Source organism: Agrococcus sp. GCM10030265, assembly GCF_042666675.1.
Classification (GTDB): Bacteria; Actinomycetota; Actinomycetes; order Actinomycetales; family Microbacteriaceae; genus Agrococcus.
Genome location: NZ_JBHTCZ010000002.1, coordinates 229,770 through 286,464 on the forward strand (window position 1 = coordinate 229,770; position 56,695 = coordinate 286,464).

General features: G+C 72.8%; 49 protein-coding genes, 1 tRNA gene and 1 other RNA gene (2 of these 51 only partly in view). 26 read left to right on the top strand and 25 right to left on the bottom strand.

Annotated elements, in window-relative coordinates:
• From ACFQPP_RS05255 to ACFQPP_RS05270, 4 genes are all read left to right on the top strand, one after another.
• Window positions 1-681 carry the end of an MFS transporter gene (locus ACFQPP_RS05255; protein ID WP_376915505.1) on the top strand. 753 nt of this gene lie to the left of the window's left edge, so 681 of the gene's 1,434 nt are visible here — the last part of the coding sequence; the start codon falls outside the window, past its left edge; it ends in the stop codon at window positions 679-681.
• Window positions 682-847: 166 nt separating this feature from the next.
• Entirely contained in the window at window positions 848-2,017 is a 1,170-nt protein-coding gene (locus tag ACFQPP_RS05260) for an SLC13 family permease (protein ID WP_376916755.1), read from the top strand.
• Window positions 2,018-2,069: 52 nt separating this feature from the next.
• Window positions 2,070-2,864, top strand: a complete 795-nt coding sequence (locus tag ACFQPP_RS05265; RefSeq protein WP_376915506.1) for a DUF1684 domain-containing protein — start codon at window positions 2,070-2,072, stop codon at window positions 2,862-2,864.
• A gap of 150 nt (window positions 2,865-3,014) precedes the next feature.
• Window positions 3,015-3,488: a DUF3145 family protein gene (locus tag ACFQPP_RS05270; RefSeq protein WP_376915507.1), complete on the top strand. Its 474-nt coding sequence runs from the start codon at window positions 3,015-3,017 to the stop codon at window positions 3,486-3,488.
• 123 nt (window positions 3,489-3,611) lie between these two features.
• Here ACFQPP_RS05270 and ACFQPP_RS05275 read toward each other — a convergent pair whose 3' ends face one another.
• From ACFQPP_RS05275 to aceE, 6 genes are all read right to left on the bottom strand, one after another.
• Window positions 3,612-4,847, bottom strand: a complete 1,236-nt coding sequence (locus tag ACFQPP_RS05275) for a beta-ketoacyl-[acyl-carrier-protein] synthase family protein (protein ID WP_376915508.1) — start codon at window positions 4,845-4,847, stop codon at window positions 3,612-3,614.
• Window positions 4,848-4,927: 80 nt separating this feature from the next.
• Complete coding sequence (locus ACFQPP_RS05280) at window positions 4,928-5,176, bottom strand: acyl carrier protein (protein ID WP_376915509.1); 249 nt, start codon at window positions 5,174-5,176, stop codon at window positions 4,928-4,930.
• A gap of 35 nt (window positions 5,177-5,211) precedes the next feature.
• Window positions 5,212-6,207, bottom strand: coding sequence for a beta-ketoacyl-ACP synthase III (locus ACFQPP_RS05285; RefSeq protein ID WP_376915510.1), 996 nt, complete (start codon window positions 6,205-6,207; stop codon window positions 5,212-5,214).
• Window positions 6,204-7,124, bottom strand: a complete 921-nt coding sequence (locus ACFQPP_RS05290; protein WP_376915511.1) for an ACP S-malonyltransferase — start codon at window positions 7,122-7,124, stop codon at window positions 6,204-6,206. The genes ACFQPP_RS05285 and ACFQPP_RS05290 overlap by 4 nt, the downstream gene beginning before the upstream one ends.
• A 76-nt stretch (window positions 7,125-7,200) precedes the next feature.
• Window positions 7,201-8,361, bottom strand: a complete 1,161-nt coding sequence (locus ACFQPP_RS05295) for a PucR family transcriptional regulator (RefSeq protein ID WP_376915512.1) — start codon at window positions 8,359-8,361, stop codon at window positions 7,201-7,203.
• 8 nt (window positions 8,362-8,369) lie between these two features.
• A complete protein-coding gene (aceE, locus tag ACFQPP_RS05300) occupies window positions 8,370-11,090 on the bottom strand; it encodes a pyruvate dehydrogenase (acetyl-transferring), homodimeric type (RefSeq protein WP_376915513.1) in 2,721 nt (906 codons plus the stop codon).
• Between the two features lie 341 nt (window positions 11,091-11,431).
• On the opposite strand from aceE, the gene ACFQPP_RS05305 reads away from it, so the two are divergent.
• From ACFQPP_RS05305 to ACFQPP_RS05315, 3 genes are all read left to right on the top strand, one after another.
• Window positions 11,432-11,890 (top strand): peroxiredoxin, encoded by a 459-nt coding sequence (locus ACFQPP_RS05305; RefSeq protein ID WP_376915514.1) that lies wholly within the window; start codon window positions 11,432-11,434, stop codon window positions 11,888-11,890.
• Window positions 11,883-13,115, top strand: a complete 1,233-nt coding sequence (locus ACFQPP_RS05310; RefSeq protein ID WP_376915515.1) for an MFS transporter — start codon at window positions 11,883-11,885, stop codon at window positions 13,113-13,115. Before ACFQPP_RS05305 ends, ACFQPP_RS05310 begins: the two co-directional genes overlap by 8 nt.
• Window positions 13,106-13,179: transfer RNA gene (locus ACFQPP_RS05315), tRNA-Val, on the top strand. Before ACFQPP_RS05310 ends, ACFQPP_RS05315 begins: the two co-directional genes overlap by 10 nt.
• Before the next feature lie 174 nt (window positions 13,180-13,353).
• On the opposite strand, the gene ACFQPP_RS05320 is transcribed toward ACFQPP_RS05315, so the two are convergent.
• Both ACFQPP_RS05320 and ACFQPP_RS05325 read right to left on the bottom strand, forming a co-directional pair.
• Window positions 13,354-14,697: an MFS transporter gene (locus ACFQPP_RS05320; protein ID WP_376915516.1), complete on the bottom strand. Its 1,344-nt coding sequence runs from the start codon at window positions 14,695-14,697 to the stop codon at window positions 13,354-13,356.
• Window positions 14,698-14,803: 106 nt separating this feature from the next.
• On the bottom strand, window positions 14,804-15,679 hold the full coding sequence (locus ACFQPP_RS05325; protein ID WP_376915517.1) for an ion transporter: 876 nt from the start codon (window positions 15,677-15,679) through the stop codon (window positions 14,804-14,806).
• 129 nt (window positions 15,680-15,808) lie between these two features.
• Between ACFQPP_RS05325 and ACFQPP_RS05330 the strand changes: the two genes are divergently transcribed.
• The 5 genes from ACFQPP_RS05330 to ACFQPP_RS05350 all read left to right on the top strand — a co-directional run bounded on the left by ACFQPP_RS05330 (window position 15,809) and on the right by ACFQPP_RS05350 (window position 18,674).
• The gene (locus ACFQPP_RS05330; RefSeq protein ID WP_376915518.1) at window positions 15,809-16,627 is read left to right on the top strand and encodes a Nif3-like dinuclear metal center hexameric protein; all 819 of its coding nucleotides are present in this window, start codon (window positions 15,809-15,811) and stop codon (window positions 16,625-16,627) included.
• 76 nt (window positions 16,628-16,703) lie between these two features.
• Complete coding sequence (locus ACFQPP_RS05335; RefSeq protein ID WP_376915519.1) at window positions 16,704-17,444, top strand: zinc ribbon domain-containing protein; 741 nt, start codon at window positions 16,704-16,706, stop codon at window positions 17,442-17,444.
• Window positions 17,441-17,872 carry a reverse transcriptase-like protein gene (locus tag ACFQPP_RS05340; RefSeq protein WP_376915520.1) on the top strand — a complete coding sequence of 144 codons (432 nt, stop codon included), beginning with the start codon at window positions 17,441-17,443 and terminating at the stop codon, window positions 17,870-17,872. Before ACFQPP_RS05335 ends, ACFQPP_RS05340 begins: the two co-directional genes overlap by 4 nt.
• Window positions 17,873-17,900: 28 nt before the next feature.
• An RNA gene (gene rnpB / locus ACFQPP_RS05345) (RNase P RNA component class A) lies at window positions 17,901-18,243 on the top strand.
• Between the two features lie 44 nt (window positions 18,244-18,287).
• Complete coding sequence (locus ACFQPP_RS05350) at window positions 18,288-18,674, top strand: hypothetical protein (protein WP_376915521.1); 387 nt, start codon at window positions 18,288-18,290, stop codon at window positions 18,672-18,674.
• Window positions 18,675-18,683: 9 nt separating this feature from the next.
• On the opposite strand, the gene ACFQPP_RS05355 is transcribed toward ACFQPP_RS05350, so the two are convergent.
• The 3 genes from ACFQPP_RS05355 to ACFQPP_RS05365 are packed head-to-tail and all read right to left on the bottom strand — an operon-like array spanning window position 18,684 to window position 22,408.
• Window positions 18,684-20,651, bottom strand: coding sequence for a fructose-specific PTS transporter subunit EIIC (locus ACFQPP_RS05355; RefSeq protein WP_376915522.1), 1,968 nt, complete (start codon window positions 20,649-20,651; stop codon window positions 18,684-18,686).
• Window positions 20,652-20,690: 39 nt separating this feature from the next.
• The gene (locus ACFQPP_RS05360; RefSeq protein ID WP_376915523.1) at window positions 20,691-21,626 is read right to left on the bottom strand and encodes a 1-phosphofructokinase family hexose kinase; all 936 of its coding nucleotides are present in this window, start codon (window positions 21,624-21,626) and stop codon (window positions 20,691-20,693) included.
• Window positions 21,623-22,408: a DeoR/GlpR family DNA-binding transcription regulator gene (locus ACFQPP_RS05365; RefSeq protein WP_376915524.1), complete on the bottom strand. Its 786-nt coding sequence runs from the start codon at window positions 22,406-22,408 to the stop codon at window positions 21,623-21,625. Before ACFQPP_RS05365 ends, ACFQPP_RS05360 begins: the two co-directional genes overlap by 4 nt.
• A 157-nt stretch (window positions 22,409-22,565) precedes the next feature.
• Between ACFQPP_RS05365 and ACFQPP_RS05370 the strand changes: the two genes are divergently transcribed.
• Complete coding sequence (locus ACFQPP_RS05370; protein ID WP_376915526.1) at window positions 22,566-23,951, top strand: NAD(P)/FAD-dependent oxidoreductase; 1,386 nt, start codon at window positions 22,566-22,568, stop codon at window positions 23,949-23,951.
• Window positions 23,952-23,976: 25 nt separating this feature from the next.
• On the opposite strand, the gene ppgK is transcribed toward ACFQPP_RS05370, so the two are convergent.
• Window positions 23,977-24,771 (bottom strand): polyphosphate--glucose phosphotransferase, encoded by a 795-nt coding sequence (gene ppgK, locus ACFQPP_RS05375; protein WP_376915527.1) that lies wholly within the window; start codon window positions 24,769-24,771, stop codon window positions 23,977-23,979.
• Window positions 24,772-25,019: 248 nt separating this feature from the next.
• On the opposite strand from ppgK, the gene ACFQPP_RS05380 reads away from it, so the two are divergent.
• Window positions 25,020-25,193: an SPOR domain-containing protein gene (locus ACFQPP_RS05380; protein ID WP_376915528.1), complete on the top strand. Its 174-nt coding sequence runs from the start codon at window positions 25,020-25,022 to the stop codon at window positions 25,191-25,193.
• Between the two features lie 21 nt (window positions 25,194-25,214).
• On the opposite strand, the gene ACFQPP_RS05385 is transcribed toward ACFQPP_RS05380, so the two are convergent.
• Together ACFQPP_RS05385 and panB are read right to left on the bottom strand one after the other, a co-directional pair.
• Window positions 25,215-25,721, bottom strand: coding sequence for a DUF1697 domain-containing protein (locus ACFQPP_RS05385; protein WP_376915529.1), 507 nt, complete (start codon window positions 25,719-25,721; stop codon window positions 25,215-25,217).
• Between the two features lie 7 nt (window positions 25,722-25,728).
• Complete coding sequence (panB, locus tag ACFQPP_RS05390) at window positions 25,729-26,586, bottom strand: 3-methyl-2-oxobutanoate hydroxymethyltransferase (RefSeq protein WP_376915530.1); 858 nt, start codon at window positions 26,584-26,586, stop codon at window positions 25,729-25,731.
• A 65-nt stretch (window positions 26,587-26,651) separates the two neighbouring features.
• Between panB and ACFQPP_RS05395 the strand changes: the two genes are divergently transcribed.
• Genes ACFQPP_RS05395 through ACFQPP_RS05405 form a run of 3 tightly spaced genes read left to right on the top strand, consistent with a single transcriptional unit; the run spans window position 26,652 to window position 33,037 of the window.
• Window positions 26,652-28,742 (top strand): NAD(+) synthase, encoded by a 2,091-nt coding sequence (locus ACFQPP_RS05395; RefSeq protein ID WP_376915531.1) that lies wholly within the window; start codon window positions 26,652-26,654, stop codon window positions 28,740-28,742.
• A 29-nt stretch (window positions 28,743-28,771) separates the two neighbouring features.
• A complete protein-coding gene (glnA, locus tag ACFQPP_RS05400) occupies window positions 28,772-30,097 on the top strand; it encodes a type I glutamate--ammonia ligase (RefSeq protein WP_376915532.1) in 1,326 nt (441 codons plus the stop codon).
• A gap of 30 nt (window positions 30,098-30,127) precedes the next feature.
• On the top strand, window positions 30,128-33,037 hold the full coding sequence (locus ACFQPP_RS05405; protein ID WP_376915533.1) for a bifunctional [glutamine synthetase] adenylyltransferase/[glutamine synthetase]-adenylyl-L-tyrosine phosphorylase: 2,910 nt from the start codon (window positions 30,128-30,130) through the stop codon (window positions 33,035-33,037).
• A 1-nt stretch (window position 33,038) separates the two neighbouring features.
• On the opposite strand, the gene ACFQPP_RS05410 is transcribed toward ACFQPP_RS05405, so the two are convergent.
• The 5 genes from ACFQPP_RS05410 to ACFQPP_RS05430 form a co-directional block, all read right to left on the bottom strand.
• A complete protein-coding gene (locus tag ACFQPP_RS05410) occupies window positions 33,039-34,217 on the bottom strand; it encodes an RNA polymerase sigma factor (RefSeq protein ID WP_376915534.1) in 1,179 nt (392 codons plus the stop codon).
• Window positions 34,214-34,588: a YciI family protein gene (locus tag ACFQPP_RS05415; protein WP_376915535.1), complete on the bottom strand. Its 375-nt coding sequence runs from the start codon at window positions 34,586-34,588 to the stop codon at window positions 34,214-34,216. The genes ACFQPP_RS05410 and ACFQPP_RS05415 overlap by 4 nt, the downstream gene beginning before the upstream one ends.
• Entirely contained in the window at window positions 34,588-35,175 is a 588-nt protein-coding gene (locus tag ACFQPP_RS05420; RefSeq protein ID WP_376915536.1) for a dihydrofolate reductase family protein, read from the bottom strand. Before ACFQPP_RS05420 ends, ACFQPP_RS05415 begins: the two co-directional genes overlap by 1 nt.
• Window positions 35,176-35,360: 185 nt before the next feature.
• Window positions 35,361-36,785, bottom strand: a complete 1,425-nt coding sequence (gene glnA / locus ACFQPP_RS05425) for a type I glutamate--ammonia ligase (protein WP_376915537.1) — start codon at window positions 36,783-36,785, stop codon at window positions 35,361-35,363.
• Window positions 36,786-37,058: 273 nt separating this feature from the next.
• Window positions 37,059-37,754, bottom strand: coding sequence for a DUF4191 domain-containing protein (locus ACFQPP_RS05430; protein ID WP_376915538.1), 696 nt, complete (start codon window positions 37,752-37,754; stop codon window positions 37,059-37,061).
• A 116-nt stretch (window positions 37,755-37,870) separates the two neighbouring features.
• Between ACFQPP_RS05430 and ACFQPP_RS05435 the strand changes: the two genes are divergently transcribed.
• The gene (locus ACFQPP_RS05435; RefSeq protein ID WP_376915539.1) at window positions 37,871-39,061 is read left to right on the top strand and encodes a hypothetical protein; all 1,191 of its coding nucleotides are present in this window, start codon (window positions 37,871-37,873) and stop codon (window positions 39,059-39,061) included.
• A 13-nt stretch (window positions 39,062-39,074) separates the two neighbouring features.
• Here ACFQPP_RS05435 and sucB read toward each other — a convergent pair whose 3' ends face one another.
• From sucB to ACFQPP_RS05450, 3 genes are all read right to left on the bottom strand, one after another.
• Window positions 39,075-40,913: a 2-oxoglutarate dehydrogenase, E2 component, dihydrolipoamide succinyltransferase gene (gene sucB / locus ACFQPP_RS05440; RefSeq protein WP_376915540.1), complete on the bottom strand. Its 1,839-nt coding sequence runs from the start codon at window positions 40,911-40,913 to the stop codon at window positions 39,075-39,077.
• A gap of 10 nt (window positions 40,914-40,923) precedes the next feature.
• Entirely contained in the window at window positions 40,924-42,294 is a 1,371-nt protein-coding gene (gene lpdA / locus ACFQPP_RS05445; RefSeq protein ID WP_376915541.1) for a dihydrolipoyl dehydrogenase, read from the bottom strand.
• 64 nt (window positions 42,295-42,358) lie between these two features.
• The gene (locus ACFQPP_RS05450; protein ID WP_376915542.1) at window positions 42,359-43,831 is read right to left on the bottom strand and encodes a leucyl aminopeptidase; all 1,473 of its coding nucleotides are present in this window, start codon (window positions 43,829-43,831) and stop codon (window positions 42,359-42,361) included.
• A 57-nt stretch (window positions 43,832-43,888) separates the two neighbouring features.
• Here ACFQPP_RS05450 and ACFQPP_RS05455 point away from each other — a divergent pair, with 57 nt between their 5' ends.
• From ACFQPP_RS05455 to ACFQPP_RS05480, 6 genes are all read left to right on the top strand, one after another.
• On the top strand, window positions 43,889-44,800 hold the full coding sequence (locus tag ACFQPP_RS05455) for a PAC2 family protein (protein WP_376915543.1): 912 nt from the start codon (window positions 43,889-43,891) through the stop codon (window positions 44,798-44,800).
• 31 nt (window positions 44,801-44,831) lie between these two features.
• A complete protein-coding gene (locus ACFQPP_RS05460; RefSeq protein ID WP_376915544.1) occupies window positions 44,832-46,181 on the top strand; it encodes a nitrate/nitrite transporter in 1,350 nt (449 codons plus the stop codon).
• 104 nt (window positions 46,182-46,285) lie between these two features.
• Window positions 46,286-47,644 (top strand): RNA polymerase sigma factor, encoded by a 1,359-nt coding sequence (locus tag ACFQPP_RS05465; protein ID WP_376915545.1) that lies wholly within the window; start codon window positions 46,286-46,288, stop codon window positions 47,642-47,644.
• Window positions 47,645-47,746: 102 nt separating this feature from the next.
• On the top strand, window positions 47,747-48,577 hold the full coding sequence (locus ACFQPP_RS05470) for an amino acid ABC transporter substrate-binding protein (protein ID WP_376915546.1): 831 nt from the start codon (window positions 47,747-47,749) through the stop codon (window positions 48,575-48,577).
• Between the two features lie 18 nt (window positions 48,578-48,595).
• The gene (locus ACFQPP_RS05475; RefSeq protein WP_376915547.1) at window positions 48,596-49,252 is read left to right on the top strand and encodes an amino acid ABC transporter permease; all 657 of its coding nucleotides are present in this window, start codon (window positions 48,596-48,598) and stop codon (window positions 49,250-49,252) included.
• A 7-nt stretch (window positions 49,253-49,259) separates the two neighbouring features.
• A complete protein-coding gene (locus ACFQPP_RS05480; RefSeq protein ID WP_376915548.1) occupies window positions 49,260-50,018 on the top strand; it encodes an amino acid ABC transporter ATP-binding protein in 759 nt (252 codons plus the stop codon).
• A gap of 71 nt (window positions 50,019-50,089) precedes the next feature.
• Here ACFQPP_RS05480 and ACFQPP_RS05485 read toward each other — a convergent pair whose 3' ends face one another.
• On the bottom strand, window positions 50,090-50,305 hold the full coding sequence (locus tag ACFQPP_RS05485) for a hypothetical protein (protein ID WP_376915549.1): 216 nt from the start codon (window positions 50,303-50,305) through the stop codon (window positions 50,090-50,092).
• A gap of 159 nt (window positions 50,306-50,464) precedes the next feature.
• Here ACFQPP_RS05485 and ACFQPP_RS05490 point away from each other — a divergent pair, with 159 nt between their 5' ends.
• Window positions 50,465-52,573 carry a type IIA DNA topoisomerase subunit B gene (locus ACFQPP_RS05490; RefSeq protein ID WP_376915550.1) on the top strand — a complete coding sequence of 703 codons (2,109 nt, stop codon included), beginning with the start codon at window positions 50,465-50,467 and terminating at the stop codon, window positions 52,571-52,573.
• An 81-nt stretch (window positions 52,574-52,654) separates the two neighbouring features.
• Here ACFQPP_RS05490 and ACFQPP_RS05495 read toward each other — a convergent pair whose 3' ends face one another.
• A complete protein-coding gene (locus ACFQPP_RS05495) occupies window positions 52,655-55,069 on the bottom strand; it encodes a DNA topoisomerase (ATP-hydrolyzing) subunit A (RefSeq protein WP_376915551.1) in 2,415 nt (804 codons plus the stop codon).
• 310 nt (window positions 55,070-55,379) lie between these two features.
• Between ACFQPP_RS05495 and ACFQPP_RS05500 the strand changes: the two genes are divergently transcribed.
• Window positions 55,380-56,171, top strand: a complete 792-nt coding sequence (locus ACFQPP_RS05500) for an alkaline phosphatase family protein (protein ID WP_376915552.1) — start codon at window positions 55,380-55,382, stop codon at window positions 56,169-56,171.
• Here ACFQPP_RS05500 and ACFQPP_RS05505 read toward each other — a convergent pair.
• On the bottom strand, window positions 56,156-56,695 hold the 3' portion of the coding sequence (locus ACFQPP_RS05505) for an NAD(P)-dependent oxidoreductase (protein ID WP_376915553.1). 390 nt of this gene lie beyond the right edge of the window; the window shows 540 of its 930 coding nt (coding positions 391-930); its start codon lies off the right edge, out of view; it ends in the stop codon at window positions 56,156-56,158. The two genes, ACFQPP_RS05500 and ACFQPP_RS05505, sit on opposite strands and share 16 nt — an antisense overlap.

A 56,695-nucleotide genomic window follows, 5' to 3' on the forward strand; every position in this document is an offset into this window, starting at 1 on the left:
TTCTCCACGTTCAACAACCTCATCGGCGGCGTCTACATGGCGCTCATGGATCCCTACGGGCTCGAGCTCTTCCCCGTCGAGCTGTGGGGCGTCGTGCTCGGCGTCGCGTCGACGGGCTTCATCGTCGGCGGTGCCGTCATCGCCAAGACGGGCCTCGGTCGCAATCCCATCCGCACCATGCTGCTCATCGTCGTCGGCATGGGCATCCTCGGCGCCCTCTTCACGATCCGCGAGTGGTGGCTGCTCTACGCCGTCGGCATCTGGATGTGGATGGCCCTCGTGCCCGCCGTCGAGGCCGCCGAGCAGACGGTCATCCAGAAGGTCGTGCCGTTCCAGCGCCAGGGTCGCGTCTTCGGGTTCGCGCAGGCGTTCGAGTCGGCCGCCGCACCCGTGACGTCGTTCCTCATCGCACCCATCGCCGAGTTCGCGATCATCCCGTACATGGAGGGCGCGGCGGGGCGGGCGACGTTCGGCTGGCTGCTCGGCGACGGCTCGGCCCGCGGCATCGCGCTCGTGTTCCTCGTCGCGGGGCTCGCGACGGTGCTGCTCGGCGTCGGCGGGTTCCTCACGCGCTCCTACCGGGTGCTGTCCTCGCAGTACGCGGGGCAGCGGGCCTCGGTCGCGGTCGCCGATGCCGATGGGGTCGAGCCAGCGGCCGAGCAGGTCGACCCGCGCCGCTGACGCGCACCCACGCGCCGCTCGTGCGGGGCGTGCACGCCGCCCGCAGGCCACCTGCGCTCGTGCGACGCGGCCGTGCGCGCCGCGGGTGGCGGGCGGGCATACGATGCGAGACGTGCCCGACGACGTCCAGCACGTCGGCAGGGCACGGCAGCCCCTGCACGAGCGGCTGCGCGACCTGCCGTGGATCGGCATCGCCGGAGCCGTGCTCGTCGCGATCGGTGGCGTGCTGCTCGCCACGGGGGTCCTGCCGCTCGATGCGGCCCTCGGCATCGGCGAGCGCACGTGGCCCGTGCTGCTGTTCGTCGTCGCGGCGACGATCGTCGCCGAGCTCGCGGCCGCGGCGGGCGTCTTCCACGCCATCGCCGAGCGGCTCGGCGCCCTCGGCCTGGGGCGCGCGTGGGTCGTGTGGCTGCTCGTGCTCGCCCTCGCCGCCGTCGCGACGATCCTGCTGTCGCTCGACACGACCGCCGTCCTGCTGACGCCGGTCGTCGTGCTGCTCGCGCGGCACCTGCGCCTCGACCCGCTGCCGTTCGCGCTCACGACCGTGTGGATCGCGAACACGGGCTCGCTGCTGCTGCCCGTGTCGAACCTCACGAACCTCCTCGCGCAGCACTCCCTGGGCCTTCCGCCGGCGGCGTTCGCCGCGCTCATGGCTCCGGCCGCGATCGTCGGCATCGTCGTGCCCGCCGTCGTCGTCGCCATCGCGCATCGGCGCAGCCTCGCCGCCCGGTTCGAACGGCAGCCCGTCGAGCCCGAGCCCGACCGCATCCTCACGGTCGGCGCGGGCGTCGTCGTGGCGCTGCTCGTGCCCGCGCTCGTCAGCGGCGTCGAGGTGTGGATCCCCGCGTCGGTCGCCGCGGCGCTGCTCGTCGTGCTCGTCGCCGTGCGACGCCCGCGTGCGCTGCGACCGAGCCTCGTGCCGTGGCAGATCGTGCTGCTCGCCGTCGGCCTCTTCCTCGTCGTCGAGACCCTGCACGCGCGCGGCCTCGCCTCGCTGCTCGAGCCGATCGTCGGCACGGGCGACGGCCTGGGCGATCTGCTGCGCCTCGCGGGCGCGGGCGCGCTGCTCGCGAACGGCGTCGACAACCTGCCCGCCTACCTGGCGCTCGAGCCGCTCGCGACCGACGCGATCCGCATGGCGTCGCTGCTCGTCGGCGTCAACGCGGGCGCGCTCGTGACGCCATGGGCGTCGCTCGCGATCCTGCTGTGGCACGACCGGCTCGCCGCGATGGGCGTGCGCGTGTCGTGGGCTCGATACATGCTGCTGAGCCTCGTCGTGGCGCCCGCCGCGGTCGCACTCGGCGTCGTCGCGCTCTGGCTCGTGCACGCGCGCTGAGCGCCGGGGGAGCGTGCGCGGACGTCGTCGGCGACGGTCCTAGGGTGGATGCATGAGCTCCGAGCAGGACCACGCAGCCTTCCGGCGCCGTCGTGAGCAGAGCGTGCAGACGGCGCAGGGCGCCCTCGCGCTCGTGACGACGGCATGGATCACCGAGCCCACGACGATCGAGGGCGTGCCGGGCACGTGGGCGCCGACGCCCGCGGGCGACGGCGTCGCCCTCACCGCGTCCGCTGCCGACGACGTCACGGTCGACGGCCGCGTCGTCGACGGCACGGTCGTCGTGCATCCGCACGACGGCATGACGCCGAGCCGCGTGCGCTTCGACGACACCCGCACCGCCTTCGTGCTGACGCGGGCCGAGGGCGTCGGCGTGCGCGTGTGGGATGCGGAGTCCGACGCCATCGCTCGCTTCCAGGGCTTCGCCGCATACGACCACGACCCGGCATGGGTGCTCGAGGGCACCTTCGAGCCTGCCGCCTCCGCGCTCGAGGCGACCGTAGGGCGCAGCCAGGGTGGCGAGCGCGTCGAGCGCATGGCGGGCACCGTGCATCTGCGTCACGACGGACACGACCTCGCGCTGCTGGCGCTGCCGGACGGCGATGCGCTGCAGATCGTCTTCGCCGATGCGACGACGGGCGACGAGACGTACGGCGTCGGCCGCTTCCTCTTCGTGCGCCCGCGCCGCGACGGCTCGGTCGAGCTCGACCTCAACCGCGCCGTCGTGCCGCCGTGCTCCATGAGCGACCAGTTCAACTGCCCGCTGCCGCCTGCGCAGAACCGCCTGCCGTTCGCCGTGCGCGCGGGCGAGCAGCGCCCCGTCTTCGCGGAGTCCTCCGCCACCTGAGCCGCCTCCCGCGATGCGGCCTCGCCGCACCGGCTTGTCCTCCTCGCGCCTCGGGGCGCATACTGATGTCGTCGACTCGTTCGGTCGGAGGGGAAGCCGCATCGAACGGAGGACGACATGAGTGCGCTGCATGCAGACGCTGCGAGTGGCATGGTGTTCATCCATGCTGCCCCGAAGGCGCTGTGCCCCCACATCGAGTGGGCGATCGGGCGCGCCCTCGGCGACCCGTCGCCCATCCGCTGGGAGGACCAGCCGGTGCTGCCCGGCGCTCGTCGCGCCGAGGTGCCGTGGCAGGGCCGCGAGGGATCGGGCGCCGCGATCGCCAGCGCCCTGCGCGGCTGGCCCGACGTGCGCTTCGAGGTCACCGAGGAGGGCGGCGTCGAGGGCTCGCGCTGGATGCACACGCCGAGCCTCGGCATGACGCGCACCACGGTCGACGCGCTCGGCACGGTGCTCGTCTCCGAGCATCGGGTGCGCGCGGCGATCGAGCTCGCGGGGCGCGACGTCGACGCCCTGCAGCGCGAGCTGCGCGGCGCGCTCGGCACCGACTGGGACGACGAGCTCGAGGTGTTCCGGCACGCGAGCGACGCGAGCCCCGTCATCTGGCTGCACAAGGCGGGCTGACCGCCGCAGCCCCACATGCCCCGAGGGCCCCGCCGAGGACGGCGGGGCCCTCGTGTCGCTCGGCGCATCGCGCTGCGGCATGCAGAAGGGCCCCGCCTCGCGGCGGGGCCCTTCGTCGTCGGGTCAGACCGAGCGGAACGCGGCGACCGCGTTGTGGCCGCCGAACCCGAACGAGTTCGAGATCGCGAGCTGCGCGCCGGAGCCCAGCTCGACCGGCGTCGACGAGATCGACAGCGGCGCCTCCGGGTCCTGCTCCTCGACGTTGATCGTCGGGGGAGCGATGCGGTGGTGCAGCGCGAGCACCGTGAACGCAGCCTCGAGCGCGCCCGTGCCGCCCAGGAGGTGCCCGTGGGCGCCCTTCGTGGCGGAGACGGGGATCTCGACGGCCCGATCGCCGAAGACGCGCTGCAGCGCGCGCACCTCGGCGACGTCGCCGACGGGCGTCGACGTCGCGTGCGCGTTGACGTGCGTCACGTCGTCGACCGACGCGCCCGCCTGCTCGAGCGCGGCCAGCACGGCGCGGCTGGCGCCCAGGCCCTCGGGCTCGGGAGCGGTGATGTGGTACGAGTCGGCCGTGACGCCGCCGCCGGCGAGCTCCGCGTAGATGCGGGCACCGCGGGCGAGCGCATGCTCCTCGGTCTCGAGCACGAGCGCTGCGCCACCCTCGCCCATCACGAAGCCGTCGCGGTGCAGGTCGTACGGGCGCGAGGCGTGCGACGGGTCGTCGTTGCGGCGCGACAGCGCCTGCATCGACGCGAACGACGCGATCGTGATCGGGTGGATGGCCGACTCGGAGCCGCCGGCGATGACGACGTCGGCGACGCCCGACTGCAGGTGCTCGTAGGCCATCGCGATCGACTCGGTGCTCGACGCGCACGCCGAGGCGACGGTGCGGGCGAACGCGCGAGCCTCGAAGTGCATCGACACGGCGGCCGACGGCGCGTTGGGCATGAGCATCGGCACGGTCATGGGCAGCACCCGGCGGGGGCCCTTCTCGCGCAGCGTGTCCCACGCGTCCAGCAGCGTCCACACGCCGCCGATGCCCGTGGCCCAGTCGACGCCGAGGCGCTCGGGCGCGACGTCGGGCGAGCCGGCGTCCGCCCAGGCCTCCTTGGCGGCGACGAGGGCGAGCTGGCTGGAGGGGTCGAGGCGCTTCGCGACCGGGCGCTCGAGCACGGTCTCGGGACGCACGGCCACCTCGGCGGCGAACGTCACGGGCAGCTCGAGCTCGGCGACCCAGGGGTGCTCGAGCGAGCGTGCGCCGGATGCGCCGGCGAGCAGCGCATCCCAGGTCTCATGGATGGTCCCGGCGAGCGGCGACGTGCCGCCGATGCCGGTGACGACGATCTTCTTCGTCATGCAGGGCTCTCTCGTGTCTTGCGGCGCGTCATCGCGCCTGCATGGCTGTGGGGCGACCTCGCGGCCGCCCCACGCTCGGCTCAGGCCTGGGCGTTCGTGATGAACGTGACGGCGTCGCCGACGGTCTTGAGGTTCTTGACCTCGTCGTCGGGGATCTTCACGTCGAACTTCTCCTCGGCGTTGACGACGATCGTCATCATCGAGATGGAGTCGATGTCCAGGTCGTCCGTGAACGACTTCTCGAGCTGGACGTTCTCGACCGAGATGCCGGTCTCGTCGTTCACGAGCTCTGCGAGCCCTGCGAGGACCTCATCGTTGGTCAGTGCCATCGTTCTTCTCCTTCAGTGCGGTAGCGGCTATGAGCCTATGGGAGGACGACGACCTGCGCGCCATAGACCAGGCCGGCTCCGAAGCCGATCTGGAGGGCGAGGCCGCCGGACAGCTCGGGGTGCTCCTCGAGCAGGCGGTGGGTCGCGAGCGGGATCGACGCGGCCGACGTGTTGCCGGTCGTCTCGATGTCGCGCGCGATGGCGACGGTGTCGGGCAGGCCGAGCTGCTTGGCGAACTCGTCGATGATGCGCATGTTCGCCTGGTGCGGGATGAAGGCGGCGAGATCCTCGGGCGCGACGCCCGCCTCGTCGAGGGCGCGCTTCGCGACCTTCGCCATCTCCCACACGGCCCAGCGGAACACGGTCTGACCGTCCTGCCGCAGGGTGGGCCAGGGCGCGCCGTGCTCGATCTCCGTGTACGGCGACGTCATGCGGATGGTGTCCCACTTCGAGCCGTCGGAACCCCAGACGCTCTTCGAGATGCCGGGCGTGTCGGACGGGCCGACGATGACGGCGCCCGCGCCGTCGCCGAGCAGGAACGAGATCGAGCGGTCGGTGGGGTCGACGACCTCCGAGAGCTTCTCGGCACCGATGACGAGCACGTAGTCGTTCGTGCCCGATCGCACGAGGGCGTCGGCCTGCGCGATGCCGTACGCGTACCCGGCGCACGCGGCCGAGATGTCGTACGCGGCGGCGGGCGTCGCGCCGAGGCGGTCGGCGAGCAGCGATGCGAGCGACGGCGTCGCGACGTGGTGCGAGATCGTCGAGATGATGACGGCGCCGATCTGCGACGGCTCGATGCCGGAGCGCGCGATGGCCTCCTCGGCGGCCGCCTGCGACAGGTCGAGCAGCGTGACGCCGGCGGAGGCGCGCTTGCGCGACACGATGCCGGTGCGCTGGCGGATCCACTCGTCGGACGAGTCGATGGGGCCGACGAGCTCGGCGTTCATCACCGTCAGGTCGCCGCGCGCGGCGCCGACGGAGAGGATGCGCGAGCCCGCGCGGGTCTCGGGGACGTGCAGCGTGGTCACGGTGCCTCCAGCAGTTCGATCGCGGCGGCCAGGTCGTCGGGCGTCTTCACCGCGACCGTGGGCACGCCCTTCATGCCTCGCCTCGCGAGGCCCACGAGCGCACCGGCGGGGGCGAGCTCGATGACGCCCGTGACGCCGGCGGCGACGAAGGCGTCCATGCACGCGTCCCAGCGCACGGGGTTCGCCACCTGGCCGACGATGAGGTCGAGGTAGTGGCGGCCGTCGACGACCTCGGTGCCGTCGGCGTTGGTCCAGAGGCGGAGGTTCGGCACGGCGGCGTTCGTCGCGTCGGCCTTCGCGCGGAGTCGCTCGACGGCGGGGGCCATGTACGACGTGTGGAAGGCGCCTGCGGTCTGCAGCGGGATGACCCGTGCACCCGCGGGCGGCTCGGCCTTGAGGGCCTCGATGCCCTCGACGGGCCCGGCCACGACGACCTGGCCGCCGCCGTTGAAGTTGGCGGGGGAGAGGCCCGTCTCGGCCAGGCGAGCCTCGAGCGCCTCGGCGTCGCCGCCGAGCACCGCGGCCATGCCGGTCGCGACCTGCGCTGCGGCCTCCGCCATCGCGCGGCCGCGCTCGCCGACGAGCGCCATGGCGTCGAGCGGCATGAGCACGCCCGCGCCGACGGCCGCCGTGATCTCGCCGACGGAGTGGCCGGCGATGCCGCCGACGGCCTCGCGACGCCCGGCCTCGCCGAGCAGGGCGTCGAGCGTGAGGATGCCGGCGGCCACGATGAGCGGCTGCGCCACCTGCGTGTCCTTGATGGTCTCGGCGTCCGACTCGGTGCCGTGCAGCACGAGGTCGACGCCTGCTGCCTCGCCCAGCTGCTCGAGCCGGGTACGGGCGGCGGCATCCTCGATCCACGGGGAGAGGAAGCCGGGGGCCTGTGAGCCTTGTCCTGGAGCCACGACGACGATCACGGAGTCCACCTTCGCATAGAGGGGGTGTCGAGGGATGCATGCCGCGGCGCGTGCGCGCCGCGACCGGGGGTGCCGATCACCGGCGGGGCTCGCCGCCCTGGATCGCGCCGAGGATGAGCGCTGCGTGCAGCATGAACGACTCGCGGGCGCCGGTCGCATCCCAGCCGATGAGCTCGGAGATGCGCTTCAGGCGATAGCGCACGGTGTTGGGATGCACGAAGAGCTCGCGCGCCGTCGCCTCGAGCGAGCGCCCGTTGTCGAGGTACGCCCACAGCGTCGTGAGCAGGTCGCTCGAGTGGTCGAGCAACGGCCGGTAGATCGTGCGCACGAGCTGCTGCCTGGCGATGGGGTCGCCCGCCAGGGCGCGCTCGGGCAGCAGGTCGTCTGCGCGCACCGGCCGAGGCGCGCTGCGCCACGCCTTCGCGACCGCGAAGCCCGCGAGCGCGCTCTTCGCCGACCGCGACGCCTCGACGACGCTGCCCACGAGGTCGCCGAGCACGAGGTGCCCCGCGCCGAACGACGGCTCGAGCGCACCTGCGATGTCGAGGAACGAGTACGGCGACTCCTCGTCGGTGAGCACGCGGCCGATGACGACGACGAGGCGCGCGCCCTGCACGCCCACGAGCACGTCGGCGTCGTGGTGGCGTGCGATGCGACGGATGACGTCGACGTCGACCTGCGGCGGCGCCACGCCGACGAGCACGGCGCAGTCGCCATGGCCCGCCCAGCCGAGGGCCGCGGAGCGCGAGGGCAGCTCCTCGTCGTACTCGCCCGTGAGGATCGAGTCGACGACGAGGGCCTCGAGCCGCGCATCCCACAGGCCGCGCGACTCGGCCGCTCGTGCGTAGACGTCGGCAGCCGCGAACGCGATGTCGCGCGAGTAGAGCAGGATCGGCTCGCGCATCGCCTCGTCCTCGGCGGCGATGCGTCGCTCGTAGACCGCGACGACGACCCGGATGAGCTGCAGCGTCTGCTGCAGGCTCACCGAGCGCAGCAGCTCGCGCGGCGCCGCGCCGAAGACGTCCGCCGCGATCCACGGCTGCGCATCCGGATCCTCGTACCACTCGATGAACGAGGTGATGCCCGACTGCGCGACGAGCCCCACGGCGCTGCGACGCGACGGCGGCATCGTGCCGTACCACGGGAGGGTGTCGTCGAGCTCCTTCAGGACCTGCGACGACAGGTCACCCGCGATGCGGCGCAGCCAGGCGAGCCGCTGCGCCTTCGTGCGATCCAACGCGCCGACTACGACTCGCCACCCGCCGAGCCGGACGTGCCGGCGTTGACGTCGTGGAGCGAGTACCGGTCGATGGCCTGCTGCACGGTGCCGAGGGGCACCTTGCCCTGGCGCGCGAGCCCCTCGAGGGCGCGCACGACGACGGAGTGGCTGTCGATGTGGAAGTGGCGACGGGCGGCCGCGCGCGTGTCGGAGAAGCCGAAGTCGTCGGCACCGAGCGTGAGGTAGTCGCCGGGCACCCACTGGCGGATCTGGTCGGCGACCGCGTGCATGTGGTCGCTCGTGGCGACGAACGGACCCTCGGCCTCGGACAGGCGCGACGTCACGAAGGGCACGCGCGACTCGTCCTGCGGGTGCAGGAAGTTGTGCTCCTCGGCGGCGAGCGCGTCGCGACGCAGCTCGGTCCACGACGTCACCGACCACACGTCGGCGCCCACGCCCCAGTCGTCGGCGAGCATCCGCTGCGCGTCGAGCACCCACGGCAGGCCGACGCCCGACGCGAGCAGCTGCACGCGCAGCTCCTGGTCGCCGCCGGCCGAGACCTTGTGGATGCCGCGCACGATGCCCTCGACGTCGACGCCCTCGGGCTCGGCGGGCTGCACCTGCGGCTCGTTGTACACCGTGAGGTAGTACATGACGTTCTCGGGGCTCGAGCCGTACATGCGCTCGATGCCCGACTGCACGATGTGCGCGATCTCGTAGCCATACGCGGGGTCGTAGGCGACGACCGCGGGGTTCGTGGATGCGAGCAGGTGCGAGTGGCCGTCGGCGTGCTGGAGGCCCTCGCCCGTCAGCGTCGTGCGGCCTGCGGTGGCGCCGATGAGGAAGCCGCGCGCCATCTGGTCGCCCGCCGCCCACATCGCGTCGCCCGTGCGCTGGAACCCGAACATCGAGTAGTACACGTAGATCGGGATGAGCGGCTCGCCGTGCGTCGAGTACGACGTGCCCGCGGCGGTGAACGCCGCCATGGCGCCGGCCTCGTTGATGCCGACGTGCAGGATCTGCCCGTCGGGCGCCTCGCGGTACTTCAGCAGCAGGTCGCGGTCGACCGACGTGTAGTTCTGGCCGTGCGGGTTGTAGATCTTCGCCGACGGGAAGAACGCGTCGATGCCGAACGTGCGCGCCTCGTCGGGGATGATCGGCACGATGCGATTGCCGAAGCCGTCGACGCGCAGCAGATCCTTCAGCAGACGGACGAACGCCATCGTCGTGGCGACCTCCTGCTTGCCGGAGCCCTTCTTCGGCATCTTGTAGACGTCGCCGGCGGGCAGCGGGACCGTCGTCGACGTCGAGCGGCGCTCGGGCAGGTACCCGCCGAGGGCCTTGCGGCGCTCGTGCATGTACTGGATCTCGTCGGAGTCGGCGCCCGGGTGGTAGTACGGCGGGAGGTAGGGGTTCTCCTCGAGCTGCGCGTCGCTGATGGGCAGCTGCAGCTGGTCGCGGAAGCCCTTGAGGTCCTCGAGCGTCATCTTCTTCATCTGGTGGGTCGCGTTGCGGCCCTCGAAGGTCTTGCCGAGCTGGTAGCCCTTGATCGTCTTCGCGAGGATGACGGTGGGCTGGCCCGTGTGCTCGGTCGCCGCCTTGTAGGCCGCGTAGACCTTGCGGTAGTCGTGGCCGCCGCGCTTGAGGTTCCAGATCTCGTCGTCGGACATGTCCTCGACGAGCTGGAGGGTGCGCGGGTCGCGACCGAAGAAGTGCTCGCGCACGAAGGCGCCGTCCTCGGTCTTGTACGTCTGGTAGTCGCCGTCGGGCGTGACGTTCATGAGGTCGCGCAGCGCGCCGTCGTCGTCGCGGTCGAGCAGGCCGTCCCACTCGCGGCCCCAGACGACCTTGATGACGTTCCAGCCGGCTCCGCGGAAGAACGACTCGAGCTCCTGGATGACCTTGCCGTTGCCGCGCACGGGGCCGTCGAGGCGCTGCAGGTTGCAGTTGATGACGAACGTCAGGTTGTCGAGCCCGTCGTTGGCGGCGAGCTGCAGCGCACCGCGCGACTCGACCTCGTCCATCTCGCCGTCGCCGAGGAAGGCCCAGACGCGGCTGTCGGAGCGGTCGAGGATGCCGCGGTTCGTGAGGTACTTGTTCGCCTGCGCCTGGTAGATCGCATTGATCGGGCCGAGGCCCATCGACACGGTCGGGAACTGCCAGAACTCCGGCATGAGGCGCGGGTGCGGGTACGACGAGAGGCCACCACCCGCGTGGCTCTTCTCCTGGCGGAAGCCGTCGAGCTGGTCGGTGCTCAGGCGGCCCTCGAGGTACGCACGCGCGTACATGCCGGGGGAGGCGTGGCCCTGGTAGAAGATCTGGTCGCCGCCGGACTCGTGGTCGCGGCCGCGGAAGAAGTGGTTGTGGCCGACCTCGTAGAGCGAGGCGCTCGACGCGTACGTCGAGATGTGGCCGCCGACGGCGATGCCGGGGCGCTGCGCGCGGTGCACCGTCATGGCCGCGTTCCAGCGGATCCAGCGGCGGTAGCGGCGCTCGACGGCCTCGTCGCCGGGGAACTCCGGCTCGTCCTCGGCGGCGATCGTGTTGATGTAGTCGGTCGTCGGCACCATCGGCACGCCGAGGTGCAGGTCCTTCGACCGCTTGAGGAGGCTCAGCATGATCTCGCGCGCACGCTCGTGACCGTGGGTCTCGACGAGCTGGGTGAGCGACTCCTGCCACTCCGCGGTCTCCTCGGGATCCCGATCCATCGCGTTGACCGAGTAGGGATCCTGGTCGTTCACCGGCACTGCTGACTCCTGCGTGGCTCGTGGACTGCGTCGTCGTTGCGGCCGGGGTCGCCGGTACCGCTGACGCAAGCCACTCTAGCCCGGGGTGGGATGCCGTTCGGCGGTGCTGCGCCGGTGGCGGAATGTGCTGCGTCCGCCATGGCGAGGTGCGGGTTCCATCGCGACGTGCGGTTCGCGTCAGCGAGGTGCGGCTCTCGCCCCGAGGCGCGGTTCCCACCAGCGAGGTGCGGCTCTCGCGTTCCGGTGCGGCGCGCGCTCCACCTGAGCGCGACGACGGCACCTCGCGACGGCGGGACGGCTCACGCGCGAGCGGGTGCCGGGAGCGATGCCAGGATGGGGCCATGGCACCGATCGTGGGCGACATCGCGCCCGACTTCACCCTCGTCGACCACCGGGGCGAGGAGGTCACCCTCTCCGAGCTGCGCGGCACGCCCGTGGCGCTCGTCTTCTTCCCGCTCGCGTTCACCGGCACCTGCACGGGCGAGCTGTGCGAGCTGCGCGACTCGATGGAGCTCTTCGACGACGCCGGCGTCGAGCTCCTCGCGATCTCGGTCGACTCGAAGGCGACGCTCGCACGCTTCGCCGAGGTCGAGGGCTACGCGTTCCGCCTGCTCTCCGACTTCTGGCCGCACGGCGAGATCGCGAGCCGCTACGGGGCGTTCCTGCCCGAGCGGGGCGTCGCGACGCGCGCGACGTACCTCATCGACGCGCAGGGGCTCGTCGCCGGCGCGTTCCGCACCGAGCCGGGCGAGGCCCGCCCGCTCGCCGCGTACCGCGAGGCGCTCGCGAAGCTTGGCTGACGCCGTCGCCGGCGGCGAGCCTGGCGGGGGCGCCACGAGGCGCGAGCGTCTCGCGGTCGTCGCCTCCGGCGTGGGTGGACTGTCGGTGCTCTACGCGACGCAGCCCATCCTCGACGCGCTCGCTCACGACCTCGACGCGTCGGAGGCCGCCGCGGCGTGGACGATCGCGGGCTCCACGCTCGGCGTCGCGCTGTCGGCGCCCGTCGCGGGTGCCGTCTCGGATCGGCTGGGTCGCCGGGCGGTGATCGTCTGGGCGCTCGTCGGCGTGCTGGCGACGACGCTGCTGTGCGCGATCGCGCCCACCCTCTCGGTGCTCGTGGCGGTGCGGATCCTGCAGGGCATGCTCGTGCCGTTCGTCTTCTCGACGTCGATCGCGATGATCCCCGAGGCATGGCCGGGGTCGCACTCGGTGCGGCTCGGCGCGCTGCAGGTCGCGGGCACCGCCCTCGGCGGCTTCCTCGGCCGGCTCGTCGCCGGGCTCGCGGCGCCGCTGGGCTGGCAGTGGTCGTTCGTCGCCGTCGCCGTCGTGGTGGCCGTGGCGCTCGGCGGCGTGGTCGCATGGCTGCCCCAGGACCGCGGGTTCGCGCCGTCCGCGACGGTCGGTGCGGGCGTGCGGGGCATCGGGGCGCATCTGCGCGATGGGCGCATCCTCGCCACCTGCGTCGTCGGGGCGGCGCTGCTCGCGCTGCAGGTCGGGTCGTTCACCTACGGCTCGCTCGCGCTCGTCGCGCCGCCGCACGGGCTCGCGGAGTGGCAGGTGTCGCTCGTGTTCGTCGTGTTCCTGCTCGCGATCGTCGTGACGCCGCGCGTGGGCGCGGTCGTCGCGCGCCTCGGGCTCGTGCCGACGTACGGCATCGCGGTCGCCGTGGGGATCGCGGGCCTCGCGCTCGCCGCGCTCGGCGCCAGCGGCGCGACGTGGGCGATCGTCGCGGGGCTCGCGCTCACGTGCGTCGCCGTGTTCGCCGGCCAGTCGTGCGCGACGGGCTTCGTCGCGCGGCACGCGTCGGTGGCGCGCTCGTCGGCGGTGGGCCTGTACCTCACCGCCTACTACCTGGGCGGTGCCGCTGCCGCGGTCGCCCTCGGCCCGGTGTTCGCCGCCTCGGGGTGGCTCGGATGCGTCGTCGCGCTCGGCATCGTGCTCGCGCTCTCGGCACCCGTCGCCGCCCTCGCATGGCGCGGATCGGCGGCGGGCCGTGCGTCGCATAGGGTCGACGCGGGCCCGTAGCTCAGTCGGTCAGAGCACCGCCTTTACACGGCGGGGGTCAGCGGTTCGAGCCCGCTCGGGCCCACGCGAGTGCGACGTCGTGGCAGGCTGCGTCTGCCGTGCCGGCCGCAGGCTCCGGTGCCGTGCGGCGAATCGAGCGATGAAGGCTCGTGCGGCGCCGACGAGGTCCTCGTCCAGCCGGAGACCCCTGCAGGACCGCGAGCCGCCGCGCCCCCTCGTGGAGCGCGGCGGTTCGTCGTCACGCCCGCAGGTCGACGCCCTTCGTCTCGCGCATCCTCCACACCGCGATCGACGCGGCGACGGCGACGAGCGACACGTAGACGATGAAGAGCCATGACGCGCCGATCGACGACAGCCACAGGTTCACGTACAGCGCCGTGCCGCCGAAGATCGCGACCGAGAGCGAGTTCGCGATGCCGATGCCGCGGGCACGGTGGCGGGTGCGGAACTGCTCGGACAGCAGCGCCGAGTAGATGCCGTTGCCGCCTGCCACGAGCACGAGCGCGACCGACTGCGCGACGAGCAGCGTCCACGGCGCATCCGAGATGAGCAGCGTGAGCGGTGCCGTGAGCACCGCGAACCCGACCGTGAACAGCAGCGCGATCGGGCGCCTGCCCACGCGGTCGGAGAGCATGCCGAGGAACGGCATCACCGCGACGCACACGAGCTGCGCCACGAGGCTCGACGCGAACGCCGCCGTCGGATCCATGCCGTGCTGCGCCGTCGCGAGGGTCGATGCCGACGTGAGCCACGTGTAGAACGCGATCGAGATGAGGGCCACGAAGAAGAAGACCTTCACGCCCGATCGCACCGCCTCGCGGCGATCATCGGCCGACGTGGGCGACTCGGCAGCGGGGCCCACCTCGCCCTCGGCCTGCGCGGTGCGCAGCACGTCCGACTCGATCATCGCGACGCGCAGCACGAGCGCCACGATCGCGAGCGCGGCGCCCACGGCGAACGGGATGCGCCACGCCCACGCGGCGACCGCATCCGCGCCGAGGGTGGCGTTGAGGCCGAAGCCCATCGCGGAGGCGAGGATCGAGCCGACGAGCACGCCCATCGCGAGCGTCGACGACCACAGGCCGCGTCGCCTCCTCGGCGCGATCTCGGCGATGTACGCGTAGCCCGCCGTCGACTCCGCGCCGTGCGCGAGCCCCTGCGCGAGCCGGGCGACGAGCAGCAGCACCGAGGCGACGACGCCCGCCTGCTCGAACGTCGGCAGCACCGCGATGCCGAGCGAGGCGGCGCTCATGGTGAGCATCGTCGCGACCATGACGGTGCGGCGGCCGAAGCGATCGGCGAGCCAGCCCGAGAGGATGCCGCCGAGCGGGCGGAAGAGGAACCCGACGCCCAGCACCGCGAAGAGCGACAGGAGCGCGCTCGTCGGGTCGGAGGGGTCGAACAGCGCGGCGCTCAGGGCGCCCGAGAAGACGACGGCGACGTTCCAGTCGAACCACTCGAGCCCGTTGCCCACCGCCGAGGCCACCATCGACCGCCGCCGCTGCCGCATCGTCGGGCCGCCCGGCGGCACGTCGGCTGCGTCGGCAGGGGAGTCGGGCTGCGCGGGTGCGGTGCTGGACACCCGTCGATCCTACGAGCGTTGCTGCACCGAGTCTCGAAAGTGCGCTGTGCTGCCAGCGGACGTGCGCGCAGCCCGCGCCGTCCGCCGCGGGGTGGGCGGCGGCCCGTCAGTCGCTCGTGCCGACTCGCCGGTCCTCCGCGAGCGCACGCACCATCGACTTCAGCTCCTGCACCTCGTCCATCAGCCGCTGCTCCTTGATCGTCAGCTCGGTCTCCTCCTCCTTCTGGTTCTCGAGCGCCTCGCACGTCACGGCGATGAAGAGGTTCAGGATCACGAAGGTCGAGATGAGTCCGTACCCCATCATGAACGCCCACGCCCAGGGCAGCTCGTCCTGCAGGGGCGGCACGATCTCGCCCCAGCCGTCGCCGTTCAGCAGCCGGAAGAGCGAGACGGTGGATGCGCCGAGGTCGCCGAAGAGGGCGGGCGCGACCTCGCCGAACAGCATCGTGCAGGCCACGACGTAGACGTACATGATGATGACGAGCAGCCCGCCGATCGCCGTGATGCCCGGGATGGCCGAGCCGAGCGCTCCCACGACGCGACGCAGCGACGGCACCTGCGACAGCAGGCGCAGCACCCGAAGGACGCGGAGCACGCGCAGCACCTGCAGCGCGCCGCCCGACGGCACGTAGGAGACGGCGACGACGACGAGGTCGAACAGGTTCCAGCCGTTCGTGAAGAACCGCCAGCCGTAGGCGGCGATCTTCAGCACGACCTCGATCGTGAAGACCGCGAGGATCACCGCGTCGATCGCGTGCAGGATGCCGCCGCCGACGTCGTGCATCCCCGGGTACGTCTCGACGCCGATGAGGATGGCGTTCGCCACGATCAGGGTGATGATCGTGCGCTGGAACCAGCGGTGCTCGACGAGCGCCGTCAGCCGCGCGCGCCAGGCGGGCACGGGCTGCGTCGGGTCGGGCTCCGGCGTCGGGAAGGCCGCGTCGGTCGCGCTGTCGCGCGTGGCGGGGGCGTCGGTCGTCACGGCCCGATCCTGGCCGACGTCGCTGGACGCCGCATCCCGAGCGCGGCGGGTGGGGACGCGGCGGCGGGCGGTGGCGACCTCGTGGGCGGCCCGCTCGAACCCGCGCCGCCCGCGCCTAGACTGGAGCGCATGACGACCGTCGCCGACGTGCAGCACGCGGTCGAGCGCCTCTGGCCCAGCGCGGGCGCCGAGGGCTGGGATGCCGTGGGGCTCGTCGCAGGCGATCCCGCCGACGAGGTGCGCCGCATCCTGCTGGCGGTCGACGCCGTGCTCGACACCGCCGCCGAGGCCGTGGCGACGGGCGCCGACCTGCTGCTCGTGCACCACCCGCTACTGCTGCGCGGCGTCACGTCCGTCGCCGCGACGACGGCGAAGGGTCGCATCGTCACCGACCTCGTGCGCGCTCGCTGCGCGCTGCTCGCGGCGCACACGAACGCCGACGTCGTCGAGCGCGGCACGTCGGGCGAGCTCGCTCGCATCCTCGGCCTCGTCGACCAGCGGCCCATCGTGCCGGCGGCGACGGGCGGGGGCGCTGGGCTCGGCCGCGTGGGCACGCTGCCCGCGCCCACGACGCTCGGCAGGCTCGCCGAGGCGCTCGCCCGCGCGCTGCCGGCGACCGCGAGCGGCATCCGCGTCGCCGGCTCGTTCGACCGCCCCATCCAGCGCGTCGCGCTGTGCGGCGGCGCCGGCGACTCGCTGCTCGAGGTCCCGGCGGTGCTCGGCGCAGACGTCTACGTCACGAGCGACCTCCGGCACCATCCCGCATCCGACGCACGCGAGCGCCACGCGCTCGGACGCGGCCCGGCGCTCGTCGACGTGTCGCACTGGGCGAGCGAGTGGCTGTGGCTCGACGCCGCCGCCGAGCAGCTGCGCGCAGAGCTGCCCGGCGTCGACGTCGCCGTCAGCGACCTGCGCACCGACCCGTGGGACTTCCAGGTGCCGCAGTGACGATCGTCGCCGCGCGCGCCAACCGCAGCATCACCGCATCACGCACCGCGACCCCGGGTCGCGCGAAGGAGGACGCATGGCACTGACCGCCAGCCCCGAGGACCAGCGCAGGCTCCTCGACCTGCAGGACGTCGACACCCGCATCCGCCAGTTCGAGCACAAGGCTCGCGTGCTGCAGGACGACCCCGAGATCGCTGCGTCCGACGACGCGCTCGTCGCGCTCGACCGCGCCGTGCTCGAGCGGCTCGGCACGGTCGACGACCTGCAGGCGGAGGTGCGGCGCATCGAGGCCGACGTCGCGACCGTCGAGGCGCGCGCCACGCGCAACCGCGAGCGGCTGCAGCAGACGTCGGATGCGAAGACCGCCTCGGCGATGGAGCACGAGATCGCGACGCTCGACCGGCGCCGCAGCGACCTCGAGGACATCGAGCTCGAGGTCATGGAGCGGCTCGAGGCCGCCGAGGGCGAGCTCGCCGCCGCCCGCGCGGCGGCCGAGGATGAGCGCGCCCGGCGCGAGCGCCTCGCGAAGGCCCGAGACCAGGGACTGGCAGGCGTGCGCAGCGAGCTCGAGGCGGCGCGCAGCGACCGCGGCGGCGTCGAGGCATCCATCCCCGCCGACCTCCTCGCCCTCTACGAGCGCCAGCGCGCCCGCTACGGGCTCGGCGCGAGCCACCTCACGCGCGGCATCTCCACGGCGAGCGGCGTGCAGCTCACCGCGGCCGAGCTCGCCGAGATCCGTGGCGCCGCGCCCGATGCCGTGCTCCTGTGCCCGTCGTCGTCCGCGATCCTCGTGCGCACCGAGGAGTCCGGCCTGTGACGGCGAGGACGCTCATCGTGGAGGCCGACGGCGGCTCGCGCGGCAACCCGGGCCGCGCAGGCTCGGGTGCCGTCGTCATCGACGCGTCGACGGGCGAGATCCTCGCCGAGGTCGGCACGTTCGTCGGCATCGCCACGAACAACCTCGCCGAGTACCGAGGCATGATCGAGGGCTGCCGCACGGCGCTGGCGATCGACCCGGATGCGACGCTCGACGTGCGCATGGACTCGAAGCTCGTCGTCGAGCAGATGTCGGGCCGGTGGAAGATCAAGCACCCCTCGATGGCCGACCTCGCGCAGGAGGCCAGGCAGCTGCTCTCCGGCGTCGCCGTGCGCTTCACGTGGGTGCCGCGCGCGCAGAACGCGCGCGCCGACCGCGTCGCCAACGAGGCGATGGACGCGGGCGCGTCGTTCGAGCGCAGGCACTGACCCGCGTCCGGGTAGCATCGAGGCGGGACTGGTCGGCCAGGCGGCCGCGTCACCTTCGGGTGCCGAGGAACGTCCGGGCTCCGCAGAGCAAGGTGGTGGATAACGTCCACCCGGGGTGACCCGCGAGCAAGCGCAACAGAGAGCAGGTCCGCCGGCATCACGCCGGTCAGGAGTGAAACGGTGGTGCAAGAGACCACCAGCGTCGTGTGCGAGCACGGCGGCTAGGCAAGCCTCACCTGGAGCAAGACCAGACAGAAGGCCATGGGGCTGCTCGTCCCGCCTTCGGGTAGGTCGCTGGAGGCGTGCGGCAACGTACGTCGTAGAGAGATGGCCGTCCACGACAGAACCCGGCGTATCGGCCGGCCAGTCCCACCACCATCCGCGCACTTGCAGGAGCGCGGCGTAGCGTGTGGCCATGAGCGCAGGATCCATGCCGCAGGAGGTGCGGCAGGTCGTCGCGTACGGCGCGGTCGCGGGTGCGATGCAGCTCGTCGGCGCCGCCGTGCTGGGCCCCGTCCTCGCGCGCGAGACGGAGACGTGGGTCGGCGTCGTGGTCGCGGCGTCGCTCTGCGTGGCCGCTGCCGTCGCGATCGTGAGCACCGTGGCGCTGCAGCGCGGCTCGGAGCGTGCGCGCCGGTTCGTCGCGTGGCCGGCCGACCGCGACGCAGGGCTGCTCGACGTCGGCATCGGCGGCTGGACGCGGCAGCGGCTGCGCTCCCGGGCCGCGGTGCGATGGTTCGCGATGCGCTCGGACGTCCGAGCGCGCGCATCGGGCGGGCCGCAGCAGCGACCCGCCCGATGACGCGACCGCTCAGACCGTCGCGAGCGCCGGCTCCGCGGCCTGGATGGGCGTGCGGCGCGCGAAGCGCTTCAGCACGATGACGGCGAGCGCCGAGACGATGACGCCGGCGACGATCGCGACGAGGAACATCGGCCACGTGCCCTGCATCGCGAACATCACGAACACGCCCCCGTGCGGTGCCTGGCTGATGACGCCCGACCCCATGGCGATCGCACCCGTGGTCGCGGCACCGAGGATCGAGGCGCCGATGACGCGCAGCGGGTCGGCCGCGGCGAAGGGGATCGCGCCCTCCGAGATGAACGCGGCGCCCAGCAGCCAGGCCGCCTTGCCGTTCTCACGCTCGGCCGCCGAGAACAGGCGACGGTCGATGACCGTGGCGAGGGCCATCGCGAGCGGCGGCACCATGCCGGCGGCCATGACCGCACCCATGATCATCCAGGGCGTCGGGTTGTCGGGGGAACCGGTGGCGAGGTTCGCCACCGCGAACGAGTAGGCGACCTTGTTGATGGGGCCGCCGAGGTCGATGGCCATCATGGTGCCGAGGATGAGGCCGAGCAGCACGGCCGCCGTGCCGCCGAGGCCGCCGAGCCAGTCGTTGAGCGCGGTCGACAGCGCGGCGATCGGGCCGCCGAGCACGAGCACCATGAGGCCGGACGCGAAGATCGACGCGAGCAGCGGGATCAGCACGACGGGCATGAGGCCCGCGAGCCAGCGCGGCACGTTCCACGTGCCCATCCACCGCGCGGCGACGCCGGCGAGCAGGCCGCCGACGATGCCACCGAGGAAGCCGGCGCCCATGACGCCCGCGACGGCGCCCGCGACGAAGCCGGGCGCGATGCCGGGCCGGTCGGCGAGGCCGTAGGCGATGTAGCCGGCGAGCGCGGGCACGAGGAAGCCCATGGACGCCTGGCCGATGACGAAGAAGACGGCGCCGAGGTAGTGGAGGAGGCCCTCGGGCGGCAGGTTCCACAGCTGGTACGTGAGCGCGACGTCCTGCGCGTCGAACGCGATCTCGTAGCCGCCGAGGAGGAAGCCGAGCGCGAGCAGCAGCCCGCCGCCGGCGACGAAGGGGATCATGTAGCTGACGCCCGTGAGGAGCACGCGCTTCAGCAGCGCGCCGAACGACTCGTTCGCCGCCGGGCTCGCGGATGCGGTGGCGGCGTCGCCGCCGACGCGCGCGGACGAGGGGTCGTCGGCGGCGGCGAGCGCGCGCACGACGAGCGCGTCTGCCTCGTCGATGCCGCGCTTGACGGGCACCTGCACCACGGGCTTGCCAGCGAACCGGCTCTTGTCGCGCACGTCGACGTCGACGGCGAAGATCACGGCGTCCGCTGCGGCGATGACGGCGGGGTCGAGCGGCTTCGTGCCTGCCGAGCCCTGCGTCTCGACCGTCACGCGCACGCCGGCGCGGTCGCCCGCGGCCTTCAGCGCATCCGCGGCCATGTACGTGTGGGCGATGCCCGTCGGGCAGGCGGTCACGGCGACGAGCGAGCGCGCATCTGCTGCGACGGAGGCCTGCGTCTCGTCGCGGTCGGCGACCGCGGCGTCGACGAGGGCGACGACCTCCTCGGGGGTCGAGGCGGAGCGCAGCGAGGCGGTGAACGCGTCGTCGACGAGCGAGCCCGCGAGCCGCGAGAGCACCTGCAGGTGGGTGTCGGCGGCGCCCTCGGGCGCGAGGATCATGAACAGGATGTCGGCGGGCCCGTCGGGCGCGCCGAAGTCGACGGCGGGTGCGAGGCGCGCGAAGTAGAGCGCCGGCTCGGCGACGGCCGCGGTCTTCGCGTGCGGGATGGCGATGCCGCCACCCATGCCGGTCGCAGTGAGCGCCTCGCGGGCGAGCACGTCGGTGGCGAGGGCGTCGGCGCTCGACGCGCGACCGGCCGCGGCGACCTCGCCCGCGATCGCGCGGATGACGTCGTCCTTCGTGGAGCCGAGGTCGCGATCCAACGCGACGAGCTGGGGGGTGATGACGGGCAACGGTGCTCCTAGGTGGGTGTGCGGATGCGGCGCGGGCGCCTAGACGGTGAGCTCGCGCACGGCGACGCGCGTCGCGTCCGCGAGGTCGGGGGTGGGGATGCCGGTGCCGGGGAGGGCGGCGGCGGCGGAGCCGTGGGCGATGGCCTGCGCGAGCCGCTGCGGCTCGGCGAGACCGTCGCGCTCGGCGTGCAGGTAGCCGGCGAGCGTCGCGTCGCCCGCGCCCACGGTCGAGCGCACGACGGTGGGCGGGGGAGCGGCGCGCCAGATGCCCGCGGCGGTGACGAGCGCTGCGCCGTCGGCGCCGAGCGTCAGCAGCACGGCGCCGACCCGCTCGGCGAGCGTCCGTGCGGCGGCGATCGCGTCCTCCGGGTCGTCGAGCGCGTGCGGGTCGAGACCCAGCAGCTCGGCGAGCTCGGTCTCGTTGGGCTTCACGAGGTCGACGCCCGCGTCGAGCGCGGCGGCGAGCGCGGCGCCGGAGGTGTCGACGGCGATGCGTGCGTCTCCGGCGGTGCGCACGGCTGCGACGACCTCGGCGACGACGGCGGCGTCGGTGCCGGGCGGCAGGCTGCCGGCGAGGACGACCCACCGGGCCGTGCCCGCGAGCTCGTCGACGGCGTCGAGAAGCGCCTCGCGCACGGCTCCCGCGACCGCCGCGCCCGACTCGTTGACCTTCGTCGTCGTGCCGTCGGGGTCGACGATCGCCGTGCTCTGGCGCACGGGGGCGCCTGCGGGGATCGCGCGCACGGGCACGTCGAGGGCCTCGAGCGTCGTGACCAGCCGGTCGTGGGCATCCGCGACGACGATGGCCGTCGACGCCGTGCCGGCCGCGAGCAGCGTGCGGGTGACGTTGACGCCCTTGCCCGCGGGCTCCTCGATGGCGCGCGCCGCCGCGCGGGCCACGCCGCCGACCTCGAGCGGGGCGTCGAGCTCGACGGTGCGGTCGATCGACGGGTGGAGGGTGATCGTGAGGATCATGCGACGTGCACCTCCGCACCGGCGCCGTCGAGCGCAGCGCCCACCGTGGCGTCCGGCTCGGCGTCGGTGACGACGACGTCGAGCTCGCCGAGGCTCGCGAAGCGGCACAGCGTCGACGCGCCGACCTTCGACGCGTCGACGAGGCACGCCACGCGGCGGCCGGCGGCGACGATCGCCGTCTTCACCGCGGCCTCCTCGGGATCGGGGGTCGACAGGCCGTGCTCGTCGAGGCCGTTCGTGCCGAGCACGACGACGTCGGGGCTGAGCGACTGGATCGCGAGGAGCGTCTGAGCGCCGACGGCCGCGCCCGTGAGCTGCCGCAGACGGCCGCCGATGACGTGGACCTCGATCGCGGGATGGCGCGAGAGGATGCCCGCGACGGCAGGGGCGTGGGTCGCGACGACGAGGCGGGCGGCGAAGCGCTGCGGCCACTGCTGGACGAGGGCCTCGGCGAAGGCGGCGGTCGTGGTGCCGGCGTCGATGAGCACGCTCGTCGCGCCGAGGGCGACGAGGCGGCGTGCTGCGAGGTCGGCGATGCGGCGCTTGCCGCCCGGATTGCGCCCGACGCGCTCGTCGACGGCTGCCTCGACGAGGCTGACGCGCTCGGCGCTCACGGCGCCTCCGTGCACGCGGCGCGCGATGCCGGCGAGCTCGAGCGCGTCGAGGTCGCGTCGCACGGTCTCCTGCGTGATGCCGAGGTCGCCCGAGAGCTCGGTCACGAGCACGCGCCCCTCTGCGCGGATGCGCTCGGCGATCGCGTCGCGTCGCTGCACTGCCAGCATCGAGCCTCCTCGGTCGTGAGCACGACGATAGCAGGCGAACGCAGCAAAGCAAAGAGAAACACAGATTCACCGCCGGGCACACGGTGATGCCGCAGGACCCTGCCGCGCATGCCGCACCGCACGGCAGGATGGCCTCACCCCATCCAGGAGGCTGCCCGTGCCCACCTACCGCAACGGCGACATCTCCCACTGGGCGCGCGTCACGCCGCGTCCGCCGCTGCGCACGGCCGCGGCGCTGCCCGACGAGGTCGACCTCGTCGTCGTGGGCGCAGGGCTCACGGGGCTGTGGCTCGCGTACCACGCGCTCCTCGACGACCCGACGAGCCGCGTGCTCGTCGTCGAGGCCGAGCGCATCGGCTACGGCGGATCGGGGCGCAACGGAGGCTGGCTCTCACCCCTCGTCCCCGGCAACCGAGCCGTCTACGAGCGCGCCCGCGGGCTCGACGCGGCCCGCGCCATGCAGCGTGCGATGGTCGACGCGATCGACGAGACCCTCGCGGTCGTCGCCGCGGAGGGCTTCGACGCCGGCGTCGAGCGCGGAGGCCAGCTGCGCGTCGCGACGACGCCGGCGGGCCTGGCGCGCCTCGAGGCCGAGCGCAGCGCGCACCTGCGCTACGGCCTCGACCCCGACGAGGCGGTGCTGCTCGACGAGGCCGAGACGCGCGCGCGCATCGCGGTCGACGGCGCGCTCGGCGGCCTGCTGCTGCCCGCGACGGCGCGCGTGCAGCCCGCCGCGCTCGTCGCCGGGCTCGCGGCGGCGGTCGAGGCGCGCGGCGGATCGATCGTCGAGGGGGTGCGCGTCGAGGCGCTCGAGCCCGGCACCGCGCGCACGAGCCACGGCCCCGTGCGCACCCGGCACGCCATCGCGTGCACCGAGGCGTACTCGGGAGGGCTCGTGGGCGACCGCGCCCTCATCCCCGTGCACTCGTCGATGCTCGTGACGACGCCGCTGGACGATGCCGACTGGGCGCGCATCGGCTGGGATGCGCGCGAGTGCCTCGGCGACGCAGCCCACACCTTCGTCTACGCGCAGCGCACCAGCGATGGCCGCATCGCGATCGGCGGCCGCGGCTCGCCCTACCGCTTCGGCTCGGGGCTGCCGGGCGACGGCGAGATGCCCGTGGCGGTCATCCGTCGGCTGCACGCGAGGCTCCGCACGATGTTCCCCGGCATCCGCATGCCCGTCGCCCACGCATGGCGCGGCGCGATCGGCGTCACGCGCGACTGGTGCGCACGCGTGCACGTCGACGACGCGACGGGCATCGGGCACGCCTACGGGTACGCGGGTCACGGCGTCACGGCCGCGAACCTCGCCGCCCGCACGCTGCTCGACCGCATCCGCGGACGCCGCACGGCCCTCACGGCGCTGCCGTGGAACGACCACGACGGCGGCCGCTGGGAGCCGGAGCCCATCCGGTTCGCCGGCGTGCACGCCATGTACCGCCTGTTCGGCGTCGCAGACGCCTGGGAGGAGCGCACGGGCGCCACTCGCACCGCGCTGCCCGCACGCATCGGCGGCAGGCTCGCGGGGCTCCACGAGTAGGCGCGCGGCGCGCGGCGGCCCCGGCTCAGGCCTTCGGGGGCTCCTGCGGGTCGATGCCGACCGCGAGCGCCGCGGCGCCCATGATGCCGGCGTTGTTGCGCAGCGTCGCGGGCACGATGGGGGTCTGCAGGTCGAGCAGCGGCAGGAACTTGTCGGAGGACTTCGAGACGCCGCCGCCCACGACGAAGAGGTCGGGGGAGAAGATGAACTCGAGGTGCGCGTAGTAGCGCTGCAGCCGCTCGGCCCACTCCGGGTAGGAGAGCTCCTCGCGCTCGCGCGCCTTGTTCGATGCGCGCGACTCGGCGTCGTGGCCGTCGAGCTCGAGGTGGCCGAGCTCGGCGTTCGGCACGAGCACGCCCTTGTAGATGAGCGCGCCGCCGATGCCGGTGCCGAGGGTCGTGAGGATCACGAGGCCGTCGACGTCCTTCGCGGCGCCCCAGTGGTCCTCGGCGATCCCGGCGGCGTCGGCGTCGTTCACGAAGTGGATGGGGCGGCCCAGGTGCTGCTCGAAGAACGACTCGGCCTCGAAGCCGATCCAGCGGTCGGACACGTTCGCGGCGCTGAGCGTGCGCCCGTGCTTGACGATGGCGGGGAACGTGACGCCGATCGGCGTGCGCTTCGATGCGTCGAGCTGCGCGACGAGCTCGACGACGACGCCTGCGATGTCCTCCGGCTCGCCGCCGGCGGGCGTGGGCAGCTTGATGCGGTCGCTCAGCAGCTCGCCGGAGCGCACGTCGACGAGCGCGGCCTTGATGCCGGTGCCGCCGATGTCGACGCCGATGGCCTGCTTCGGCGTCGTGTCCTTCTTGTCCTTGCTCATGGGTCCTGCGTTCCTACGTCGTCGTGGTCGGGAGGGTGAGGATCTCGGCATCGTCGCCGCACGCGACCGACGCGTGCGCCAGATGGCCGATGGCGCTGCGGCGTGCCGTCACGGCCGTGCGTCCGGCGGCTCGTCGCTCGCGGGCGAGCGCGCCGCCGAGCCTCTCGGACCGGGGCCCGGGACACGGGGCACCAGGTGACCGCTCGCGTCGTTGGGCATAGGCTCCAGCATACGGAGAGGGGACGACGATGACCGACTACTGGTACAACCTCGAGACCGGCGCCGTGGAGGAGGGGATGGTCTCTCCCGGCTACGACCGCGCGGGCCCGTTCGCGACGGCGGAGGAGGCGGCGCGAGCCCCCGAGATCATCAAGCAGCGCTCGCGCCAGTGGGCGGCGGAGGACGCAGCCGACGACCGCTGACGCCGGCCTGCGGCGACGACGTCAGCCGGTCGCGACGATGCGACGCAGCGTCCGCAGGTTGCGCGTCGTCGTCGCATCCTTGCCGATGCGCGTGAGCGCTCGACCGAAGGGCGAGTCGATCGTGCGGCCCTTCGGGTTCGACCAGCACAGCGCGCCGCCGACGAGCGCGATCTCCTCGGGCGTCTCGGTCTCGGAGAGCCGTTCGAGCACGCCGGCCTCGAGCCCGAAGACGACGTACGGCGTGTGGTCGTCGTCCTCGACGAACGGGTACGACGCGACGATGCCGTCGAGCTCCGCGACGTCGATGCCGAGCACTCGGATGCGGCGCCCGTAGCGAGCCTGGAGCGCCTGCTCCGCCGTGCGGGCCGCAGCCAAGGCGGAGGCGGCGTCGACGATCGCGTTGCCGCTCGCGAGCACCGACCGCGCGGCGCCGAGGCCCGCGTCGGTCAGCAGCGCGCGCAGGTCGGCCGACCGCACGGTGACGCCGCCGACGTTGACGCCGCGCAGCAGCAGGACGACCCTCGTCATGTCGCGGCTACTCGTACTCGTGCTCCGCCGCCGGGTAGGCGCCCGACTCGACGTCGGCCTTGAACGCCTGCGCGGCATCCGTGAGCGTCTGCGCGAGCTGCGCGTACTGCTTCACGAAGCGCGGCGTGCGGCCGGTGGTGAGGCCGGCCCAGTCGGTCCAGACGAGCAGCTGCCCGTCGCAGTGCGGGCCGGCGCCGACCGACAGGGTCGGGATCTCGAGCGCCGCCGTGACCTTCGCGGCTGCATCCGACGGCACCATCTCGAGCACCACCGCGAACGCGCCGGCCGCCTCGACCGCGAGCGCGTCGCGCAGCAGCTGGTCGGCGCCGTCGTCGCCGCGGCCCTGGATGACGTGGCCTCCGAGGCCGTGCTCGGACTGCGGCGTGAAGCCCACGTGCCCCATGACGGGGATCCCGGCCTCGACGATGCGGCGGATCTTGTCGGCCGAGCGCTCGCCGCCCTCGAGCTTCACGGCGTGCGCGCCCGTCTCCTTCATGAACCGGATCGCCGTGTGCAGCGCCTCCGACGCATCCACCTCGTACGAGCCGAACGGCATGTCGGCGACGACGAGCGCACGCTGGCACGAGCGGGCGACGGCGCGCGTGAGGGGGATGAGCTCGTCGACGGTCACGGGCAGCGTCGTGTCGTAGCCGAGCACGGTGTTGCCGGCGGAGTCGCCGACGAGCAGGAAGTCGATGCCGGCCTTGTCGAAGATCTGGGCCGTGAGGGTGTCGTAGCTCGTGAGGCCCGTGATCTTCACGCCGTCGGCCTTCGCCTGCCGGAAGTGCCGGGTGCGCACGCGCTTGCGCGGGGCGGCGGGCGTGCGCTGCGGTGCGCCCCCGTAGGGGCTCGACTCCTCTGCCATGCGAGCGAGCCTACCCACCGGTGCCAGGGCTCCGATGCGGGGCCTGCGTCTGCGAGGATCGAGCCATGGATGCGTTCCGCAGCGCCTACGCCCACGGATTCGCCCGCGTCGCCGCGTGCACGCTGCCGGTCGCGCTCGCGCAGCCGGCCGTGAACGCCGAGCGCATCGCCGAGCGCGTGCGCGCGCTCGACGCCGAGGGCGTCGCCGTCGCCGTCTTCCCCGAGCTGTCGCTGTCTGGCTACGCGCTCGACGACCTCCACCTGCAGGACGTGCTGCTCGACGCCGTCGACCGCGCCGTCGTCGACCTCGCGGAGGCGACGGCCGACTGCGCGACGATCGTGGCCGTGGGGGCGCCGCTCGCGATGGGGTCGCGCGTCTTCAACTGCGCGGTGCTGCTGCACCGCGGCGTCGTGCTCGGGGTGGTGCCGAAGATGTCGCTGCCGAACTACCGCGAGTTCTACGAGCTGCGGTGGTTCGCCGAGGGCTCGCGTGCGCCTGCGGCGATCCAGCGCCCCCACTGGCCGGGCGCCGACGACGAGGGCGAGCTGCCGTGCGGCCCCGATCTCGTGGTCGTCGCCGACGACGTGCCCGGCCTCGCGATCCACGCCGAGATCTGCGAGGACATGTGGGTGCCCGTGCCGCCGTCGTCGCTCGCGGCGCTCGCCGGCGCGACCGTGCTGCTCAACCTGTCGGCCTCGCCCATCACCGTCGGTCGCGCCGAGGATCGCCACCTCCTCGCGCGGTCCGCGTCGGTTCGCGGCAACGCCGTGTACGCGTACGCCGCGGCGAGCGAGGGGGAGTCGTCGACCGACCTGTCGTGGGACGGCATGACGATGGTCTACGAGCTCGGCGACCTGCTGGGGGAGTCCGAGCGCTTCCCCTCCGGCCCGGCCGAGACGATCGTCGACGTCGATCTCGACCGCCTGCGGCAGGAGCGGATGCGGCAGGGCTCGTTCGACCAGAACGGCGCGATGATCGGCGTGCCGGGCGTGCGCGAGATCCACGTCGAGCTCGAGCCCACCACCGCCGACGTCGGCCTGCGCCGCAGCGTCGACCGCTTCCCGTTCGTGCCCGACGACCCGGCGCGGCTCGCGCTCGACTGCTACGAGGCGTACAACATCCAGGTCTCGGGCCTCGAGCAGCGGCTGCGAGCCCTGTCGACCGACGCGTACCGCCCGCGCATCGTCATCGGGGTCTCCGGCGGCCTCGACTCGACGCATGCGCTCATCGTCGCGGCGAAGGCGCTCGAGCGTCTCGGCCGCCCGGTGACCGACATCCTCGCGTTCACGATGCCCGGCTTCGCGACGAGCGCCGGCACGCGCTCGAACGCCATCGCGCTCATGGAGTCGCTCGGCGTCACGTGGGAGGAGCTCGACATCCGTCCCGTCGCGACGAGCCTGCTGCAGACGATCGGGCATCCGGCGGGCGACGGCGAGCCCGTCTACGACGTGACGTTCGAGAACGTGCAGGCCGGTCTGCGCACCGACCTGCTCTTCCGCATCGCGAACCAGCGCGGCGGCATCGTGCTCGGCACCGGCGACCTGTCCGAGCTCGCGCTCGGCTGGTGCACCTACGGCGTGGGCGACCACATGTCGCACTACGGCGTCAACGGCGGCATCCCGAAGACCCTCATCCAGCACCTCATCCGCTGGGTCGTCGACACCGGCCAGTTCGGCGACGACGTGGGCCGCGTCCTCACCGCGATCGTCGGGCAGGAGATCAGCCCCGAGCTCGTGCCGCAGACGGCCGACGGCGCGATGCAGTCCACCGAGGACGCGATCGGCCCGTACGCGCTGCAGGACTTCACGCTCTTCCACGTGCTGCGCCGCGGCTACCGGCCGTCGAAGATCGCCTTCCTCGCCATGCACGCGTGGGGCGACGCCGCCGCGGGCTCGTGGCCGGCCGGCTACCCCGCCGACCGGCGCGCCGCCTACGACCTGCCGACGATCCGGCACTGGCTCGAGGTCTTCGTCACCCGGTTCTTCCAGCACCAGTTCAAGCGCTCGGCCCTGCCCAACGGCCCCAAGGTCGTCGCAGGCGGCTCGCTGAGCCCGCGCGGCGACTGGCGGATGCCGTCGGACGCGAGCGCGGCGGCATGGCTCGCCGAGCTGGAGGCGGCCCTGCCGTCGACGGCCGCCGAGCGCACGCCCCGATAGCCTGAAGACCTCGCGAGGGAAGGGACCCGATGGACAAGCAGCGTGACTTCGTGCTCCGCACGATCGAGGAGCGCGGCGTCAAGTTCGTGCGCCTGTGGTTCACCGACGTGCTCGGCACCCTGAAGTCGGTCGCGATCGCCCCCGCGGAGGTCGAGAGCGCCTTCGCCGAGGGCCTCGGCATCGACGGCTCGTCGATCGAGGGCCTCACGACGGCCTCCGAGGCCGACGTCATCGCGCGTCCCGACCCGGCGACCTTCCAGGTGCTGCCGTGGCGCGGCGAGGTCGACCCGACCGCTCGCATGTTCTGCGACATCCTCACGCCCGATGGCGAGGGCGCGGCAGCCGACCCGCGCAACGTGCTGAAGCGCGCGCTCGCGAAGGCCGCCGAGCGCGGCTTCTCCTTCTACACGCACCCCGAGTGCGAGTTCTACCTGCTGAAGGACGCCGACGCGTCGAACCCGACGCCCGTCGACCAGGCCGGCTACTTCGACAACGTGCCCGGCGGCACGGCCAACGACTTCCGCCGCGCGAGCGTGCGCATGCTCGAGGATCTGGGCATCTCGGTGGAGTTCAGCCACCACGAGGCTGGTCCCGGTCAGAACGAGATCGACCTGCGGTACGCCGACGCGCTCTCGACCGCCGACAACATCCAGACCTTCCGCACCGTGGTGAAGGAGGTCGCGATCGCGCAGGGCGTGCACGCCACGTTCATGCCGAAGCCGCTGCAGTCGAAGCCGGGCTCCGGCATGCACACGCACATGTCGCTGTTCGAGGGCGAGCAGAACGCGTTCCACGACCCCGCTGGCCAGTACCGCATCTCGAAGACGGGTCGGCAGTTCGTCGCAGGCCTGCTGCGGCACGCTCCCGAGTTCACGGCCGTGACGAACCAGTTCGTGAACTCCTACAAGCGCCTGTGGGCGGGCGACGAGGCCCCGAGCCACATCTCGTGGGGGCACAACAACCGCTCCGCGCTCGTGCGCGTGCCGCTGTCGAACAAGCCGCAGTCGGCGCGCGTCGAGTACCGCGGCATCGATGCGGCCGCGAACCCGTACCTCGCGTTCTCCGTCATGCTCGCCGCGGGGCTGAAGGGCATCGAGGAGGGCTACGAGCTGCCCGAGGAGGCGACGACCGAGGTGTGGAGCCTCACCGACAAGGAGCGCCGAGCCCTCGGCTACGAGCCGCTGCCGTCGAGCCTCGACCGGGCGCTGAGCCTCATGGAGGACTCCGAGCTCGTCGCCGAGACCCTCGGCGAGCAGGTGTTCGAGTTCTTCCTGCAGTCGAAGCGCGAGGACTGGACCCGCTACCGCGCCCAGGTGACGCAGTACGAGCTCGAGGCCAACCTCACGCTGCTGTGACGCTGCGCGACGCCCGGGAGCGCTGACGCCATGCGTGCCGAGACGACGACGTCGCGCCTCGCGCGACTGGGCTTCCGCGCGCCGAGCGAGGCCGCGCAGCTGCTCGAGGAGGTCGAGGGCGTGCTGGGCGCGCGGGTCGACGACCTGCGCCTCGCCGCCGATCCCGATCGCGCGCTGCAGGCCATCGCGCGCCTGCACCGCGCGGGGCTGCCGCTCGCGGCGACCCTCGCCGACGCGGACGCCGGCGCGTCGCTGCTGCGCGTGCTCGGCGCATCCACGGGTCTCGCCTCGAGCATCGAGCGGTTCCCGGCGCTGCTCGACGCGCTCGTGCCGCAGGCGCTGCCGAGCGCCGAGACGCTGCGCGCGAGCCTGCAGGACGCGGTGGCCGACGAGGCGCTGACGCGAGCCGACGCCATCGTCGCCCTGCGTCGCCGCTACCGCTGGCATCTCATCGAGATCGTCGCCTTCGACCTGGCGCAGGCCGATCCCGTCGCGCACGTGCAGGCCGTGAGCGCCGCGCTGGCCGACGCCGCGGCGGCGGCGCTCGAGGCGAGCCTCGCCGTCGCTCGGCGCACCGTCGCCCAGCGCTTCGGCGCCGACGACGTGGCGGCGACGACGTTCGCGGTCATCGGCATGGGCAAGACGGGCGCGCGCGAGCTCAACGTGCTCAGCGACGTCGACGTCATCTGGGTGCACGGCTCGGCGCTCGACGACGAGGGCGCGCCTCGGCTCACCGAGGAGCGTGCGGCGCAGATCGGGCAGGCGCTCGCACGCGAGACGACGGCGGGATGCGTCGAGGCCGCACGCGAGCCCATGCTCTGGGAGGTCGACGCCAACCTCCGACCCGAGGGCAAGGACGGCGTGCTGTCGCGCACGCTCGAGAGCCACGTCGCCTACTACGACCGGTGGGCGAAGTCGTGGGAGTTCCAGGCGCTGCTCAAGGCGCGGCCCATCGCCGGCGACGTCGAGCTCGGCGCCGCCTACGAGGAGGCGGTGCGCTCGAAGGTGTGGCAGTCGTCGTCGCGCGACGGCTTCGTCGAGTCGGTGCAGCGGATGCGCGAGCGCGTGACCGAGCACATCCCCGCTGCCGAGGTCGACTGGCAGCTGAAGCTCGGGCCGGGCGGCCTGCGCGACGTCGAGTTCACGATCCAGCTCCTGCAGCTCGTGCACGGCGCCGAGGACGAGCGCGTGCGGCAGCGCGGCACGCTGGTCGCGATCGACGCGCTGGCCGACGCGGGCATGATCGGCAGGCTCGAGGCCGGCGAGTTCGCCGACGACTACCGGCTGCTGCGCGTGCTCGAGCACCGGGCGCAGCTCGCACGGCTCAGCCGTACGCACCTCATGCCCTCCGATGCCGACGCGCAGCGGTCGCTCGCGCGCGCGGCGGGCTTCGCCGACGCCGACGCCATGCTCGAACGCTGGCAGACGACGAAGCGCGAGGTGCGCAGGCTCCACGAGCGGCTGTTCTACCGCCCGCTGCTCGCGGCGGTCGCGGCGCTGCCCGACGGATCGACGCAGCTCACCTCCGAGGCTGCCCGCGCGCGACTCGAGGCCAGCGGGTTCCGCGACCCGAAGGGTGCCCTCGCGCAGATCGCGGCGCTCACCACGGGCGTCACGCGCCGGTCGCAGATCCAGAAGGTGCTGCTGCCCGTGCTGCTCGCGTGGCTGTCGGAGGGTCCGGATCCCGACATGGGGCTGCTCGCGTTCCGTCGGCTCTCGGAGGCGCTCGGCGAGTCGCCGTGGTACCTGCGGATGCTGCGCGACTCCGAGCTCGCGGCGCAGCGGCTCATGACGGTGCTGTCGTCATCGAGGCTCATCGCGACGCTGCTCGAGCGCATCCCGGAGGCGGCGCACTGGCTCGCCGACGAGGCACGACTGCAGGCCGTGCCGCAGGCGCAGCTCGCCGACGAGGCGCGATCGCTCGTCGAACGGCATCGCGACGACCGCGACGCGGCACAGAAGGCGCTGCGCACCCTGCGTCGGCGCGAGCTGCTGCGCGCCGCGCTCGCGTCGGCGCTCGGCGTCGACGACGTGCTCGAGACGGGGGAGCGGCTCACGCAGATCGCCGCGGTCGCGATCGACGCGGCGCTCGACCTCGTGGGCGGGGGCGTCGCGATCGGCGTCGTCAGCATGGGTCGCACGGGCGGTCGCGAGATCGGCTTCGGCTCGGACGTCGACGTGCTGTGGGTCTGCGGCGACGAGGCCGACCTCGACGCCGCGATGCGCGCGGTGCGACAGGCGAGCGAGGTCGTGCAGGACCCGTCGGTGAAGTTCGAGCTCGACGCCGGGCTGCGGCCCGAGGGTCGGCAGGGTCCGCTCGTGCGCACGCTCGCGTCGTACGCGGCGTACTACGAGCGGTGGGGCGAGGTCTGGGAGCGCCAGGCGCTGCTGCGAGCCGCCCCCTTCGCGGGCGACGCGCGCCTCGCGGACGCGCTGCTCGACATCGCCGCGGTCGAGCGCGAGCGCGCGGGCTTCTCGCAGGCGGATGCGCGGGAGGTGCGACGCATCAAGGCCCGCGTCGAGGCCGAGCGGCTGCCGCAGAACGCCGACAGGACGCGACATCTGAAGCTCGGTCGGGGCTCGCTCAGCGACGTCGAGTGGCTCGTGCAGCTGCTGCAGCTGCAGCAGCCGTCCGACGACGCGCGCGCACGGCACGCGACGACGCTCATGGCGCTGTCCGGGCTCGTCGAGGCGGAGGCGATCACGGCGCGCGACGCCGCGATCCTGCGGCGTGCGTGGCTGCTCGCGTCACGGCTGCGCAACGCGCTCGCGCTCGCACAGGCTCGCACGATCGACCTGCTGCCGACCGATCGCATGCAGCTCGAGACCGTCGCGCGTCTCATGGGCAGGCCGCAGGGCAGCGCGACGGCGATGGAGGAGGAGTACCTGCGGGCGACGAGGCTCGCTCGGAAGGTCTTCGACGAGCGCTTCTGGGGCTGAGTCAGCGCGCGCCGCGCGCGAGGGCGAGCAGGTGCTCGCGCACGGAGTCGTCCCCCGCGAGCGACGCGGCGTGCAGCCACGCGTCGCGCGCCTCGCCCGCCCGATCCGCGTCGGCGAGCAACCGTGCCCGCACGGCCCACCACGCCTGCATCGGGCGCTCGTCGCCGAGGGCGGCGAGGCCGGCGACCGGGCCGTGCCGCCGGCCGACCACCGCGGCGCGTGCGACGACCGCGCCCGCGGTGGGTGCGACGACGAGCACCGCGTCGTAGAGGGTCTCGAGCGCCGCCCAGTCGGTCGCCCCCGTCTCGCGTCGAGCGCAGTGCACGGCCTGGATGGCCGCCTCGAGCTCGAACCGGCCGGGCGGACCGGGCCCCTGCGCGCGTGCGAGCAGGCCTCGGCCCTCGGTGATCAGCGCCGCATCCCAGTCGGCGGGAGCCTGCTCGTCGAGCGGCACGTACGTGGGTGCGCGTCGGGCGAGCGAGAGCGAGATGAGCGCCGCGAGCGCCCACGCCTCCCGCTCGGAGCCGAGCGACCGCGCGACCGCGATCGCCACGTGCCGCGCCTCGCCCGCCATCGACGCCGTGTCCGAGGCGGTGTCTCGCCAGGTCAGGGCTGCGCAGCCGTAGATCGCCTCGAGCACGGCAGGCAGCCGCTCGGGCATCGAGCGTCGATCGGGGATGCGGAAGGGGATGCCCGCATCCCTGATGCGTCGCTTCGCGCGCACGAGCCGCTGCGCCATGGTCGCGGGCGCCACGGCGAAGGCCGCAGCCACCTGCCCGGCCTCGAAGCCGAGCACCGTCTGCAGCATGAGCGGCGCGCGCACGGCCTCGTCGATCGCCGGGTGCGCGCACGCGAACAGCAGCTCGAGCCTGCGATCGCCGATCGCATCCGGGTCGACGGCTGCGAGCGGATCGACGAGCGGCTCGACCGCGATGGGCACGTCGCGTCGCACCGCCGAACCCAGCACGTCGCGCTGCCGGTTCCTCGCCACCGTCATGATCCAGGCCTCCGGACGCTCCGGCACGCCGTCGATCGGCCAACGCCGCAGCGCCTGCTCGAGCGCGCCCTGCAGTGCGTCCTGGGCGAGGGCGACGTCACGCGTCGACGCGGCGAGCAGGCTCACGAGCCTGCCGTACGACGTGCGCGCGACGTGCGCCGCGGCGGCGGCGGCGTCGCTCACGCGCTGGGCACCCAGATCCCGTCGACGACGTGCGTCGCACCGGCACGCACCTCGACGGCGCCCCACGTCGCGTTGGGCGCCTGCGACGCCCAGCCGATCGCGGCATCGAGGTCGTCGACGTCGATGACGACGGTGCCGCCGAGCTGGTCCTTCGAGTCCACGAACGGGCCGTCCTGCACGCGCAGCGCGCCGTCTATCACGCGGACGGTCGTGGACGCATGGCTCTCCTGCAGCACCTCCGCCGTCAGGAGGACGCCGGCGGCGTGCAGCGTCGCGGCATACGAGGCGAAGGCCTCCTGCCCGGCACGCAGCGCCTCCTCGTCGAGCTCGCCCGACATCTCGGGGTAGTGCAGCAGCAGCGTGTAGCGCATCAGGATCCCTCTCGCTCGATCGCGTACTCGGCGATGATGACACCCGTCGTCGTGGGGATGCTGCGCTCGAGCCGGAGATCGGCGCGATCGCCGTCACCGAACAGCCGCGTGCCGCTGCCGAGCACGATCGGGTGGATCTGCAGCACGAAGCGGTCCACGAGCCGCGCGGCGTGCAGCGCCCGCACGAGCTCGCCCGATCCGAGGATCGTGAGCGGCACGTCCGATGCGTCGCGCAGCCGCGCGACGGTCTCGTCCGCGTCGCCGGCGTGCAGGGTGCTGCTCGGGAAGGCGAGCGCCGTGTCCTCTGACCGCGAGACGACGTGCTTCTCGGTGCGGAGCAGCACGTCCGTGAACGGGTTCGGCTCGCCGAGCGAGGTCCAGAAGCCGAGGAGGTCCTCGTACGTCCGTCGCCCGAGGAGCAGCGCGCCCTCCTCGCCCATCCCCTCGGCCGCGTAGGCCATCGAGACGTCGTCCTGGTAGTCGGCGCCCCAGCCGCCGTGGGCGAAGCCGCCCCGCGTGTCCTCGTCGGGGCGTCCGAGCCCCTGCAGCACGCCGTCGAGCGTCACGCTCTCGAATGCGGTGATCATGGCCACGGCCTCGTCCTCTCGTCGTGTCGAGGCGCGGCGTGCGCCTCCACATCCATGACGGACGAGCCGCCTCCCGATCGACACGATCGCTCGGATCCGTCGCGACGAGCCGCTGCGGGCATGGGGAAGGGGCCGGGTCCCCCCAAGGAACCCGGCCCCCGTCTGATGCGGATCGACGGCGTCGATCAGACCCCGAAGTACAGCTCGTACTCGAAGGGGTGCGGACGCAGCGCGGCGGGGAGGATCTCGTTCTCGCGCTTGTACTCGACCCAGGTCTGGATGAGGTCTTCGGTGAACACGTTGCCCTCGAGCAGGAACTGGTGGTCGGCCTCGAGCGCTGCGAGCGCCTCCTCGAGCGACCCCGGCACCTGGGGGATGCTCTTGGCCTCCTCGGGCGGCAGCTCGTAGAGGTCCTTGTCGACGGGCTCGTGCGGCTCGATGCGGTTCTTGATGCCGTCGAGGCCCGCCATGAGCTGCGCCGCGAATGCGAGGTACGGGTTGCCCGAGGCGTCGGGGGCGCGGAACTCGATGCGCTTCGCCTTGGGGTTCGTGCCCGTGATCGGGATGCGGATGGCCGCCGAGCGGTTGCCGGCCGAGTAGACGAGGTTCACGGGAGCCTCGAAGCCCTTCACGAGACGGCGGTACGAGTTCAGCGTGGGGTTCGTGAACGCGAGCAGCGCCGGCGCGTGCGCGAGGATGCCGCCGATGTACCAACGGGCGACGTCCGACAGGCTGCCGTAGCCGTTCGCGTCGTAGAACAGCGGCTCGCCGTCCTTCCACAGCGACTGGTGCGTGTGCATGCCCGAGCCGTTGTCGCCGAACAGCGGCTTCGGCATGAAGGTCGCCGTCTTGCCCCACTCCTCGGCCGTGTTCTTGATGATGTACTTGAACTTCAGGATGTCGTCCGCCGAGCGCACGAGCGTCGAGAACTTGTAGTTGATCTCGGCCTGGCCGCCCGTGCCGACCTCGTGGTGCGAGCGCTCGAGCTCGAGGCCCGCATCGATGAGCTTCAGCGACATGTCGTCACGCAGGTCGGCCTGCTTGTCGACGGGGGAGACGGGGAAGTAGCCGCCCTTGAAGGGCGTCTTGTTGCCGAGGTTGCCACCCTCCTCGACGCGGCCCGTGTTCCACGCGCCCTCCTCGGAGTCGACGGCGTAGAACGACTGGTGCTGCTTGACCTCGTAGCGCACGTCGTCGAAGACGTAGAACTCGGCCTCGGGCGCGAAGAACGCCGTGTCGGCGATGCCGGTCGATGCGAGGTACTGCTCGGCCTTGTGCGCGACCTGGCGCGGGTCGCGGTGGTAGATCTCGCCCGTGCGCGGGTTGTAGATGTCGAAGATCATGATGAGCGTCTTCGACTCGCGGAACGGGTCGAGGTACGCGGTCGTGACGTCGGGGATCAGCTGGAGGTCAGACTCCGCGATGCCCTGGAAGCCGCGGATCGAGGAGCCGTCGAACAGCTGACCCACCGTGAAGAAGTCCTCGTCGACCGTGGAGGCCGGGATGTTGAAGTGCTGCTGCACACCGGGGAGATCCGTGAACCGGATGTCGAGGAACTTGACGTCCTCCTCCGTGATGAACGCGAGAACCTCAGACGAATCCTTGAACATGTCGCTCCTTGCTCCTTGGGGGTGGGCGCGCGACGCGCCGTGGTCACGACGCTATGGCCGCGCCGTTGCCCGGACGTGACGCCATTGTTTCCGGCACGTTACGCGGCGCGTCGAGGTCGACGCGCCGCGGGCGGCGTGCAGGCGCACGCGGGGTCGGACGACGACGCGCCGCCCGCCGACCGGGAGGTCGTCGTGCGGCGCGCGTGCGTCGTCATGCCTCCACCCTGCCGCATCCATCGAGCGAGGTCGAGGCGGCTGGGCGGATGCCGTGGGTCAGCGAGGCCGACCTGCGCGCATGCGGCGGGGGTCGATGCCCTTGGGGATCGGCATCTGCATGCCGCCGAGGCTCGAGAGGCGGTTGCCGACCGCGATGACCTCGGCGCGCGTCAGCGCGTTCTTGAGGCGACGCATCGAGCGCGTCATCTTGCGCAGCTGCAGGTCGGAGTCGGGGCCGATCTGCAGCACGTGGATCGCCACGTTCGGCACGATGCGCTTGATCTTGCGCTGCTCGTCCTGCACGAGGCGCTGCGTGCGGCTCTGCGGGCCCTCGGCGATGAGGACGATGCCCGGGCGGCCGACGGCGCGGTAGACCGCGTCCTGCGTCTTCGTGTTGACGGCGACGGGCATCTCGCTCGTCTGCCACGAGCCACGCAGGCCGCTCGAGAGCACGGCGCCCACGGCGCCAGGCTTGCCCTCGATCTGCGAGAACGCGAGCTTCTCGGCGCGCCACGTCAGCGTGGACAGCACGAGCGTGAAGCCCACGAGCACGCCCATGACGATCCACAGGATGGTGAAGAGCACGTCGCCGCGGGCGACGACGATCGCCAGCACGATGCCGAGCGCGATCGGCAGCAGCGCGGCGCCCGCCATGAGCGGCAGCAGCAGCCGATCCTGCTTGCGGGTCATCTGGAAGATGCGCCACATCGTCCGGAGACGACCCGGCTCCCTTGCGTCCTTCGGCTGCGCCATGTCCTCAGGATATCGCTCGCGGGAGGCCAGGGATGACGCTCCCGAACAGCGTCGCGCCATCCACACGCCGACGTCGGCGTGCTCGCCGATCGGCGGCGAGGGTGCACGGTGTGCCCATGGAGCAGATCGCTGGGCATCGGATCGTGCGCGTCGTCCGCGAGGAGGGTGAGCGGCGCGTGCTCGCGGCGTTCGGCGACGAGGCCGTCGCGCTCCACGTCGCTGACGGCGAGACCGCCATGGGTCTCGCCGCGGAGGCGGAGGCGCTGCTGGCCGTGGCGCATCCGCATCTGCTGCCGGTGCTCGACGTCGCGACGGTCGACGGCGCCGTCGTGCTCGTGCGACCCATGGCGACCGAGACCGCGGCGTCGTGGCTGCTCGGGCGCACGGCGCCGCGCGTCGGCGAGGCCGTCACGATCGCGGTGCCCGTGCTCGACGCCGCGGGCGCGCTCCACGCCGCGGGCGCGATCGCCGGGCGCATCGACCTGCGGTCCATCGTGCTCGACGCCGACGGCGCGCCCGCGCTCGAGGGCGTGGGAGCCCGGCTCGTCACCGATCGCCCGACGCTCGCGTGGCGCGAGGCCGACGCGGGCGTCGCGGCCGACTGCCTGGCGCTCGGCGCGCTCGTCGACGAGCTGCTCGCCGCGTGCGGCGAGGCCGTGCCGCGGGCGGTGGCCAACGCGCTCGGCGCACGCGACGCACGTGCCGCATCGGCCGCGCTGCTGGCCGCGTGGTCGGCGACGCCCATCGAGCACGGAGCAGCCGAGCCGAGCGCCGTGCAGCGCCCGTCGCGCGAGCGGCCGCGCTCCGAGGTTCGAGCGCACGTGCTCGTGCGCTGGGCGCAGCAGGTGCTCGCGCAGCTGGCGCTCGTGCGCCGGCCCGTGTGGATCGCGGCTGGCGCGGGCGCCGCGGCGCTCGTCGTCGCGCTCGCGCTCGGTGGCGCGGGAGCATCGGAGGCCGACGAGTCGGCGTCGCGGCCGAGCGCGTCGCCCGTGCTCGAGGCAGGCGCTGCCGTGCCGGTGGGCATGCCTGCGGCGGCAGAGACCGCGGTCGACGCGGCGGCCGCGCTGCTCGCCGCACGCGAGCGCTGCCTCGGCGAGGGCGACGCCGCGTGCCTGGCCGGCATCCTCGACCCCACGGGCGGCGCGGCGTCGTCGACGTGGCGTCTGCCCGCCGATGCCGCCTACGCCGAGGTCGCGGTGCTCGGCGACGCCGTGCTCGTCGAGGTCGCCAGCAGCAGCGAGCCGGCGTCGGTCCTCGTGGTGAGGACCGACGCCGGCTGGATGCTGCGGGACGCGTGGGCTGCCTAGGCAGCCCGAGGGCTCAGATGCCCAGCTGCCCCTCGAAGTCGCCGCCCTCGAGCCGCTGCTTCACCTGCGTGAGGTAGCGGGCCGCGTCGGCGCCGTCGATGATGCGGTGGTCGTACGACAGCGCGAGGTACACCATCGAGCGCACGGCGATCGAGTCCTGGCCATCGACCGAGACGACGACGGGACGCTTCACGACCGTGCCGACGCCGAGGATCGCACGCTGCGGCTGGAACACCACGGGGGTGTCGAACAGCGCGCCGCGCGAGCCCGTGTTCGTCAGCGTGAACGTGCCGCCCGCGAGCTCGTCTGGGCCGAGCTTGTTGTCGCGCGTGCGCGACGCCAGGTCGGCGATCTGCTCGGCGAAGCCGCGCAGGTCGAGCTTCCCCGCGTCCTTAATGACCGGGGTCAGCAGGCCGCGCTCGGTGTCGACCGCCATCGAGAGGTGCTCGCCCGCGGGGTACGTGATCTCCTCGCCGTCGTCGGTCGCGTTGATGATCGGGTGCGCACGGAGCGCCTCGACCGCCGCGAGCGAGAAGAACGGCAGGAACGACAGCTTCTGGCCGGTCGTCTCGAGGAAGCGACCCTTCACGCGGTCGCGCAGCTGCGCGACCTTCGTGACGTCGACCTCGACGACCGTCGTGAGCTGCGCCGTCGTCTGCATCGACTCGACCGCGCGCTTCGCGACCACCTTGCGCAGGCGCGACATCTTCGCGGTCGTGCCGCGCAGCGGCGAGTCCTCGATCGGGGCGGACGCGGACGCTGCGGCGGGTGCCGACTCGGCGGCTGCGGGAGCCGCCGTCGCGGCGGACAGCACGTCCTCCTTGCGGATGCGACCGCCGACGCCCGTGCCCTGCACCGACGCGAGGTCGACGCCGCGCTCGTGCGCGAGCTTGCGCACGATCGGGGTGACGTACACCGAGGCGCTCGACGTGGCCGGCGCTGCCGGAGCCTGCGCACGCGGCGCCGCCGGGGCCTCCTGCTTCGGAGCCTCCTGCTTCGGAGCCTCCTGCTTCGGAGCCTCCTGCTTCGGAGCCTCCTGCTTCGGAGCCTCCTGCTTCGGAGCCTCGGGCGCCTTCGGCGCGGGCGGGATGTCTTGCACGGGCGCGGGCGCCTGGGCGGGCTCAGCCTCCTGCTTCGGCTCCTCCTGCTCGGGCTCCGCGGCCGGTGCCTCCTCGGCGGGTGCGTCGGACGAGCCCGAGCCTCCTGCCGAGCCACCGACGCGGGCGATGACGGCGCCGACGTCGACGGTGTCGTCCTCGTTCGCGAGGATCTCCGAGATCGTGCCCGCCACGGGGGAGGGCACCTCGGTGTCGACCTTGTCGGTCGAGATCTCGACGAGCGGCTCGTCGACCTCGACCGTGTCGCCGACCTGCTTGAGCCAGCGGGTGATCGTGCCCTCGGTGACCGACTCCCCGAGCGCGGGGAGCGTGATGTCGGTCGCGTCGCCACCGGCGTCGCTCGTGCCGGCCTCGGGCGCGGCAGCCGGCTCGGGGGACTCGGTCGACGGGGCCTCCGGCTCGGAGGTCTCGGCCTCGGAGGTCGTGCCCGACTCGGCGGCCGGGGCCTCCTCCTCGGCGGCGGGCTCCTCGGCGGGAGCGTCGTCGGCGGCCGCGTCGCTCGCGTCGCCGACGCGAGCGATCACGGCGCCGACGTCGACGGTGTCGTCCTCGTCGGCGAGGATCTCGGTGATCGTGCCGGCGATGGGCGAGGGGACCTCGGTGTCGACCTTGTCGGTCGAGATCTCGACGAGCGGCTCGTCGACCTCGACGGTGTCGCCGACCTGCTTGAGCCAGCGGGTGATGGTGCCCTCGGTGACGCTCTCGCCGAGCGCGGGCAGGGTGATGTCAGCCATGCGGTGTCTCCTAGATGGCGTGGAGCGGCTTGCCGGCGAGCTTCAGCATCGTCTCGCCGAGCGACTCGCCCTGGGTGGGGTGGGCGTGGAGCAGCGAGGCGACGTCCTCGGGGTAGGCCTCCCAGTTCACGATGAGCTGGGCCTCGCCAGCGAGCTCGCTGACGCGGCGACCGATCATGTGCATGCCGACGACGGGGCCGTCCTTGACGCGCACGGCCTTGACCGAGCCCGACGTGCCGACGATCTCGCTCTTCGCGTTGCCGGCGAGCGAGTACTCGTACGTCTCGATCGCGTCGGCGCCGAACTGCTCCTTGGCCTTCGCCTCGGTGTAGCCGACCGACGTGATCTCGGGGTCGCTGTAGGTGACCTTGGGGATGTTGACGTCGTCGACCATGCGGGGCTCGAGGCCCGCGATCTCCTCGGCGACGAAGATGCCGTGCTGGTAGCTGCGGTGCGCGAGCTGCAGGCCGGGCGTGATGTCGCCGACGGCGTAGACGCCGGGGACGCTCGTCTGCAGCCGGTCGTCGACCGTGACGAACCCGCGGTCCATGGCGATGCCGACCTCCTCGAACCCGAGGTCCTGCGTCACGGGGCCTCGACCGACGGCGACGAGCATGAGGTCGGCATCGATCGTCTCGCCCGACTCGAGCGAGACGTGCACGCCGGAGTCGTCCTGCGTGACGCCGGAGAAGCGCGCACCGAGCTTGAACTGGATGCCGCGCTTCTTGTACTGGCGCTCGAGCTGCTTCGAGATCGACTCCTCCTCGTTGGGCACGAGGTGGGGGAGGCCCTCGATGATCGTGACCTCGGCGCCGAAGCCGCGCCAGACGCTCGCGAACTCGACGCCGATGACGCCGCCGCCGAGCACGATGACGTGGCGGGGGATCCAGTCGAGCTGCAGGGCCTGCTCGCTCGTGATGACGCGACCCTCGATGGCGAGGCCCGGGAGGGTCTTCGAGAACGAGCCGGTCGCGAGCACGACGTTGCCTGCCTCGATCGTCTGGTCGCCGACCTGCACGGTCGTGGGGGAGGTCAGGCGACCCAGGCCCTCGAAGACCGTGACGCCCTTCGACTTGATGAGGCCCTGCAGGCCCTTGAACTTCTTCGCGACGATCTCCTCGCGGAAGCCCTTCACGGCCTGGATGTCGATGCCCTTGAGCTCGGCCTGCACGCCGGCGTGGCCGGCGTCGCGCACGGCATCGGCGACCTCGGACGAGTGGAGCATCGCCTTCGTGGGGATGCAGCCGCGGTGCAGGCACGTGCCACCGAGCTTGTCCTTCTCGATGATCGCGGCGGTCTTCCCGAGCTGGATGGCTCGCAGCGCGACGGCGTAGCCGGCACTGCCACCCCCCAGCACGACGATGTCGAACTTCTCGGCCACGTGCACGCACTCCTCGATGTCTCGTCGGCAGGCGTCGGCGCGTCGCCTCCGCCGTCTCCCAACCCTACCTGCTGGTGCCTGCCTGCGCGGTCGCACCCGAGAGGGCCGAGAGCGAACGCAGCAGGCCGCGCACCGCGGCACCCGTCGCGCCCGTGGGCACCGTGCCCTTCGGGCCTGCGGCGTTCATCGCCGGACCCGCGATGTCCAGGTGCGCCCAGGGGATGGGCGCGCCGTCGCGCTCGCCGACGAAGGTCGACAGGAACGCGCCGGCGACGAGCATGCCCGCCGCGCGGTTGCCGACCTTCGCGTTCGCGATGTCGGCGATCGGCGACTCGAGCACCTCGAGCAGCTCCTCGGGCAGCGGCATGGGCCACACGTCCTCGTCGACGGCGTCGCAGGCCTCCCGGATGGCGTCGACGAGCGCGTCGTCGTTGCCCATGAGGCCCGCGTGCCGGTTGCCGAGCGCGACGACCTGCGCGCCCGTCAGGGTCGCGACGTCGATGATGACGTCCGCCGAGGTCTCGCTCGCGAGGGCGATCGCATCCGCCATCACGAGACGGCCCTCGGCGTCGGTGTTCGTGACCTCGACGGTGCGTCCCCCACGGATGGTGAGCACGTCGTCGGGGCGGATGGCCGTGCCGGAGGGCATGTTCTCGGCGAGGCACAGGTACGCGGTGACGCGCACGGGCAGCTGCAGCGCCGCGGCGGCCGCGGCGACGGCGTAGACCGTCGCGGCACCCGCCATGTCGAGCTTCATGTGCACCATGGCGTCGGCGGGCTTGAGCGACAGCCCGCCCGTGTCGAACGTGATGCCCTTGCCGACGAGCGCGACGTGGCGCTCGGCGCCCACGGGCGCCCATTCGACGGTGACGAGGCGCGGGGGGCGCGAGGAGCCCTGGCCGACGCCGAGGATGCCTCCGAAGCCCTCCTCGGCGAGCGCGGCCTCGTCGCGCACGGTCACGGCGAGCCCGAGGCCCTCGGCCTCGTCGCGCACGACGTCGGCGAAGATCTCCGGGCTCAGGTCGCGCGGCGGCGTGTTCGACAGGTCGCGCGTGCGGTGCACGGCCTCGGCGACGACGCGCGCCGTGCGGACGACGGCGTCCGTCACGTGCACCTCGCCGACGACGACCGCGACCTCGACGGGCGGCGCGGATGCGGCGTCCGCAGCCTTGTACCGGTCGTAGCGGTAGGCGCCGAGCGCCGCGCCCTCGAGCACCGCCGCGACGTCGGCGGCGTCGGAGACCGGGAAGGCGATCGCGACGGCCGGCGTGCCCGCGAGGGCCCGCGTCGCTGCGGCGGCCGCGTCGCGCATCGCCCGGGTGGTCGCGACGCGACCGAGGCCCACGAACGCGACGGTGCGCCCGTCGACGACGGCGCGCACGACCTGCTCGGCGCGGCCGGTGACGCCGAGGGCGGCGAGCAGCGAGGGGTCGACGCCCGCCGCGACGGGCGCGTCGGCGGCGAGGACGCCGAGCACGAGGACGTCGGCGGTGGCGTCGGCCGGTGCGGCGATGAGCGAGAGCGCGGGGATGGGCATGGCTCCGAGCCTATGGGCGTGACGCTCGGGCGCGGTGGCGCTGGCTACGCTGGAGGCATGGTCAGGCCCGACGATCTCATCGCCTTCACCGACGACGACGCCGTGCCCGAGGGCCTCGACCTCGTGGTCGCGATGCACGGCTTCGCCGACGCCGGCGCCGCCGCCGAGCTCGCCGCCGCGACCATCGTCTCCACGCTGCCGCACCACTCGGTCGTCGAGCTCGACACCGACCTGCTCGTCGACCACCGCTCGCGCAGGCCGCACATCCTCTTCGACGAGGACCACATCGCCGAGTACGTGCCGCACGCGCTCACGATGTCGCTCTGCGAGGACGACGCGGGCAAGCCCTTCCTCCTGCTCTCCGGGCCCGAGCCGGACTGGATGTGGGAGCGGTTCGCCGACGCCGTGCGCTCCGTCGCCGAGCGCCTGCGCGTCGCGCGCACGACGATCGTGCTGTCGATCCCCATGCCCGTGCCCCACACGCGACCGCTCGGCGTCACGGTCTCCGGCAACCGCAAGGACCTCGTCGAGGCGTACTCCGTCTGGAAGCCGACGTCGACGGTGCCCGCCTCGGTCATGCACCTGCTGGAGCATCGCCTCGCCCCCGAGATGCCCGTGGCGTCCTTCGTGGTGCTCGTCCCGCACTACGTGGGCGAGTCCGGCACGGCCGGGCCCGCGCTCGCCGCGCTCGACGGCGTGACGAACGCGACGGGGCTCGTGTTCCGCACGGAGGAGCTGCGTGCGACCGAGCGCGAGTTCCAGTCGCTCGTGAGCCAGCAGATGGAGACGAACGAGGAGCTGCGGCGTCTCGTGTCGACCCTCGAGGCCCGCTACGACGCGTACATGGAGAACGCGGGCGTGCGCTCGCCGCTCACCGACGAGGACGGCTCGCTGCCGACGGCCGACGAGATCGCGGCCGAGCTCGAGCGATACCTCGCCCGCCGCCGCGCCGACCCGCCGCAGCAGTGACGCTCGCGGCGAGCGAGCCCGGGATGCGCGCGTGAACGGCCGGATGGCGTGGGTCACGTGGGCCGTGTGCCTCGTGGCGTACCTCGTGTCGACGCTGCACCGCTCGTCGCTCGGCGCGGCCGCACCCGACGCCATCGAGCGGTTCGACGCGACGGCGGCGCAGCTGTCGAGCCTCGCGGTCGTGCAGCTCGTCGTGTACGCGGCGCTGCAGATCCCCGTGGGGGTGCTCGTCGACCGCTTCGGTCCGCGCACGCTCATCGCCGTGGGCGGCACGCTGATGGCGGCCGGCCAGGCGCTGCTCGCCGTCACCGACCTCGTGCCGGTCGCGATCGTCGCCCGCATCCTCGTCGGCACCGGCGACGCCGCGACCTTCATCTCGGTGCTGCGCCTGCTGCCCACGTGGTTCTCGGGTCCGCGCCTGCCGCAGCTGTCGCAGTGGACGGGCAACATCGGCCAGCTCGGCCAGCTGCTCTCGGCCGTGCCGTTCGTGTGGATGCTGCAGCACGTCGGCTGGACGCCGTCCTTCCTCACGATCGCCGCGGCGGGCGCCGTCGCCGTCGTCGCCGTGCTGCTCGTCGTGCGCAACGCGCCGCCCGGCGTCGAGGCGCCGCGGACCGACAGCATCCAGCTGCCGGCGTCGTGGTGGCGGCGGCTGCGCTCGGCGATCGCGCTGCCCGGCACGCAGCTGGGGTTCTGGGCGCACTTCGCCACGCAGTCGCCCGGCACGGTGTTCGCCCTGCTGTGGGGCTTCCCGATCCTCGTGTCGGGGCTCGGCTACACCCGCGGCGAGGCCTCGGCGCTCGTCGTCGTCATCGTGGCGACGGGCATCGTCAGCGGTCCGCTGCTGGGGCTGCTCACGGCTCGCTTCCCGATGCGCAGGTCGAACCTCGTGCTCGCGATCGTCGCGCACATGGCGCTCGCGTGGGCGGTCGTGCTGCTGTGGCCCGGGCAGCCGCCGACCCCGGTGCTCGTGTGGATGCTCGTCGCGATCGGCATCGGCGGGCCGGGCTCGCTCATCGGGTTCGACTTCGCGCGCACCTTCAACCCCGTGCGCTCGCTCGGCTCGGCGAACGGCTTCGTGAACGTCGGCGGGTTCACGGCGTCGTTCTGCCTCATGGCGCTCATCGGCATCGCGCTCGACGTCATCCACCGCCTGCGGCTCGACGCGGGGGAGCAGGCGGGGCTCTACGACTGGGATGCGTTCCGCATCGCGCTGTCGATCCAGTTCGTCGCCCTCGGGCTCGGCACCGCGATGCTGCTGCACGCCAGGCAGCGCACGCGCAGGCGGATGCAGGAGGATGACGGGGTGACCGTGGCGCCCCTGTGGTCGGCGCTGCTCGCCGCGATCCGACGCCGACGAGGGGGCGCGGGAATGCCGTAGCGCTGCGCGGCGCTATAATGGTACACATCGGCCCGTCGGGCGCAAGAGGCTCTCTCGCACCCGTCGGGCATCCGCATCCTTCCCGCCGACCTCCAGGAGGTTCCATGGCGACCCGCACCAGCACGCGTGCCAAGGCCGACGCAGACGCGACCGAGACGGCCGCGACGACGACGGCTGCAGCGAAGAAGCCGGCAGCCAAGACGGCGGCCGCGAAGACGACCGCTGCGAAGACCACCACCGCGAAGACGACGACCGCCAAGACGGCCGCCGCCAAGACGACCGCCGCCGCCAAGAAGGCGCCCGCGAAGGCCACGGCCACCACGACGCCTCGTGCCAAGACGCGCGGACGCGCCAAGGAGGCCAACCCGGTCGACGAGGCCGCAGCCGCTCCCGACGAGGACCCGGCCGACGCCGAGGGCGACGAGGAGGGCACGCGCCGTCCCGGCCAGAAGTCGGGCGACGCGCAGTACGACGAGAAGCTGCCCACGGGCGCCCTCATCCTCTCCACGAACGAGGACGACGAGGTCCCGGTCTACTCGACGACCATCACGGGCGCGACGGCCGATCCCGTCAAGGACTACCTGAAGCAGATCGGCAAGGTGCCGCTCCTCAACGCCGCCGAGGAGGTCGACCTCGCGATGCGCATCGAGGCGGGCCTGTTCGCCGAGGAGCGGCTGGCGACCGACGAGAAGATGGCGCCGAGGCTCACGCGCGAGCTCAAGGCCATCGCCCGCGACGGCAAGCGCGCGAAGAGCCACCTGCTGGGCGCGAACCTGCGTCTCGTCGTCTCGCTCGCGAAGCGCTACACGGGCCGAGGCATGCAGTTCCTCGACCTCATCCAGGAGGGCAACCTGGGCCTCATCCGTGCCGTCGAGAAGTTCGACTACACGAAGGGCTTCAAGTTCTCGACCTACGCGACGTGGTGGATCCGTCAGGCCATCACCCGCGCCATGGCCGACCAGGCGCGCACCATCCGCATCCCGGTCCACATGGTCGAGGTCATCAACAAGCTCGCCCGCGTGCAGCGCCAGATGCTGCAGGACCTGGGCCGCGAGCCCACGCCCGAGGAGCTGGCGCGCGAGCTCGACATGACGCCCGAGAAGGTCGTCGAGGTGCAGAAGTACGGCCGCGAGCCCATCTCGCTGCACACGCCCCTCGGCGAGGACGGCGACAGCGAGTTCGGCGACCTCATCGAGGACACCGAGGCCGTCGTGCCCGCCGACGCCGTGGGCTTCACGATGCTGCAGCGACAGCTCGAGTCGCTGCTCGACTCCCTCTCCGAGCGCGAGGCCGGCGTCATCAAGATGCGCTTCGGCCTCGGCGACGGCATGCCGAAGACCCTCGACCAGATCGGCGACACGTTCGGCGTCACGCGCGAGCGCATCCGCCAGATCGAGTCGAAGACGATGGCGAAGCTGCGCCACCCGTCGCGGTCGCAGGCGCTGCGCGACTACCTCGAGTAGGCCGTTCGCCTGCAGCGCACGGCAAGGGGCGTCACCCGTCATCGGGTGGCGCCCCTTCGTCGTAGCATTGCCTTCTACCCCCAAGAAGGAACGCTGATACCCATGCCTCTCTCGAAGTCGCTGCGCATCGCAGCCGCCACCGCTGCCGTCGCCTCGCTCGCCCTCGCCGGCTGCTCGTCCTCCTCGGAGCCCGAGGCATCGGAGGAGGCCGGCGGCCTCACGCTCGCAGACGTGCAGGAGGCGGGCGTGCTCGTCGTCGGCACCGAGGGCACGTACTCGCCGTTCTCGTTCCACGCCGATGGCGGCACGGGCGAGCTGACGGGCTACGACGTGGACGTGATCACGGCGATCGCCGACGAGCTCGGCGTCGACGTCGAGTTCGAGGAGACCCAGTGGGACGCGATCTTCGCGGGCCTCGACTCGGGCCGATGGGACGTCATCGCCAACCAGGTCTCGATCAACCCCGAGCGCGAGGAGCGGTACCTCTTCTCGACGCCGTACACCTACTCGCCCGGCGTGCTCATCGTGCCGACCGACAGCGAGATCGCCTCCTTCGACGACCTCGAGGGCGTCACGAGCGCGCAGTCGCTCACGTCGAACTGGGCTGAGGTCGCCACCGAGTCCGGCGCGACGGTCGAGGGCGTCGAGGGCTTCGCGCAGGCCGTCGAGCTGCTGCGCACGGGGCGCGTCGACGCGACGATCAACGACCGCCTGACGTTCCTCGACTACCAGACGGCGCAGGGCGGCGACATCGGCGTCGAGATCGTCGACGAGACCGAGGACGTCTCCGAGTCCGCCGTCACGTTCCGACAGGGCAGCGACGACCTCGTCGCCGCCGTCGACGAGGCGATCGCGACGCTCACGGCCGACGGCACGCTCGCGGAGATCTCGGAGCGCTACTTCGGCGAGGACGTGTCCGTCCCGGAGGCCTGAGACATCTAGGCTCAGCCCATGGACTGGGACCTCGTCCTCACGGCGATCGGGCCGATCGCGCTCGGCGCCATCGAGGCGACGATCCCGCTGACGCTCGCGTCGTTCGCGATCGGGCTCGTGCTGGCCGTGGGCCTCGCGCTCATGCGCATCTCGGGCGTCGCCGCGCTGTCAGGCATCGCGCGCGTCTACATCTCGCTCATCCGAGGGACGCCGCTGCTCGTGCAGCTGTTCCTGGTGTTCTTCGGCCTGCCGTCGATCGGCGTCACGATCGACCCGTGGCCGAGCGCCATCATCGCGCTGTCGCTCAACGTCGGCGGCTACGCGGCCGAGGTCGTGCGCGCGGCGATCCTGTCGATCCCTCGCGGGCAGTGGGAGGCGGCCTCGATGCTCGGCATGTCGCGCGGCCAGGCGCTCGGGCGCATCATCCTGCCGCAGGCGACGCGCGTGTCGGTGCCGCCGCTGTCGAACACCTTCATCTCGCTCGTGAAGGACACGTCGCTGTGCTCGACGATCCTCGTGACCGAGCTGTTCCGGATCGCGCAGCAGATCGCGGCGCCGTCGGGGGAGTTCCTCGCGATCTACGGGGTCGCCGCGGCCGTCTACTGGGTGCTGTGCACGATCCTCGCCTTCGGGCAGGACGTCCTCGAGAGGAGGCTCGAGCGCCATGCCGTCTGATCCCGACATGACCCGACCGCTGCTGTCCGTCCGTGGCCTGCGCAAGTCGTTCGGCGACCTCACCGTGCTGCACGGCATCGACCTCGACCTCTTCCCCGGGCAGGTGCACGCGCTCATCGGTCCGTCGGGCTCCGGCAAGACGACCGTGCTGCGCTCGCTCAACGGGCTCGAGACGGCCGAGGCAGGCACGCTGACGACGCCCGACTGGTCGATCGATCTCGCGGAGGGTCTCGGTCGTCGCGATCGGACGCGGCTCGCGGCGCTGTCGTCGATGGTCTTCCAGCAGCACCACCTGTTCCCGCACCTGTCGGTGCTCGACAACGTGACGGTGGGGCCGACCGTGGTGCAGCGGGTGCCGCGCGTGGAGGCCGAGGAGCAGGCGCGGGCGCTCCTCGCCCGCGTCGGCCTGGCCGAGAAGGCCGACGCGCGCCCCTCCGAGCTCTCCGGTGGGCAGCAGCAGCGCGTCGGCATCGTGCGCGCCATGGCGATGCGACCCCAGATGCTGCTGTTCGACGAGCCGACGAGCGCGCTCGACCCGGAGCTCGTCGGCGAGGTGCTGCGCGTCGTGGGCGAGCTCGCCGACGAGGGCTGGACGATGGCCATCGTCACGCACGAGCTCGCATTCGCCCGCGCGGTCGCCGACGTCGTGACCTTCTTCGACGCGGGCGTCGTCGTCGAGCAAGGCACGCCCGAGCAGCTGTTCGACGCCCCGCGATCGGATCGCCTGCAGCGCTTCCTGCGCCGCCTCACCGACCCGCTCGGCTGAGCCGCGCTCGCGTCTCCGCGTGACGCGCGAAGGGGGCCCGCCGAACGGCGGACCCCCTTCGTCGTCTGCGCTCAGTCCTGCAGCAGACGCTGGCTCTCGTCGTGCCACACCAGGGCGAGCGGCGCGAGCTTCTCGCGGTGCTTCGTCGCGTGGTGGGCGCAGAAGAGGAGGACGCCGGACTCCATGGTCGCTCGCACGTACGCCTGCGCGCCGCAGCTGTCGCAGCGATCGAGACCGGTGAGCGGTGCCGTGGCCGCATCGTCGATGGTCGAGATGGTGTCGTTCACTTCGGTACCTCCTTCTCCTTGCGTCCACCCACTCTGCCACGCGGACGGACGCATCCGCGCGACATCCGGCGTCGTTTCGCGTGGGGCGTACGCCGCGTGCCTGCACCATGGGTTCGTCGCCGCTGCCTAGGCTGGATGCCGCGAGCAGAAGGAGCATCGTTGGCGTCGAACGACTACACCGCCCGGCACCTCTCGGTCCTCGAGGGCCTCGAGGCCGTGCGCAAGCGACCCGGCATGTACATCGGGTCGACGGACTCGCGCGGCCTCATGCACTGCCTCTGGGAGATCATCGACAACTCCGTCGACGAGGCGCTCGCAGGGCACGGCACGCGCATCGAGGTGCGGCTGCACGCCGACGGCTCCGTCGAGGTGCGCGACACCGCTCGCGGCCTGCCGATCGACGTCGAGCCGCGCACGGGCCTCACAGGCGTCGAGGTCATCTTCACGAAGCTCCACGCGGGCGGGAAGTTCGGCGGCGGCGCGTACGCGTCGTCCGGCGGGCTCCACGGCGTGGGGGCATCGGTCGTCAACGCGCTCTCCGAGCGCCTCGACGTCGAGGTCGACCGCGACGGCGCCACGTGGGCGATGAGCTTCCATCGCGGCGAGCCCGGCGAGTTCCTCGACGGCCCCGAGGGGCCGTCGCCGACCTCGACCTTCGTGCCGTTCGTCGACGGGTCGCGCCTGCGCAAGGTCGGCCGCGTCGCGAAGGGCGTCACGGGCACGCGCGTGCGCTACTGGGCGGATCCGCAGATCTTCACGCGCGACGCGGCCTTCCAGCTCGACGGCCTCGTGCGCCGCGCGCGCCAGACGGCCTTCCTCGTGCCCGGGCTCGAGCTCGAGATCGCCGACGACCGCGGCCCGGCGACCGACGCCGAGGGCGACGACGCGACGGACCGCATCCAGACCTTCCGCTACGACGGCGGCATCTCGGAGTTCGTCGACTTCCTCGCGCCCGACGCGGCGCTCACGTCGACGTGGCGCATCACGGGCGAGGGAGGCTTCAGCGAGACGGTGCCCGTGCTCGACGAGCAGTCGGGGCACATGGTCTCGCGCGAGGTGCAGCGCACGTGCGAGGTCGACATCGCGATGCGGTGGGGCACGGGCTACGACACCGTGGTGCAGTCGTACGTCAACATCATCGCGACGCCGAAGGGCGGCACGCATCAGACGGGCTTCGACCAGTCGCTCACGAAGGTGCTGCGCGACCAGGTCGCCGCGAACGCACGACGCCTCAAGGCCGGCACCGACAAGCTCGAGAAGGACGACATCTCCGCCGGCCTCACCGCCGTCGTCACCGTGCGCCTTCCCGAGCCCCAGTTCGAGGGCCAGACGAAGGAGGTGCTCGGCACCCCGGCCGTGCGCCAGGTCGTCGCCAAGGTGCTGGCGCAGGGCCTGCTCGACCGCTTCACGTCGACGCGGCGCGAGGACAAGGCGCAGTCGGCCCTCGTGCTCGAGAAGGTCGTCTCCGAGATGAAGGCGCGTCTGTCGGCACGCCAGCTGAAGGAGACGCAGCGGCGCAAGACGGCGCTCGAGTCGTCGTCGCTGCCTCCGAAGCTCGCCGACTGCCGCTCGTCGGACACGACCCAGAACGAGCTCTTCATCGTCGAGGGCGACTCGGCCCTTGGCACGGCGAAGCCCGCCCGGGACTCCGAGTTCCAGGCGATCCTGCCGATCCGGGGCAAGATCCTCAACGTGCAGAAGGCCTCGATGGCCGACATGCTCGCGAACGCCGAGTGCGCCGCGATCCTGCAGGTGATCGGCGCCGGCTCCGGCCGCACGTTCGAGCTCGAGGCCGCTCGCTACGGCAAGGTCATCATCCTGTCCGACGCCGACGTCGACGGTGCGCACATCCGCACGCTGCTGCTCACGCTGCTGCATCGGTACGCGCGGCCGCTCATCGAGGGCGGTCGCGTGTTCGCGGCCGTGCCCCCGCTGCACCGCACGGTCGTCAAGGCGCAGGGGCGCAGGCCGGGCGAGGTCGTGTACACGTACTCCGACGCCGAGAACACGGCGCTGCAGGCGCGGCTGGCGAAGCAGGGCCGCACGTTCGACAAGCCGCAGCGCTACAAGGGCCTCGGCGAGATGGACGTCGACCAGCTCGCCGAGACCACGATGGATCGCACGAAGCGCACCCTGCGCCGTGTGACCATCACCGACACCGAGCGCGCGAACCAGGTCTTCGAGCTGCTCATGGGCAACGACGTCGCCCCGCGCAAGGAGTTCATCGTCAACGCGCCCGGCTTCGACCGCGAGCGCATCGACGTCTGATCGGATGCCGAGGCCCTCGGCCACCGTCGAGGCACGGTGGACCGAGGGCCTTCGACGATCGGGGCGTCGGGGCGCGGAGCGTCAGGCTCCGAGCGTCGTGCCGATCGCGCCGATCGGCTGCTCGACGGCGATGCCGGACCCCGTGCGCGCCGACGCCTCCGGCAGCGGGCGCTGGCTGCCGTCGGAGCCGACGGCGAGCGGCGCCGTGCCCGCCCAGGCTGCGGCGAGCGTCGTCTCGCCCTTGAGGAAGCGGTGGCCGGCGACGCCGCCGGTCGCGCGCCCCTTCGGCGGGAACTCGTCGATCGCCGACACCTTGACGCGCGCGTCGTCGAGCCCGGCGAGCGTCTCGGCAGCCACCGTGACGGTCACGACCTGTGCGGCATCCGTCGCCACGCCCGCGAAGAGCACCGTCGCGTCGCCACGCAGCGAGATGCCCTTCATGCCCGCGGCGCCCGGGCCCTGCGGGTTGACGTCCTTCGCCTTGAATCGCAGCACCTGCGCGTCGGAGGCGACGAGCACGACCCAGTCGTCGTCGGTCGCGTGCCCGACCCCCACGACGCGATCCTTGGCCTTCAGGGCGATGAGCTCGGCCTCGTCGCGTTCGGGCAGCGCCGAGGGCAGCACGCGCTTGACCGTGCCCTGCGCCGTCGCGACGAGGATGGGCCGAGGGTCGACGAGCGACACGAGCGACACGACCTCCTCGCCGCGCTCGAGCGCCACGAGCTCCTTGACCTTCAGGCCCGCGGTGAGGCCGATGGAGGTCGCCGGCACCGACGGGAGGTCGACCGGCGTCGTGCGCAGCACTCGGCCCGCGCTCGTGACGACGCCGAAGGCACCGCGCGTCGTGGTGCGCACCTCGGCCCGGATCGCGTCGTGCCGCGACCGCCTCGCGGGCGCGGGCAGCGGCTCGGTGGTGTCGACCCGCACGAGCCTGCCGGTCGCCGACAGCACGACGGCGGTCGGCTCGTCGGCGACCTCGAGCTGCGCGGCCTGCGCCTTCGTCGTCGGCTTCGGGCGCGCCTCCGTCAGCAGCGTGCGCCTGGGCGTGCCGAAGCGCTCGGCGACGTCGTCGAGCTCGTCGGCGACGACGCGGCGCAGGAGCCCCGGCTCGGCGAGGATGCGCTGCAGCTCGGCGATGCGGGCGCGCAGCTCGTCGGCCTCCTGCTCGAGCTCGATGCGCGAGAAGCGCGTGAGCCTGCGCAGCCGCAGCTCGAGGATGTACTCGGCCTGCGCCTCCGACAGGTCGAAGACGTCCTGCAGCCGCGTGCGCGCCTGTGCGGAGTCCTCGCTCGATCGGATGACCTGGATGACCTCGTCGATGTCGACGATCGCGATGAGCAGGCCCTCGACGAGGTGCAGGCGATCCTGCGCCTTGCGCAGGCGGAACTCGCTGCGACGGCGCACGACCCGCAGCCGGTGGTCGAGGTAGACGCGCAGCAGGTCGACGAGCCCGAGCGTGCGCGGCGTGCCGTCGACGAGCGCGACGGCGTTGATCGAGAAGCCGTCCTCGAGGGGCGTCACCCGGTACAGCTGCTCGAGCACCGCCTCAGGGCTGAAGCCCGTCTTGACGTCGACGACCAGGCGGAGGCCGTGCTTGCGGTCGGTGAGGTCCTGCACGTCGGAGAGCCCCTGGAGGCGCTTCGACTGCACGCCGTCCTTGATCTTCTCGATGACCCGCTCGGGGCCCACGAGGTAGGGCAGCTCGGTGAAGACGAGCTGCGACCTGCGTCCCGTGCGCTCGATCGACGCCTTCGCGCGCGTCTTGAACGAGCCCTTGCCGGTGGCGTACGCATCTCGCACGCCGTCGAGGCCGGCGATGATGCCGCCTCCGGGCAGGTCGGGGCCCGGCACGAACGCCATGAGGTCGTCGACCGTCGCGTCCGGGTGCTCGAGCAGGTGCTTCGCCGCCTGCACGACCTCGATGAGGTTGTGGGGCGCCATGTTCGTCGCCATGCCGACCGCGATGCCGCTCGCGCCGTTGACGAGCAGGTTCGGGTAGGAGGCAGGCAGCACCTCGGGCTGCTGGAACTCGCCGTCGTAGTTCGGCTGGAAGTCGACGACGTCCTCGTCGAGGCCCGCCGTGAGCGAGAGGCCCGCGGCGTCGAGACGTGCCTCGGTGTAGCGGGGGGCGGCGGGCCCGTCGTCGAGCGAGCCGAAGTTGCCGTGCCCGTCGACGAGCGGCACGCGCAGGGTGAAGTCCTGCGCGAGACGCACGAGCGCGTCGTAGATGGGGGCGTCGCCATGCGGGTGCAGCTTGCCCATCACGTCGCCGACGACGCGCGCCGACTTCACGTGGCCGCGCTCGGGCGTGAGCCCCATCTCGGCCATCTGGAACAGGATGCGTCGCTGGACGGGCTTCAGCCCGTCGCGCGCATCCGGCAGGGCGCGCGTGTAGATGACGGAGTAGGCGTACTCGAGGAAGGAGCCCTGCATCTCGGCGGCGACATCGACATCCTCGATGCGCTCGCCATCGGAGGGTGCGGCGATGTCGGTCATAGGCTGTCCAGATGCTACCTGCGGCAAGCCCAGCCGGCGTGCGCCTCGCCGACGTCCTGCCCTCGCAGATCCTCGCGATGCGCGGGGAGCGCAACCCGCTGGGGCTGCCGCGAGCCCGTCGCAGCGTCGTCGTGGTCGTCGACGGGCTCGGCGTCGCGAACCTCGCCGCGCGCGCCGGGCACGCTCGCACGCTCGCGACGGGACCCCGCAAGGGCATCGTCTCCGGCTTCCCGACGACGACGGCCGCCGCGCTCACGTCGCTCTACACGGGCACGGCGCCCGGCACGGCATCGTCGGCTACGACGCGCTCGTGCCCGGCGCGGGCGTGCGCAACCAGCTGCGGGACTGGGGTGGCGCGATGGATCCCGAGACGTGGCAGCGTGCGGCGCCGCTGCTCGCGACGGTGCCGAGCACCGTCGTGAACGAGCCCCGTTACGCCGACTCGGGCTTCACCCGCGCGACGCTGCGGGGCGCGCGGTACGTGGCCGCCCGCACGATCGACGACCGCGTCGATGCCGCGATCGCGGCTGCGCACGCGGGCGACGGCATCGTCAGCTGCTACGTGCCCGACCTCGATCGCATCGGCCACGAGCAGGGCTGGCAGTCGGATGCCTGGATCGACGCGCTCGAGCGCCTCGACGGTGCCGTCGCGCGGCTCGTCGACCGCATCCCGTCAGGCACCGGCGTGCTCGTCACCGCCGACCACGGGATGGTCGACGTGCCGGAGTCCCGCCACGTCGTCGTGCCGCCCGCCCTGCTCGACGGCGTGGCGCACGTCGCGGGGGAGCCGCGCTGCCTGCAGCTGCATCGCGACCCGTCGTGGGGTGGGTGGGATGCGACCGTCGCCGCATGGCGCGCGGCCTTCGCGGACGTCGCCTGGATCGCGACGCGCGACGAGCTCGTGGCGACCGGATGGCTCGGCGACGTCGACGACGTGGTGCTGCCGCGCATCGGCGACCTCGTGGTCGCGATGCGCGGCAACGGCGCGCTGTACGTGCGCGAGGACGATCCCGCGCGCGGCATGGTCGGACAGCACGGCTCCCTCACGCCGGAGGAGCTGCGCGTGCCGCTCGTGCGGCTCGGCGCCTACGCCGGCTCCTGATCGGGCGGGTCGAACCCCTCGAGCGAGCCGTCGGGCGACGCGAAGCGCGCGACGAGCATGCAGTCGAGCCCGCCGAGCCCGTCGGCCTGCAGGGCGCGCAGCTGCTCGAGCACGAGCCGCGCCGCGGGCACGTGCACGCCCGTGTCGTCGGCGCCCGCGACCGCGAGCGACAGGTCCTTCTCGGCGAGGTCGGTCGAGAAGCCGGGCACGAATCCGCGGTTCGCCGGGCTGGAGTCGATGATGCCGGGCACGGGATACCAGGTGCGCAGCGGCCAGGAGTCGCCGGACGAGACCCGCGCGACGTCCCAGAACGCCTGCGCGTCGAGGCCGAGGTGGCGGGCGAGCTGCGAGCCCTCCGAGACCGCGAGCATGCCGATGCCGAGCATCATGTTGTTGACGAGCTTCGCGGCGATGCCGTGCGTCGCGGGGCCGACGCGGATCGTCGAGCCTGCGAACGGGGCGACGACGCGTGCGGCGTCGGCGACGTCGTCGTCCTCCCCGCCGAGCATGACGGTGAGGGTGCC

What these genes read in the sequence shown, in the direction of transcription:
- ACFQPP_RS05455 (WP_376915543.1), top strand. Translation starts at nt 43,889, where the DNA reads ATGGTCAGGCCCGACGATCTCATCGCCTTCACCGACGACGACGCCGTG.
- ACFQPP_RS05420 (WP_376915536.1), bottom strand. Translation starts at nt 35,175, where the DNA reads ATGATCACCGCATTCGAGAGCGTGACGCTCGACGGCGTGCTGCAGGGG.
- ACFQPP_RS05465 (WP_376915545.1), top strand. Translation starts at nt 46,286, where the DNA reads ATGGCGACCCGCACCAGCACGCGTGCCAAGGCCGACGCAGACGCGACC.
- ACFQPP_RS05415 (WP_376915535.1), bottom strand. Translation starts at nt 34,588, where the DNA reads ATGCGCTACACGCTGCTGCTGCACTACCCCGAGATGTCGGGCGAGCTC.
- ACFQPP_RS05470 (WP_376915546.1), top strand. Translation starts at nt 47,747, where the DNA reads ATGCCTCTCTCGAAGTCGCTGCGCATCGCAGCCGCCACCGCTGCCGTC.
- ACFQPP_RS05265 (WP_376915506.1), top strand. Translation starts at nt 2,070, where the DNA reads ATGAGCTCCGAGCAGGACCACGCAGCCTTCCGGCGCCGTCGTGAGCAG.
- ACFQPP_RS05330 (WP_376915518.1), top strand. Translation starts at nt 15,809, where the DNA reads ATGACGACCGTCGCCGACGTGCAGCACGCGGTCGAGCGCCTCTGGCCC.
- ACFQPP_RS05365 (WP_376915524.1), bottom strand. Translation starts at nt 22,408, where the DNA reads ATGCTGGCAGTGCAGCGACGCGACGCGATCGCCGAGCGCATCCGCGCA.
- ACFQPP_RS05350 (WP_376915521.1), top strand. Translation starts at nt 18,288, where the DNA reads ATGAGCGCAGGATCCATGCCGCAGGAGGTGCGGCAGGTCGTCGCGTAC.
- ACFQPP_RS05430 (WP_376915538.1), bottom strand. Translation starts at nt 37,754, where the DNA reads ATGGCGCAGCCGAAGGACGCAAGGGAGCCGGGTCGTCTCCGGACGATG.
- ACFQPP_RS05270 (WP_376915507.1), top strand. Translation starts at nt 3,015, where the DNA reads ATGGTGTTCATCCATGCTGCCCCGAAGGCGCTGTGCCCCCACATCGAG.
- glnA (WP_376915537.1), bottom strand. Translation starts at nt 36,785, where the DNA reads ATGTTCAAGGATTCGTCTGAGGTTCTCGCGTTCATCACGGAGGAGGAC.
- ACFQPP_RS05435 (WP_376915539.1), top strand. Translation starts at nt 37,871, where the DNA reads ATGGAGCAGATCGCTGGGCATCGGATCGTGCGCGTCGTCCGCGAGGAG.
- ACFQPP_RS05395 (WP_376915531.1), top strand. Translation starts at nt 26,652, where the DNA reads ATGGATGCGTTCCGCAGCGCCTACGCCCACGGATTCGCCCGCGTCGCC.
- ACFQPP_RS05305 (WP_376915514.1), top strand. Translation starts at nt 11,432, where the DNA reads ATGGCACCGATCGTGGGCGACATCGCGCCCGACTTCACCCTCGTCGAC.
- ACFQPP_RS05280 (WP_376915509.1), bottom strand. Translation starts at nt 5,176, where the DNA reads ATGGCACTGACCAACGATGAGGTCCTCGCAGGGCTCGCAGAGCTCGTG.
- ACFQPP_RS05275 (WP_376915508.1), bottom strand. Translation starts at nt 4,847, where the DNA reads ATGACGAAGAAGATCGTCGTCACCGGCATCGGCGGCACGTCGCCGCTC.
- ACFQPP_RS05385 (WP_376915529.1), bottom strand. Translation starts at nt 25,721, where the DNA reads ATGACGAGGGTCGTCCTGCTGCTGCGCGGCGTCAACGTCGGCGGCGTC.
- ACFQPP_RS05405 (WP_376915533.1), top strand. Translation starts at nt 30,128, where the DNA reads ATGCGTGCCGAGACGACGACGTCGCGCCTCGCGCGACTGGGCTTCCGC.
- ACFQPP_RS05360 (WP_376915523.1), bottom strand. Translation starts at nt 21,626, where the DNA reads ATGATCCTCACGATCACCCTCCACCCGTCGATCGACCGCACCGTCGAG.
- glnA (WP_376915532.1), top strand. Translation starts at nt 28,772, where the DNA reads ATGGACAAGCAGCGTGACTTCGTGCTCCGCACGATCGAGGAGCGCGGC.
- ACFQPP_RS05495 (WP_376915551.1), bottom strand. Translation starts at nt 55,069, where the DNA reads ATGACCGACATCGCCGCACCCTCCGATGGCGAGCGCATCGAGGATGTC.
- ACFQPP_RS05480 (WP_376915548.1), top strand. Translation starts at nt 49,260, where the DNA reads ATGACCCGACCGCTGCTGTCCGTCCGTGGCCTGCGCAAGTCGTTCGGC.
- ACFQPP_RS05380 (WP_376915528.1), top strand. Translation starts at nt 25,020, where the DNA reads ATGACCGACTACTGGTACAACCTCGAGACCGGCGCCGTGGAGGAGGGG.
- ACFQPP_RS05450 (WP_376915542.1), bottom strand. Translation starts at nt 43,831, where the DNA reads ATGCCCATCCCCGCGCTCTCGCTCATCGCCGCACCGGCCGACGCCACC.
- panB (WP_376915530.1), bottom strand. Translation starts at nt 26,586, where the DNA reads ATGGCAGAGGAGTCGAGCCCCTACGGGGGCGCACCGCAGCGCACGCCC.
- ppgK (WP_376915527.1), bottom strand. Translation starts at nt 24,771, where the DNA reads ATGAGCAAGGACAAGAAGGACACGACGCCGAAGCAGGCCATCGGCGTC.
- sucB (WP_376915540.1), bottom strand. Translation starts at nt 40,913, where the DNA reads ATGGCTGACATCACCCTGCCCGCGCTCGGCGAGAGCGTCACCGAGGGC.
- ACFQPP_RS05335 (WP_376915519.1), top strand. Translation starts at nt 16,704, where the DNA reads ATGGCACTGACCGCCAGCCCCGAGGACCAGCGCAGGCTCCTCGACCTG.
- ACFQPP_RS05475 (WP_376915547.1), top strand. Translation starts at nt 48,596, where the DNA reads ATGGACTGGGACCTCGTCCTCACGGCGATCGGGCCGATCGCGCTCGGC.